A 56,159-nucleotide genomic window follows, 5' to 3' on the forward strand; every position below is an offset into this window, starting at 1 on the left:
TTACGGCCTGGTGCCGCCCTCGGGCATCGTGAACTTCGTGACCAAGCGCGCGGGCCCCGCGCCGGTCACCTCGCTGACCACGACGCTCAACAACCACGGCGGCATCAAGGCGCATGTGGACATCGGCCGGCGTTTCGGCGCTGACGACAGCATGGGCCTGCGCGTCAACGCGGTCACCAGCAAGGAAGAGTCGGGCATCGACCGCTTCAAGGGCGATCGCCAGCTGGTCTCTCTCGCCTATGACTGGCGCGCCACGCCGTGGGCCAACTTCAAGGTCGACATCGAGCATTACCGCAAGAACGTCAGCGAGCAGGGCGCGATCACGCTGCCCGCCGCGGTGAACGGCGTGATCACGCTGCCGCGCATCCCCGCCAACACGACCAACTTCGCGCCCGAATGGGCCCGCTACGACGCCGAGGCGACCAACGTGCTGGTGCGCGGCGACTTCGCGCTGAGCGACGACTGGGTGCTGAGCGTCGAGTCCGGCCGCGCCAACACGCAGCGCGACCGCAACTACACGACGCTGATCAACTACAACACGCAGACCGGCGCGGGCACGGCCAACATCTCGGTGCTCAAGGGCCAGGAGTACACGAACACCAACCACCGCGTCGAGGCCATCGGCCGCTTCGACACCGCCGGCATCGGCCATGAGCTGACGCTGGGCGCGACCTACAACCGCCGCGCCTCGGCGGGTTGGCTCAACGGCTCGGCGCGCACGCCGCAGAACCTGTACGACCCGGTGGACATCGCGCCGGTCAACCCGACGCTGACGCAGAGCGGATTCCCGTCCGAGGTCAACGACCGCGGCCTGTATGTCTTCGACCGCGTGTCGCTGGGCGAGCAGTGGCAGGTGCTGGCGGGCCTGCGCAAGACGGTCTACCGCAGCGAGGCGAGCAACCCGTCCTCGCCGGTGCCGACCTACCGCGCCGACAAGGTCACGCCCAATGTCTCGGTGATGTGGAAGCCGATGAGCAACCTCAGCGTCTACGCCAGCGCGCTGCGCGGGCTGGAGGAGACGGGCACGGCGCCGCTGAACACCACCAACTTCGGCCAGGTGCTGCCGCCGGCGGTAAGCAAGCAGCATGAGATCGGCGTGAAGGCGCGCCTCGGCGCGGTGCTGCTGCAGACGGCGCTGTTCCAGACGGACCGACCGCTGGCCACGACGATCAACAACGTCTACCAGGTCGGCGGCGAGACGCGGTATCGCGGCCTGGAGTTCTCCGCCAGCGGCGAGATCGGACGCGACTTCGCGCTGGTCGTCTCGGGCGTCGTGCTGGACGCGGAGATCACCAAGGTCGGCACGGCCAATCCGCTGGAGCTGGGCAAGACGCCGGAGAACACGCCCAAGAACACGCTGAGCGTGTTCGGCGAGTACCGCCTGCCGATGGTGCCCGGCCTGTCGCTGAACGCGGGCGTGTATCACGTCGGCAAGCGCGCGGTGAACAACGCCAACCAGGCCTGGGTCGACGGTTATCAGACGCTCTCGCTGGGCGCGCGTTACCAGACGCGGATCTTCGACAAGCCGGTCAACCTGCAGGCCAACCTCGACAACGCGACCAACAAGGATTACTGGAGCACCGCCGGCAACAGCCTGCTGGGCGTCGGCGCGCCGCGCACGCTGCGCCTGACGGCCAAGGTCGACTTCTGACCGCGCGCGTGATCGACATGGACACGGACCGGACCGCGGGATCGCCATGGCGCTGATGACCGCACGACGCCTCTGGATGTGGCTGCATCGCTGGACCGGCTTGACGCTAGGTCTGCTGCTCGCCGCGGCGGCGCTGCTCGGCGCGCTGATGACGGTGCTGCGCCCGCTGGACGAGGCCCTGCACCCCGAGCTCTTCCGCGCCCCGGCACGGGCCGCCGAGGCGTCCGCGGCCATCGAGGCCTCCGCCACGCCGCTGGAGACGCTGCGACAGCGCGTCGCCCAGGAATTCGGCCCGAAGGCAACGATGACCATCCGCCCGCCGCGCGAGGACGGCGAGTCCTTGCGCGTGATGGTGCGGGGCTCGGCGTGGGAAGGCACGCTCTACCTGGACCCCGTCACCGTGGCCGAACTGGGACGCCGGGGCGAAGCCGAGGGCCTGGCCAACATCGTCTTCGAGCTCCACAGCGCGCTGCTGCTGGGTGACACGGGCAAGGCGGTGCTCGCCTTCACCGCGATCGCCTACCTGGCGCTGCTCGTGACGGGCCTGATCCTGTGGTGGCCGATGAACGCGGCGCAGTGGCGTCACGCGTTCAAGCTCAAGCTCGACAAGGGCACGACGCGCAGCCTGTTCGACCTGCACCGCTTCGGCGGCGCGGTGCTGGGGCTACTGGTGGCCGTCGCCGTGGCGAGCGGCGCGTGGATGGCCTATCGGCCCATCGGCGGCTGGATCAACACGCTGGTCGGCGATGCCGCGACCAAGCCGCCCAAGGTCGGCAAGGATCACGGCGAACGCGTGCCACTGGACACCATCGTGGCCGACGCCCGGACGCGCTGGCCCGAGGGCCAGGTCGGCTTCGTGCAACTCGCCGCGGCGGACACCCGCGCGGTGCGGCTGCGCTTCAAGCTGCCCGGCGATCCGCATCCCAACGGGCTGTCGTCGATCTGGGCGCATCCGGTCGATGGCCACGTGCTGGCCCAGCAGCGCTGGGACCAGCTCGACCTCGCCGGCCGCTCCACCGCGTGGATCTACCCGCTGCACGCGGGCGAGCTCTTCGGCGTCGCCAACCGCGTGATCACCGGCCTGCTCGGCTTGGCGCTCTTCGCGATGGGCGTCACCGGCGTGTGGCTGTGGTGGCGGCGCCGGCGCTAGGCTGGCGCTGAGCGCCGATGACCGCCGCTGGACCGCCGCTGAACGCCGATCAGCGCGGGGCCACGACCCCCAGCCGTTCGAAGACCTGGCGCTCGCGTTGCCCGTTGGCATGCGCCAGCACCCAGGTCGATCGCGGCTTGAAGTAGACGTAGGTCGGCGGCGCGTCAGCGGCCAGCCGCTCACGCAGGGCCTTCCACGTCACATCGGCCTCGGCGGCGCGATCCAGCCGGCGCAGCGCGGCACCGCGCACCGCCTCGGCCAGATCCAGCCAGGGCGCGATCGCCAGGGCCTGATCGGCCTGCTTGAGCGCCAGCGCGGCCTCGCCGTCCTGCAAGGCCAGCCAGCCCTGCAGCGCCAGCACCGACGGATCCTCCGGATCCAGCAGCGCCGCCGCCCGCAAGGCCTCGCGCGCCGCGTCGCGACGGCCCGCCATCAACAGGTCCTGCGCGTGGTCGACCCGCAGCTCCACCAGGCCCGAGCGCTCGCGCACCACGCGGTCATACAGCGCGAAGGCCGCGTCCCATCGACCGGCCAGCGCCAGCGCCTTGGCCTTGCCCCACAGCGCCTCGGGCTTGTCGCCCTGCGCGGCGAGCGCCGCGTCATAGGCGGCCAGCGCGCCGTCCACATCGCCGACCTCGCGCAGGTAGCCGCCCACCGCGAGGTTCACCCGCAGCGAGTCCTCCGCGTTCATGCGCCGGGCGCCGCGCAGCTCGCCCACCAGCGTCGCGATCGGCGTGCCCAGCCAGCGCCGCGCGGCGGCGACCTCGATGCGCGCGCTCGCGCTGGACCCATGGGCGCGGATCACCGCGTCGGCCAACGGCGCGACCTCGGCGCGATCGCCCCGGATCGCGCGCAGGCGCAGCATGCCCAGCTGGGCCGCCTCGTTCCTCGGCGCGAGCGCGAGCGCCTTGCGCTGCTGCGCCAACGCGCCCTCGACATCGCCCGTCTCCAGGCGGCGCGCGGCCTCGTTGCTCATGGCGATCGGCAGGCTGGCGCGCGCGTCGGTGCGCGTCAGCAGCTTGAGCACCAACCGCTGGAGGTCGGGATCGCGCTCGGCGAGCCGCTCGCGCGTGATCTCGCGCGTGTCGTACACGTCACGGCGCGGCGAGGCCTGCGCGTTGACGCCCTCGGCGAAGTACTCCCAGACCGTGCCGCCGGCATACCGCGACAGGAAGCCCTTGCCCGTCTTCGCGTCGCGGGCCTTGGCCGCGCGGTACAGCGATTCGATGGCGCGCCAGTCGTCGGGCCCGAGCACGCCGTGCACCTGATGCGACAGCTCATGCAGCACGGTGTTGTAGCGGTCGGAGACCAGCCGCTCGACGTCTTCGTAACCGGTCACCGTGTTGTGGCCGCCGGCGCCGCGCACGTCGTCCCACAGCCGTGAATCGGTGTCGATGCGCGCGTCGCGCAGCGACTCCAGGCCCGGCGTCTCCGACAGGCGCTGCCACATCGGCTTGATGTAGTGCGTCGCGCTGCCCTCGACCAGCACCGGGATGTAGGCCCGCCACGGCGCCACCGACAGCGCCACCCGCTTCTGGATGCGCGGCGTCAGCGAGGCCCAGTTCAGCACGTAGCGCTCGATGCCCGGCACGCGCGGCATCGGCGTCGCCGCGAATCGGGCCTCGTAGTCGGCGCGGTGGATGTCGATGGCCAGACGCTGGAACTCCAGCGCCTTCGCCAGGATGGCATGGCCGCGGCCGTACCCGGGGCAGGCGCTCAAGGCCTGGATCGCCAGCGCGCGGGCCTGGTCGGGCGAACCCGCCTCCAGCGCGTCCGAGGCGCGGTGCGCCAGGGCCTCGGCCTCGGCGAATCGCGCCGGCTCCTCGCGCCGGAGCTCGCTGTAGTTGCGACGGGCGTAGCCGTTGCCCAGCAGGTAATGCGCGTGTTCGTCGTAGGGGTTGTAGTCCAGCGCCTGGCGGGCCGCGTCGATCGCGTCACCGGTGCGGGCGAGCCGGATCAGCGTCTCGGCCAGCGTGCCCAGCGTTTCCGCGCTGCGGCGCCAGGCGAGGCTTTCCTCGAGCCGCTTGAACGAGGTGTCGAAATCGCGCTGCTGATAGAACCACTGTCCCAGCGCCCGCAGCGCCTCGCCCTTCTCGCGCGAGGTCGTGGCGGCCTGCAGCGCGCGCTCCAGCAGCGGCTTGGCGCGTTCATCCTGGTGCAGCGCGGTGGCCAGTTCACCAGCGGCGAGCAGGTCCACCGAATCCGCCCGGCCCGTTGCGATGGCCGCGGACGTGCGCCGGTCGATCTCGGCGAGGTCATCCCGCGCGCGCAGGCCGTCATACAGCGCGCTGCGCTCCTCGGGCGACAGGCTGGCGGCGGGTCGCGCCTTCAAGGCGTCGAGCAGCGGCAGCGCCCGCGCGTAGTCCTGCGTGCGCAGCAGCGCGCGCAGACGGGTCAGCTGGGCGGCGGGGCTCGCGTCCAGCGCCGCCAGGCGCGCCACGGCGACGTCCACCCGGCCCGCTTCCAGCAAGTCGTCGACAACGCGCGGCGTGGGTTGCTCGATGGCGGCCTCGACCGGCGCGCGGGCGTCGCTGGCACCCGCAGCCGGAACGGCTTGCGCGAAGGCCGCGGGCATCACGACCAGGGGCACGGCCAGGGGCACCGCGAGCAGCGCGGCGCTCAGGGCGGTGCGCGCCCTCGGCGCGTGCGAGGAGGAACTAGGAACGCGGCGGAAGATCGTCATGGCCTGGGGTCAGCGGGAAACGAGGCTCCGACTGTCCCACAGGCGATTGCCCGGACCCGCATCAGGCATCTCCTGTTCGCCCGACGGTCCTTCACTGCGCGGGCAAGACATGTCCCCCCGGCATGCCCTTCGGCGTCCCTCACGAGAGCGACGGGCACACCCTGCCCCGGGAACCTCATCTGCCCCGACCCGATCGCGACTCCGGTTCCCCACCCCGGTGCGCCCGATCAGATGCCGCTGTACCACTTGCCGCCTTCCTCCGTCCCGCCCTCGCTGGTCGGACTTCCCGCCACCCCCGCGACGGATCCGCCGTCCGACATGACGCCCCTCGACGCCCTGCCCGACACCGGCGCATCGCCCGAGTTCCAGGGCCTGCGCGCGCTGGAGCGGCGCTGGGCGCAGTCCGTGGCGGCGCATGCGCTGTGGTCCCGCCAGGCCCCGGTGGTGCCGCTGCTGCTGGACTGGCTGCGCGACGCCGACCCCATCGCCCGCGCGCTCGGCCCGGCCATGTGGCGGCACTTCGCACAGCATCTGTTGCAGCACGCCAGCAGCCGCGACCTGCGCGCGATGGGGCTGGACGAACGCGTCGAGTCCCGGCTGTGGACCTCATGGCCCGAATGGCGCACCGCGGGCTTCCGCATCGCCGACGCCCCGGGGCGCCTGCACCGGGCGGTGGTCTGGTGGGAGGACGGCCGTCTGCCGGAATACCCCGAGCGCGGCGGCGTCTTCGAGGCCCCCTACGGGGCCGCGCTCTGGCTGGACGGACGGCTGCTGCCCTATCCGCAGGAACTGACCTTCGGCTGCTCGATCGTCGGATCGGGCGAGTGGATCGACGACCGCTTCTTCGTCGTCGACGTCGACGGCCCGCCCGAGCATCCGGATTACGTCGAGGAGCTGGCCAACGGCCGCGGGTCGGTGCTGAGCCTGCTGGTCATCGACGCCCGGGACCGCAGCTGTCATCTGCTCAACCCCCGCGCGCACGAGCCCTGGCTGCGTCCGCGCATCAGCGTGCAGGCCGACGGCCGCTGGCGCATCGACCCGGGCATCGACGCCGGCGCCGACAGCCGGCTCTACGACGCGGACGCGGACCGCCCGTCGGCGCCCTCGCGCCTGATGCTGCCCTCGGACCTGCCCCCGGCCTCGATCGACGCGGAGATCCCGCCCGAGGAAGCCGAGCCGCGTTCGTTCGCGCCGGCGTGGCGGTACGTGGTCGACGCGTGGAACGCGGACCGCGATCGCCTGGTGGGGCTGCTCGGCGAGATGAATTACGAACTGGCGCTGGACAGCTTCAGGGACGCGGCCTTGGGGTGGTGAGCGGCAGCACCAGGACACGGCGCCCCAGCGCGCGCCAGGTCGCCGGGTTGGGCTGGAGGCCAGCCTGCCGCATGCGTTCCAGCCACTCCATCGCTTCGCCCTTCTTCCGGAGATGCATGCACAACTTGATCATGGTGTTGTAGCTGGTCACATCGGGCTCGATCCCGTGTTCGTCCCGCATGCGATCCAGGCACTCCTCCGCCGAGGTCAGATCACCCGACTTGCCATGGGCATACATCAGGGCGTCGTAGACACGCGCATCGGGAGTGACGCGGTGGGCGGCCATCAGCGCGAACCAGCGCTCCGCGAGCTTCCCGCCGCCGGGGTCCGCGGCGACGCCGCATGACCAGATCATCGCGCCGAAGGTCATGCAGTCGGGGAAGGCCTTCGGGTCCGCGATCAATCGATCGAACCACGCCCTCGCCCTGCCCAGATCCTTGACGTTGCCGAACGCCGAGATCAACGAGTTGTAGGTCGATTCCGTCGGATCGATGCCCAGCGCACGCATGCGGTCGACGCACCTTTCCGCCCCCGCCAGGTCATTCGACGCCCGATACACCTTGATCAGGGCGTTGAAGATCAGCGCATCCGCCATCACTCGCCGTCCGGTCTGCCGGCAGATCGCGCGCTCCAACTCCTTCACGCAGGCCTCGGCGGCGACCGCGTTGCTGCCGCAGGCCTGGATGGCCGAGCAGGTGACCATCCTCACGTCCTTGATCTGCTTGCCCCCGTCGATGAACGCGTCCACGACGGCGGCGTTCCTGGCTTCTGGTGCGTGCCGGGCGCGTGGCCCGCTCGACGATTCGCCGGTGGCGGCGGTGCCGGGCGTCGACTCGTGTCCGAAACCAGACGCGATGCGACCGAATGACGAGACATTCCAGCTCACGTGGGGCTCCTGCGACGAGGGGCCCCGGCAGTCGCCCGCCCGCCCATCGAGGTTCCGCGGGCGAGGGCCTCAAGTCCGCTCGGAGGGCGCGGCGCCGCGCTTCGTAGCGGTGGGCATCGACGTCACGCTGCTCGCACAGGCCACGCGGCGGCTTGCGGCAGACTTCGAGCTCGCGCCGCCGCTGCCGGCGCCGACCGGCTCGCCCTACTGAACTCCCGTTGAATCCACGATCGAAAGCACGACCATGAGCAAGACGTACAAGATCGCCGTCATTCCCGGCGACGGCATCGGCAAGGAAGTGATGCCCGAGGGCCTGCGCGCGCTGGAAGCCGCGGCCAAGCGCTTCGGCATCCGGTTCGAGTTCACCCACATCGAATGGGCCAGCTGCGACTACTACCAGCAGACCGGCCAGATGATGCCCGACGACTGGAAGACACAGCTGCAGGGCCAGGACGCGATCTTCTTCGGCGCGGTGGGCTGGCCGGCGACGGTGCCCGATCACGTGTCGCTGTGGGGATCGCTGCTGAAGTTCCGCCGCGAGTTCGACCAGTACATCAACCTGCGTCCGGTGCGGCTCTTCGAGGGCGTGCCCTGCCCGCTGGCCAACCGCAAGCCGGGCGAGATCGACTACTTCGTCGTGCGTGAGAACACCGAGGGCGAGTACACCAACCTCGGCGGCGTGATGTACGCAGGCACCGATCGAGAGATCGTGATCCAGGAGTCGGTGTACTCGCGCTTCGGCGCGGACCGCGTGCTGAAGTACGCGTTCGACCTCGCACAGAGCCGCGCGCGCAAGCATCTGACGGTGGCGACGAAGAGCAACGGCATCGCGATCTCGATGCCGTGGTGGGATGGCCGCGCGGACGCGGTCGGCGCGGGGTATCCGGCGGTGACGGTGGACAAGCAGCACATCGACATCCTGTCAGCGCGTTTCGTGCTGCAGCCGGGGCGTTTCGACGTGGTGGTGGCGTCCAACCTGTTCGGCGACATCCTGTCGGACCTGGGTCCTGCGACGACGGGCACGATCGGGCTGGCGCCGTCGGCCAACCTGAATCCGGAGCGCAACTTCCCGTCGCTGTTCGAGCCGGTGCATGGCTCGGCGCCGGACATCTACGGGCAGAACATCGCCAACCCGGTCGCGATGATCTGGTCGGGCGCGCTGATGCTGCAGTTCCTGGGCGAGCAGGCCGCGCATGACGCGATCCTCGCGGCGATCGAGAAGACGCTGGCGTCGGGTCCGCGCACGCGCGATCTGGGCGGCACGGCGGACACGACCGCGATGGGCAAGGCGATCGCCGAGCTGATCTGATCCCGGCAGTCACCTGCCCTCTTGGTCCCCTCGCCCGCGAAGCGGGAGAGGGCGGAGGGTGAGGGCTCTGAGCAGGGCTCGCTGTCCGCCACGAGCCCTCACCCCCACCCTCTCCCGCTTCGCGGGCGAGGGGGCCACCCCGGCCAAGCCGCTTATAGCCAGCCTGCCTTGCGGAAGCGCCAGAACAGCACGCCGCAGGTCGCCGTGATGACCCCGAGCGCGACGGGATAACCGAAGCGCCACTTCAGCTCGGGCATGACCTCGAAGTTCATGCCCCAGATGCCGGCGAAGGCGGTGGCCGCGGCGAAGATCCCCGCCCAGGCCGCCAGCCGCTTGGTGGTCTCGGAGTCCTCGATCGCGGCCATCGACAGATGCACCTGGATCACCGTCGTCGCGGTGTCCCGCAGCGAATCGAGCGCCGTCTGCATCCGCTCGAGATGGTCGTAGACATCGCGGAAGTACTCGCGCGTGTCCTCGCAGACCGGCGGCACGCGGCCGCGCACCAGCTTGCCGACGGCGTCCAGCAGCGGTGACACCGCATGCTTGACGACGGTGACGCGTTGCTTGAGCTCATACACGCGGCGGATGTTGTCGCGCGTGACACCGGGCTCGAAGATCTGCGACTCGATCGCCTCGAGTTCCGCCTCCAGCGCCTCGATGACCGGGAAGTAGCGGTCGACGATCGCGTCCATGATCGCGTACATCACGAAGCCCGGCCCGCGCTTGAGCATGTGCGGTTCCTTCTCCGCGCGGGCGCGCACGCCCAGCAGGCTCTGCGCGACGCGATTGCGGATGGACAGCACGAAGTTGCGGCCCGCGAAGATGGATACCTCGCCGGTGCACAGCTCGTCGGTGGGCGTGAACTGCACGGTCTGCATGACGGCGAACAGCGTGTCGCCGTACTCCTCGACCTTGGGCCGTTGCTGGCCATGGAGCGCGTCCTCGACGGCGAGCTCGTGCAGGTCGAATTCCTCCTTCATCGCGAGGACCTCCTCGGTGGAGGCGTCGCGCAGGGCGACCCAGACGAAGCAGTCGGGCAGCTGGAGGTAGTCGCTGATTTCCTCGGGCTGGATATCGGCCAGCCTGCGGCCGTCGCGGTAGGCGACACAGTTGATGAGCATGGGAATGTCTCGCTCGTTCTTGCTTGACGCGAGCGTAGCGCGTGCGGCCTCAAGGCCGCATCAAGAGAAACCGAGGGGAAGCCGCCCAGTTCCCCTCCGGGCCGCGGATCAGCCGGCCCGCAACTCCAGGATCTCGTCGCCCAGACCGTCGCGCTCGCCGGTGGGTGTCCAGCCCAGACGCCGGTAGAAGCCGTGCGAGCGATGGGCGGGGTTGTCCGAGCACCCGAGGAAGAGCCGCCCATGACCGAGCGCGCGCAGATGCGAGACCGTGAGATCGAGGAGCGCGCGGCCAAGGCCCTGACCCTCGTGCTCAGGCAGCAGCGCGAGCACGACGATCTCGCCGGTGCGGGCGTCGCCGACGCAATAGCCGGCGAGGACCCCGTCGATGTGGGCGACGAAGCCGGGCAGGCTGCCGTCCCGGACCTGGCCGGACCAGGACGTCTCGGTGATGCCGAGCTCCGCGAGCCGCGCGGCGGACACGGCGTTCTCGCGGGTGCGGCCGCGCAGATCGATGCAGGCGGCGATGTCGGCGGGCACGGCGGGTCGGAAGTCAGCGCTCATGGGTCTTCGCGGTTCAGCAGGTCGAGGTAGGCGGTGTACACGAAGTTCAGGCGCCTGTGGTTCGGCATGGGTGCCGCCTCGTCATCCGACGCAGGCTAGACCGCGACCCGAGTCTGCCGCCACGTCACCAGCCGCCCCTGCGCCATCTCGCCGATCCAGTCGCCCATGGTCTCGGCCTCGTCGGCATCGTGCGTGACCATCAGCGCGGTCTGCCCGGCCTCACGCAGGATGCGCCGGACCTCGACGGCCAGGTGATCGCGCGTCGCGCCATCCAGGCTTGAGAACGGCTCGTCCAGCAACAGCAGCCGCGGCGACGGCGCCAACGCGCGCGCCAGCGCCACCCGCTGTTGCTGCCCGCCCGAGAGCTCATGCGGCATGCGCCCGCCCAGCGTCTCCAGCCCGACCAGCGCCAGCAGCTCCCGCACCCGCTGCTCCCGCGCCACGCGCGTCCAGCGCCGCAGTCCGAAGCCCACATTGGCCGCGGCATCCAGGTGGGGGAACAACGCGATCTCCTGGAACAGCAGCCCCACGCCCCGTTGCTCCGGCGCGAGTCGCGTCGACGGGCCGGACAACTCCCGGCCGTCGAGCTCGATGCGGCCCGACGTCAGCGGCTCGAAGCCCGCGATCGCGCGCAGCGCCGTGCTCTTGCCGCAGCCCGACGGCCCCAGCAGACAGGCGATGCCGCCCAGCGGCAGGTGCAAGGACAGTCCGCTCAGCACGGCCGGCCCAGCGCCATAGCGGACCTCCACGTGCTCCAGCGTGAGAGCGCTCATCTCTTCTTCTCCCAGCTCAGCAGCAACACCGCGGGCAGCCCGACGGCGACGATCAACAGCGCCGCCAACGCCCCATGCTCATAACTGCCGCGCGCGGCCTCGGCGTAGAGCAACGTCGGCAAGGTCTCGACATTGGCCGGCCTCAGCAGCAGGGACGCGGGCAGCTCCTTCATCACGTCGATGAAGACCAGCAGCGCGGCGGTCGTCATCGCGGGCCGCAGCAACGGGAGGTGCACGCGGCGCAAGGTGCCCAGCGGCGTCTCGCCCAGGCTGCGGGCGACCTGCTCGAGCGGCGCGGGCAGGCGGGACAACCCGGCTTCGATGCCGCCCACCGGCAGCGCGAGGAATCGCATCACGCAGGCTCCCATCAGCACCAGGCCCAGGCTCATCATCGGCAGGCCCGGCACACCGAGCCCATCGGCGATCCAGCCATCGAGCATGAGCGCCGGCGGCATCAGCCCGATCGCCAATACCGTGCCCGGGATCGCATAACCCAGCGCCGAGACGCGCAGCCAGGCGCTGCGCTGCGGACGACGCGACGATCCGCTCGCGCGCGACGCCCAGGCCACGATCAGCCCGGCCACCACCGCCACCGCGGTGACGGACAGGGCCAGCGTCGCCGAATGCCGCGCGCCGGCAAGCACCTCGGCGGACCAGCCGTGGCCCTCCGCCGCGCGCTTCCATGCCAGCACGGCCAGGTGCCCCGCCGGCAGCACGAAGCCGATCAGCACGGGCAACGCGGCCGCCGTGGTCGCGAGCATTGCCCGCGCGCCGCGCAATCGCAGGCGCGGCGCCGGCCGCATCGACCGCACCGCCCCGCCGAGCTGCCGACGGCGGCCCTGGCGCTCCAGCCAGACGAGCCCCGCGACGATCGCCAGCATCGCGCAGGCGATCTGGGCCGCCGCGCCCAGGTCCGAGCGCGTCACCCACGTCGTGTAGATCGTCGTGGTCAGCGTCGTCACGCCGAGGAACTCCGAGGCCCCGACATCGTTGAGCACCTCCAGCAGCACCAGCCCCACACCGACGGCCAGCGCCGGGCGCGCCATCGGCAGCGCCACGCGGCGGAACGCGCCCCACGGGCCCTCGCCGAGCAGCCGCGCCGCGTCCATCAGCCGCGCCGGCTGGGTCGAGAACATCGCCCGCATGCTCAGGTAGACATAGGGATAGAGCACCGCCGACAGCACCAGCACCGCGCCGCCCATCGAGCGCGCGTCGGGCAACCGGAACTGGCGCGGCGACTCGAACCCGAGCAGCGCGCGCAAGGCGCCTTGCAGCGGCCCGATCGGATGCAGCAGGTCCACGTAGCTGTAGGCGGCGATGTAGGTCGGCACCGTCAAGGGCAGCAGCAGCGCCCAGTGCAGGACGCCGCGCCCGGGGAAATCCGTGCGCGCGACCAGCCAGGCGCAGCCGGTGCCGATCACCGCGGTCAGCAGGCCCACGCCGGCGAGCAGCATCACGGTCTGCGCCGCGGCCCGCGGCAGCACGTGCGCCATCAGGTGCGACCAGTGCGCGATCCCCGCGCCCAGCGCCGTCCAGGCGAGCGCCGCCAGCGGCGTCAGCACCGCCAGCGCGATCGCGGCCGCGGTCGCGGTCCAGAACGGGCCGACCGCGCGCAGCCCGCCAAGTCGGCGCTTCACCCGGTCACTGGTCGAAGGCGACCTTGTCGATCAGCAGGCTGGCCTGCTTGCGATGGCGGGCGATCTCGGCCAGCGGCAGCGTGTCGGCCTTGACCGGACCGATCGCCGACTGGATCAGCGGATCCAGCGCCACGCCCGCGCGCACCGGGTATTCGTAGTTGGTCTGCGCGTAGAGCTGCTGCGCGGGCTCGGACACGAGGAACTCCAGCAGCGCCTGCGCCGCGGCCTTGTTCGGCGCGTGTTTCGCGACCGCCGCGCCGCTGATGTTGACGTGCGTGCCGGCGCCGCGCGCGCTGAAGGTCGGCTTGATGACCTGGATCGCGTCGCCCCACTTGCGCGCGTCACTGCCCGGCTTGGAGGCCTTCATCTGGCCGACGTAATAGGAGTTGGCCAAGCCCACGTCGCAGATGCCGCCCAGGATGTCGCGCGCGACGTCGCGGTCGCCGCCGGTCGGCTTGCGGCCGAGGTTGGCCTTGAGACCGCGCAGCCATTGCTCGGTCTTCGCCTCGCCGTCGTGAGCGATCATCGCGGCCACCAGCGCGGTGTTGTACGGGTGCTGCCCGGAGCGCGTGCAGACCTTGCCCTTCCACTTCGGATCGGCCAGGTCCTCGTACCGCAGCGTCGCCGCCTTCACGGCCGGATCGGCGTAGAGCACACGGGCACGCAGCGACAGCGCGGTCCACTGGCCGTCGACCGCGCGCAGGTTGGCGGGCACCGCGGCGGCGATCTCCGCCGACTTCAGCGGCTGCGTCACGCCGCCCTCGACCAGGTCGACCAGGTTGCCGATGTCCACGGTCATCAGCAGGTCGGCCGGCGAGCGCGCGCCCTCGGCCTTCACCCGTTCCAGCAGCCCGTCCTTGACGAAGACCGTGTGGACCTGGGTCCCCGTCCTGGCCGTGAAGGCCGACAGCAGCGGCTGCACGAGCGCGACCTCGCGGGTCGTGTACAGGGTCAGCTCGCCGCCGGCGGGCGCCTGGGCCTGGGCCATCGCGGGTACCAGGACGGCGGCGGCCAGGGCGAGCGCCGAGGCGGCATGCCACGGACGGAGGGTCTGGCGGAGGATCTGATCGGGTCGGCGCATCGTCGTGTCTCTTTCGCTCTCGATGAGAATTCTTCTCATCTGTGAAGACGCGCAATGTAGGCGGCCGGACCGGCGGGCGAAAGGCGGCTAAAGCTGCGGACACTCGCAGGAATCCCCGTGTCCCGGACGGCAGCGACCCGGGGCCTCGGCTTCAAAGAGGCTTCAGATCAGCGGATCCCTTCAAGCCGAGGGCGGCAACTGCGGCAACGCACGCGCGCCGGCCGCGACGACGTCGGAGATCTCGCCGATCACCTGCCGCAGCCAGCGCTGCGCGGGGTCGGGCTCGGCGCGGACATGCCAGACCTGGCTGATCTCGATGCCGCGCAGCGCGAAGGGCAGGTGCCGGCACGCGAGCTGGCCGGCGAATCCGGTGGCCGGGACGAAGCTGTCGGGCAGCACGGTGATCAGGTCGGACTGCTGCACCGCCATCGTGCCGGTGAAGAAGCTGTTGACCGTCATCGCCACCGTGCGCTTGCGGCCGATCGTCGCCAGCGCGTCGTCGACGAAACCATGCGCGCGGCCGGCGAAGCTCACGCGCAGGTGCTGCGCCTCGCAGTAGGCGTCCAGCGTCAGTGCGCCGGGCTCGGACAGCGGGTGATCCGCGCGCATGACGCAGACGTACCGGCTGGCATAAAGCGATTCCCGGCGGAAGGCGGCGCTGTCGTCCTCGACCAGCAGTTGCTCGGTCACGTCGGGGAAGAAGCCGATGGCCAGGTCGGCCCATCCTTGCTCGAGCAGCTCGCGGGGATCGCGGGTGGTCAGCGGCACGACGCGCAGGCCGACATGGATGCCCTCCTCCAGGAAGCGGCGCGCCAGTTGCGGCACGACCAGCGCGGCGGTCGCATCGGCCATGGCCAGCGTGAAGCTGACCGTGTTGCCGGCGGCGCGCGGGTCGAAGACCTGCGGTTCCAGCGCCTGCTGCAGGCTGGCCAGCGCCCGGCGCACGACCGGCCAGAGCGCCTGCGCGTGCGGGGTGGGCTCCACGCCGGTGGAGGTCGGGATGAAGAGTTCCTCGTGGGTGGCCTCGCGCAGGCGGCGCAGCGCGTTGCTGACGGCCGGCTGGGTGATGGCCAGGCGGTGCGCGGCGCGGGTCACGTGGCGTTCCTCCATGACCACGTCGAAGACGCGCAGCAGATTCAGATCCAGCGTCCGGAAGTTGACGGGGCGGGGGGTGCTCATGCGCCGGATGCTAATTCCGTCACGGGTCATTTCCGGCAGTGATGACCCGATTCCCAAGTGCAATTGGCGTGCCCTACGTAAAAACCGCAATATCTCGGCCATGGCGCAAGGCCACCCGCCCAGCGCCTCCCAACAGCACCTCAGAAGGGAAACACCATGACCACCACCACGCTGAATGTCCAAGTGATGGCTGCCGACGCAGCCCGGGCGCGCAACGCGAGCGTCGCCGGCGAGCGTCTGGTGAGCCTGGCCCTGCGCGCCGCCCGCGCCGTCGTCGAATTCGTGCATGCCGCCGCCGAGATCCAGCCCCGCCAAGCGGTGCTGCAGGCCGCCGCCGAGCAGTCGGCCGAGCGTCCGGACCTGGCGTTCTCGCTGCGCCGTGTCGCGCGCAACGGCTGGATGATGTATTGATCGAGTCTCCTCCGGACGCCTGACCCGCGTCCGCTCCTGCAAGGATTGAGCCGGGCCGCGAGGTCCGGCTTTTTTCTTTGCGGAAGGCGTTCGAGTCGGGGTCGGTCAATCCCCGCGTTGCTTCCGCGCTCAAAGGGCCTTGGCTCGTTTTTGGCGCTGATTCGGGCTCGCAAGATCGCTGGCTTCTCTTGAACGAAGGAGTCAGCGATGTCGGTGGAAGTTCAACGCGTCTGGGTGCTCGGCATGTCCGCAGCGCCATCCGTCTTCGGATCCCGGAGCGGCCGCCATGCTCGCGTCTTTGAGCCGGATCCCTTGTATGGCACGGATCGTCCGCGTCCGATGGCGTGGTCGAGGTCCGCGCGCCGTCTCTCGGAGCGGCTGGTACGGCCTGAGCTCGATCGCCCGATCGCCGACTACGACGCCGGCTTCGTCGAGCGCTACATCCCCAACGTCTCATCGCTGCTGCCGCCCTCGTTGGCCGACCAGCTGCATGACGGTTGCCGATGGGTCGATACCCTGCCGCGAGGCGCCTTTGCCCGGGCCGTCGAGGAGCCGATGGTGCTCGATCTCTCGTGGTCCTCATCCAGGCTCGAGGGCGTGTCCTTGTCCCGCAGGCAGGCACAGGGCCACTTCAGCCTCGGATCGTTGATCCAGGACCCGAGGTCGGCGCATGACGAGGAGGTCCGGATGCTCCTCAATCACAAGCGCGCGATCGAGTACATGGTCCAGGCGGCCCCGAACCAGCGCTTCGGCCTTGAACTGGTGCTCGCGATCCATGACCTCCTGATGGAGGGGCTGATGCCGGATCCCCTTGATCAGGGCCGCGTGCGTGAGCATGAGGTCGACATCAATGGCGCTCGCTTCGAGCCCGAGCAGGATTCAGCGCGACTGCGCGACCTGCTCGCCCTGATCCTCGAGAAGACACAGGCGATCCGCCATCCGGTCGAGGCGGCCTTCTTCCTGTGGGTCCAGATCCCTTACCTGCAAGCCTTTGGAGACGGCAACAAGCGGACCAGCCGCTTGATGGCCAACGTGCCGCTGCTGCTGCGCAACTGCGCGCCGATCACCTTCGAGGGCATCGATGAGCACGACTACCGGCTCGCGATGCTCGGTGTCTACGAGCACCAGGACCCTGCCATCGCGATCGACCTGTTCGAGCACACCGACCGGAAGTCGATCCGCAAGTACATGGCGGTCCTGGCCTCACGTCCGCGACTCGATGCGCGCGCCGCGCAGCTGAGCCCCGTCCTGCGCCGCGTGGTGCGTGACGTGGTCGTCGGGCGGCGCTCGGCGGCAGCCTCGGTCGCCTTCGCGGACCTGCCCCCCGAGGACGCCAAGGAGTTGGGCGAGATGCTGGCGCTGCGGCTGCGGACGCTGGCGTCGCGGCATTCGGATCGATTCGACATCGACGAAGCCGCGATCGACAGCTGGATCGCGGCTGGTCGGCCTCAATGAACCCCGGAGGAACAGCCACGATGAACGCCAAATCCGAACGCCCTCTCGACCGACTCGATCCCCTTCGACCCGATCCTCAGGGACTGATGAAAGCGCCCTGGTGCGTCCGCGAGCCGGATTCCACCTACTTGGCCACCCGGCCCAAGCCGCCGGACTGGTCCGAGCGGTCGCTGCAGATGTTCGACTTCATGCAGATCCCGGTCGACTTCCGCGACAAGGTGCCCTATCGCCGCGAGTTCCTCGACGCGTATCAGCCCAACGTCGACAGTCTGTTGCCGCCCGCGCTCGCGGAAAGTCTGTACCGCACCGCGCATTGGGAGAACGGCCCGCATCACTTCGACGGCGCCGTCATGATGATGACTGAATTCCTCACGGAGTTCTGTTGGGCCTCTTCCAAGCTGGAGGGCTGCACCTTCAGCCTGGCCGAGACGGACGCGCTGTTTCGGCTGGACGAAGCGCTGCTCACTGAAGCGGCTCAACAGGACAAGCCGACCCGGATTGTGGTGAACCACAAGCGCGCCATTGAGTTCATGGCCAGTCACGGCTACACGCGCAGGACCTCCTATGGTTTCATCCGCCAACTGCATGCGTACTTGGTGGACGGTCTGCTGCCGCCCGACCGATGCGGTCGCGTGCGCGAACTCGGCGTCACGGTGACCGGGACGGCGTATGTGCCCCATGGCATCCACGCCCTACTCGAGGAAATGCTTCAGCAAATCGCCACCAAGGCCGCCGCGATCCGCAACCCGGTCGAGAGCGCCTTCTTCCTGTGGATCCACATCGCCTACCTGCAGGCCTTCGCGGACGGCAACAAGCGCACCGGCCGGGTCGCCGCCAACCTGCCGCTCCTGAGCGGCCACTGCGCGCCGCTCAGCTTCGCCGGCGTCGAGAAACACGATTACGTGGTGGCGATGCTGGGGGTGTATGAGCGCAACGATGTCGCCGTTGCGGTCGATCTCTTCGAGTGGCTGTACCGGCGATCGATGCAGAAATACCTGTGGATGCTGGGCTGAGCGCAGTCACGCGCAGGAAAAGGCACCGCGCTTGCCCGCCACAATCCCCGCCATGCCCACCTCCACGCTCCTGGACTCCGCCACCTTCGCCGGCGCGCACGCGCTGGCGATCTATGGCGCGCTGCTGCTGCTGGTGACCCTGAGCGCCGGGCTCGTCGCCCGCGCGCTGCTGCCCACGCAGGGCGGCGGCACGCCGGCGCCGGTACCGATCTCGCTGCTCGCGCTCTGCCTGCGCTTCGCCGCCGGTTTCGGCTGCATCGTCGGCGGCGCCTGGCTCTTCACGGAGATCGCCGAGGCGCTGCACACCGAGCACACGCTCGGCCGCTGGGACGAGGCCTTCATCCTGGCCATGATCGACCACATCCCCGATGCCGCGATCCGCGCCTTCTACCTCGTCACCTTCCTCGGCAACCGCGAGACGCTCGTGACGCTGAGCATCGTCGTGTTCATCGGGCTGCTGCTGCGCGGACGGCGAGGCCTGGCGCTCGGCTGGGCGCTGGGCATGCTCGGCAACGCGGTGCTGAACCCCACGCTCAAGCACGTCTTCGAGCGCGCCCGTCCGCTCCATCCCACCGAATGGCTCACCGAAGGCGGTTTCAGCTTCCCGAGCGGCCACAGCTCCGGCATCGTCGTGACGATGGGACTGCTGGCCTACCTCGCCGTGCGGCTGCTGCCGCGCGCCTGGCATGTGCCGGCCTGGATGCTGGCTGCGGGGCTGGCCTTCACCGTCGGCGCCAGCCGCATCTTCCTGCGCGTGCATTTCCCCAGCGACGTGATCGCCGGTTTCGCCACGGGGGGTGCCTGGCTGACCGTCTCGCTCGTCAGCATCTCGCTGGCGCGATGGGCGCGGCGCAGACGCCGCGGCGCTCAGGCGAGCACCGTCGAACTCACCCGCTGAAACACGCCCTCGGTCTCGTCCACGTCCCAGCGCTCCACGCAGGCCGGGCCGACGGCGGGAGCCGATTCGGCGACGAGGGTCGATCCAGCGATGGAGGTTGTTTCGGCCGCGGCCACATCGACACCGGTCCGGATCACGTTCACCGAGTTGGGGATGCCGCCGCGCACCCGTGTGCTCAGCGCGGTGCCAGCCTGCACGGCCCACACCGGCCGGGGCAGGTCGCTGCGGCGCTCATGCAGGGGCAGCACGTAAGGCAAGTGGATGTGCCCGCCGATCACCGCATCGACGCCTGCCTCGGACCAGCGCCGCACCGCCTTCGCGTGACCGCGCAGCAGGTTGGACACGTCCACCGACTGCGTCACCGCCACCGGCTGATGCACGGCCACCAGCCGCGTCTGACCGGCGCGCGCCTGGCGCAGACGCTGCGCCGTGCGCTCGATCTGACGCTCGGAGAGCTCGCCATGCTTGTGCCGGTACCGGCGCGTCGTGTTGAGCGCGATCAGCAACAGGTCGTCGGTCTCGAACTCGGCATCCTGCACCGGGCCGAAGGCGCGTTCGTAGCGGAGGTAGGGATGCAGCAACCGGGTCGAGACCGCCAGCAGCGGGATGTCGTGGTTGCCCGGGATGACCACCCGCGCGGGCACGCCGAGCTTGTCGACGAAGGCCTTTGCGCGCGAGAACTCGACCGGACGCGCGCGTTGCGTGATGTCGCCGGTGATCAGCAGCAGGTCGGGGCGCAGCTCGGCGCACAGGCGCTCCAGCGCCGCGACGGCCATCGGGCGCTCGGTGCCGAAGTGCGGGTCCGACATCTGCAGCACGACCGTCATCGGTCCGGCTCCGCCGCGGCGAGACTCGCCTGCGCCTGACGACGCTCCTCGGCCAGGCCTTCCGGCCGGATCAGCATCAACGGATGTGGCGCGACCTCGAAACGCACCGGCAGCCGCATCCAGAGCACCTCGCCGTCAGTCGCCACCTTGACGCGTCGCGCGCCGAAGCGCCGCGCCTTGACCGTCATCCGGTTGAACGCGAAGTTGACGACCTGGTCCGCGTCGCGAAGCCGGCCCATCGCGCCGCGGGCGAGCAGCTTCAGCAGGCCCCAGCGGCCCACCGGCTTGAGCATCACGCCGGCCAGCGCGCCGCGGTCGATGGCCTGCGCCTCGGGCAGGCCGACCTGCTCCATCTGCAGCGCGTTGTTGCCGACGAAGACCGTCGGCGTGCGCACCTGGCGCGGCTGGCCGTGCAGCTCGATGGTCAGGCCCAGCGCGCGATGACCGCGCAGGATGGTCGCCAGCACCGCGCCGACCGCGACGAAGCGGCTGCGGCCGAAGCGCTGCTTCCAGACCTCGCGGTCTTCCAGCGATTGAGGGTAGAGGCCGAGGCTGGCGTTGACGATGAAGACGCGGTCGTTGATCTGTCCGACCTGGACCGGCACCGGGCGCGCGCTGAGCAGCACGCGCAGCGCGCCGTCGAGATCGGCCGGAATGCCGTGCGTGCGGGCGAAGTAGTTGAAGGTGCCGCGCGGCAGCACGCCGAAGGCGCAGCCGCTGCCGAGGACGGCTTGAGCGACGCAGTTGATCGTGCCGTCTCCGCCGGCGGCGACGACAACGCCGCCGGTTTCCCGGGCGCGACGGACGGCTTCTCGAGCGATGTCGGGGAGCGAGCCGGGGGTCTCGACGGGGTGCAGCTCGCAGTTGCGGCCGGCCGCGCGGCAGGCGGCCTCGACGGCGGGACCCACCTCATCCCGATCACCGCGGCCCGAGGCGCGGTTGAACACGACGAACAAGGGCGGCAATCGGGACGCGGTCGGCTCGGACATGGGCTAGGGCGCGGCGGGGTCGGAAAGGGCACACGATAACCGCCTCGGCAAGCCGGGCGCCTGGATCGGTGGCCTGCCATCGCCGCTGGCCCTCACCCCGGCCCTCTCCCGCAAGCGGGAGAGGGTGCCTGCAGGGCACCAGTCGATCACCCTCGCCCGCGGAGCGGGAGAGGTGAGGGCTCGGTGAAGGGCACGGTGCCCTCAAACGAGCCCTCACCCCAACCCCTCTCCCGCTCCGCAGGCGAGGGGCTATCAGGCGCCGCCGGGCAGGGGCGCTTCGGGATGAACCAGTTGGGCCTGGCGCAGCTCGCGCCAGAAGTCCACGGGCACGCTCTCGTTGAGCGCGGCGCGGTCCTCGGCGATGCGGCTGGGCTGGCTCGCGCCCGGGATGACCGCGGCGACCGCCGGGTTGGCCAGCGAGAACTGCAATCCCGCGGCCTTCATGCTGATGCCGTATCGATCGGCGATCGCCTTGATGCGAGCGACCTTGTCCTTGATCTGCGGCGTGGCCGGCGCGTATTCGAAGTTCGGGCCACCGACCAGCGCGCCCGAGCTGTACGGGCCGCCGACGACGATGCCCAGCCCCTGGCGCGCCACTTCCGGCATCACCCGCTGCAACGCGCGCTGATGGTCGAGCAGCGTGTAGCGCCCCGCGAGCAGGAACCCATCGGGCCGGGCGCCGTCCAGCGCCATCACGAGCTCGATGGGCTCGACGCGGTTGACGCCCAGGCCCCAGGCCTGGATGACGCCTTCGTCGCGCAGGCGGTCCAGCGCCTTGAACGCGCCCTTGCGCGCGCCCTCGAAGACACCGAGCCATTCATCGCCGTAGAAGTCCTGCGCCACGTCGTGGACCCACACGATCTCGATGCGGTCGGTCTTCAGGCGCTTGAGGCTGTCCTCGATCGAGCGCAGCGTCGCGTCCTCGGAGTAGTCGTTGACGATCTTGTTGGGGCGGCCGTACTTGAAGACATCGCCCTTCTCGCCGTTGTCGCGGGCGCTGACGTCCTCGACCTCATCGAGGATGAGGCGGCCGACCTTGGTGCTGATGACGTAATCCTGGCGCGGCCGGTCGGCGAGCGCCTCGCCCATGCGGATCTCGGCGAGGCCGGCGCCGTAGAAGGGGGCGTTGTCGAAGTAGCGGATGCCGTCGTTCCAGGCCGCGTCGACGGTGGCGCGGGCTTCGGCCTCGGGGATGTCGCGGAACATGTTGCCCAGCGGCGCGGTACCGAAACCGAGCTTGCCCGGGAGGAGATCTTTCAGAGCCATGGGGTGTCCTTGTGACGAGAGAAGGTTGGCGTTGATCTCAATCTAGGGGCTGAAGGCCGATTCATGAAATTAAATCGGTGAACTTCAGGTATTCGCAGCAGGCATATCCGGATGCAGATCGCACGAGGGTGTCAGCGACAGTCCGGGAGGATGACTTCCAAGCATTGCTGCACCAAACGCGGCCAGCGTGAATGACAAGCGCACAAATGCATCGACGGTCCGCCAAAGGCCGGCCAAGATCCCCTGCATGACGCCACCCACCCTCTCGGCCCTCACCCCCTGGCTCGCCATCGGCCTGGTCTTCATCCTGGCGGGCGGCGTCAAGGGCATCACCGGGATGGGACTGCCCACGGTCGCGATGAGCCTGCTCGGGTTGTGGATGGCGCCGGCACAGGCCGCGGCGCTGCTCGTGATGCCCTCGCTGGTCACCAACATCGCGCAGTGCCAGGGCCCCGCGTGGCGCTCGCTCGTACGCACGCTCTGGCCGGTGTGGCTCGGCATGATCCTGACCACCGTCTGGGGACCCGATCTCAGTTCGCTCGCGCCCATCGACGCCCGCTTCGCGCTCGGCGCGATCCTTGTCGCCTACGGTCTCTGGGGCCTGTGGAAACCCGTCGTCCCGCAGGTGTCGCCGCACGCGTGGTGGATCGGCCTCGCCGCCGGACTGGCGACCGGCTTCGTCACCGCGTCCACCGCGGTCTTCGTCCTGCCGCTCGTGCCCTATCTCCAGTCGCTGCGCCTGGACAAGGACACCATGATCCAGGCGCTCGGTCTGTCCTTCACGATCGCGACGCTCGCGCTCGCCGCGCGGCTGCACGCCTTCGAGAGCGGCACGCTGCTGTCCGTGCCGTCCTTCGTCGCGCTGGCCGGGGCCGTCGTCGGGCTCGTGATCGGCGCCGCGGTGCGCGCAAGGATCAGCGCCGCCACCTTCCAGCGCGCGCTGTTCCTCGTGTTCATCGCGCTCGGCGCGGCCAACCTCTGGCGAGGCCTTTGAACACGCTCACCCGCACGCCCATCCGCACGCTCATCCCAGGCGGAACGCCGACGCGAGCTCATTCATCCGCTCGGCCTGATCGTTGAGCGACGCGGCCGACGCCGCCGCCTCCTCCACCAGCGCCGCGTTCTGCTGGACCAGCTGTTCCACGTCGCCGAAGGTCGCGCGCAACTGCTGCAGGCTCGTGGCCTCCTCGGCGATCTCATGCGCGATGCGGTCGATCTCCGCGCCCACCGCGCCGATGCCGCGCTCGATGCCGGCGATCGCCGCACCCGCCGATTGCACCTCGGCCTGACCGCGTTCCACGCGCGTCACCGATTCGCCGATCAGCACCTTCACCTCGCCCGCGGCATGGGCGCTGCGCTTGGCCAGATGACGCACCTCCGCCGCGACCACGGCGAAGCCACGGCCCTGCTCGCCCGCTCGCGCCGCCTCGACCGCCGCGTTGAGCGCCAGGATGTTGGTCTGGAACGCGATCGCGTCGATCACCGCCACGATGTCCGACATCCGCTGCGAGCTCGCGCCGATGGACGTCATCGTGTCGACGAAGCCCTGCACCAGCCGGCCGCCCGCCGCGGCGCTGGCGCTGGCCTCATCGGCGAGCGCGCGGGTGCGCACCGACGCCTGCGCCGTGCCATCCAGCGTCTCCGACAGCCGCTGCACATTGCTAGACGCTTCCTGCACGCGCGCTGCGGCGTTCTCGCTTCGCACGCTCAGGTCCTGATTGCCGGCGGCGATCTCATCGGCCGCGCCGTGGATCTCGCCCGAAGCCACCTGCATCTGCGTCACCAGCCCGCGCAGCCGATCCCGCATCGACCGGATCGCATCGAGCATCCGGCCCAGGTCGTCGCGCGTGTGCCAGTCCGACTCCGCCGTCAGGTCGCCTTGCGCGATGCGCTCGGTGAGCTGCTCGGCCTCGTGGATCGGTCGCCACACGCCGACCAGCGTGCGCCACAGCAGCACGCCCATCGCGAGCAGACCGCCGATGACGACGATCGTGGTCAGCAGCAGGCGGTGACGCACGGCGCTTTCGCTGTCATCGAGCCGCGAGCCCAGCGTGTCCATCACGCGCGCGGACAACTCGGACTGCAGGCCCGCGCCCTGCTTGAGCGTCGCGACCAGTTGGTCGAGCGGGTAGTTCACGTCCTTGGCCGAGGCGTCGAGCGCTTCCAGCACGACCTGGCGCTGCCGCGCCACACGCTGGAGCATGTCGCCGTAGTCGGCCGCATGCGCCTCGTCCGCGTTGGCGGCCTGACGCAGCGCCGCGCTGAGCTGGCGCAGGTCCGCCCGATAACGACCTGCCGCATTGCCCACTGCCGCGACGTCGTCGATGGCAGCGGCGGCGCCGATGGCGCCGAGTTCCGAGAGCGTGTCCGTCAGCTGCGGCGCGACCTGCAATCCCGCCACGACGTTGAAGTAGGTCGCGCCTTCGGACTGGAGCAGCAGGCCGGAGCGCGCGTTGAGCTGGGCTGTCGCGTCGAAGATCGCGTCCAACAGCGCGCGGTACTGCGGCGATTGCGCCTGCAGCATCTGGTTCACGCCCTTGGCATGCAGCGCCTTGAACTGCGCGCGCAGTTGCCGCGCTTCCTCGATCAGCGGCTCGGCTTGCCGCACGGCGGCCAGTCCGGTGAGGACGGCTTCGAAGTCCTGGTCGATCTTCGCCGCGGCGGCATCGCGCGCGGTGGCTTGTTCAGGGTGGCTGGACGCGGTGGCCGAAGCCAGGCGGTGATCGGCGAGATCCGCGATCACGCGCTGCCAGGCCTGATGCGCAGGGAGCGCGGCGCGTTGCGCCTGCACGGTGCGCAGCGAATCCAGCAGGTTGAGACCCAGCTGCGCGGTGGGCAGCAGGCAGACGGCGCCGCACAAGAGCGCGACGAGGGCAAGACGGTGCTTGAGGGACATGGGCGAAGGCTGCAAAGCCGGTACTTCTGAAGACACCGGCAGTCTTGCAACGCTTCGTTACAGCTCTGGGAAAGCGGGGAGGTCACTCGCGATGAGGGCGGGGAAGCGGGGATTTTTAACGTTCGGCACAACTGGACTTGCGCTTCGTCCAATCGCTCAAAAGATCAGTCGCCGCTGATGCCGATCGAGTCGATCTGCTCGTCTCAAACCGGAGAACTGTGGACCGCAATAAGAAGTCGCCGTCGACGTCGCTCCACACCCGTGTCAGTTTGACAGGAGGGCATACATCAATCAGATATTTGCAATTCTGCGCACAATAAATCCTACGAGAGTCGTCATCCCGTAAGACACCACAACGCTCAAGACCCCATACAACAATGTCAAACTTGGCCCAACTTGCCAACCATCAACGCCAATCCAAGCCATTAGCGCAATCGCCAGCACCAACCCTAATTCAACTGTCGGAGCTAGAGATAGAGACATCGCCTCCTGCCCCCCATTCGCCTTCCTGCGCTTATAGGCTCGCAATACCACGAGGGGAGTAAGAATATTCCAAAGCAATTTAAGCATTAGAACAACGAGCAAAAGTTCGAAAGCATATATCAATTTGACCCCAATACACATTGACCCAAGAACCCATCAAACCAAGGGACGGTGGTCAAACCCTGTCTTCAGCCTTAGAGGAAACGGAGTCGCGGGGAGCTGCAGATCGCCGCAGCCAAGCGTAAACGACAATGACTGCAAATATCTGAGTACCCGCCATCCGATACCCCTCACTCAAGCCATCACGGGTGGCGTAGGATGAATCGATACAGCCACTCCAATCCATGGGCTTCAAATCGCAAGCCCGCTTAATGTGGACACCTGCAATCAGCGGCAAAGCCGCCGCTCCAACGGCGGCAACGCCAGCCACCAGCCACACTCTAGAGGGTCGCTGGTCGCGTGACCAAAGCACGCCGATGGCAATTGCAGTGATTGCAACAACAGGAGCAGCCAGGCAGGCCAGGAACGAGAAGACCACCACCCACGAGAGGAGCTTGCCGAGCCCCCTCGAATACACCGGCTGCGCGGCGACGAACAGGAACAGCAGTATCAGGAACGCCACGAGGTAGACGAATACCGGCCCCGTCGCTGAGCCTTCATTCTCAGGAGTGGCACGCGTTGACATCATTGCTTCCTCTTTGGATGACCCTTGCGCCACGCCACCACAGCGCATCGAATCGCTCCAACCGCGAGAAACAATGCTGGAGCGATCAACTTCAACATATTGCGTCCCGCATCGTTGATGTATGCATCCATCGCCGCGCCCTGGGCCGCAGAGATTTCATTTCCGCTGAATATTCCATCTTGATTGATGTCGAACACATGCAAGGCGCTCTCAAGGCGCCATTCGTAGAGGGCAAAGAGGCCAAGAAACATGGCATTGCCGATGCCACTTTCGAGGAATAGTCTCAGGTATGAAGACTGCGATCGTGACCCAGAAAGCCGCCGCAAGATGCTCCCAGCCAGCGGGATTGACATGAGGGACATCAACAGTATTGCCAATTTCATCGAAGCTCCTGCTTCAGCCACAAGCCACCACGACTTACTCAATTTTCAGATCGACAATAATCAGTGGGGCCCCTTAATTCAATCCTTCTTCCGCTGCGCCCCGGCCTTTCGGGACACCCTTCCCGAGCGCACCGCCCGACGAACAATCTCTACCAGCGCTTCTTTGCTTGATTCGGACAAATGCTTCGTCGGAATTCTTGCAATTGAGCCAACGATGCAATTCACCACCATCGCCTTCTTCTCGCTGGCGTTTGCATTTTGCCAATCGCTGAAGTCAATGTTTTGCCGAACCATGTAAGCACGCTCTCCCCGTTTCCAAGTCACCTTGTTCCCGGCCGACCTCATTTCAGGATTCAGGACCGTAGGGAATATGACGATGCCGGTCAGTTCGCAACTGAATGCGGCCTCACGGACCACGTCCTTCAGACGCTGAGAGAACATGACGATGGGCTCGACATCAACATCCACTGAAGCAATAGAAGTAATGGTGAGATTAAAGGGGGCATCCAGCGCGTCGAGGTCGACTGGATACCCGTTTTCCGCTGCCCGCAGCATTGACTCGGCATCTCGTTTCGTCACCATGGTTTCCATCTTCCTCGCTTCAACATTTCGAACTAGCCGCCGGAAGTTTTCCATGAGTAGTGACGTATCCCATGCATAAGCCAATTTCCGGCATCCGAGCGAGGGCCAAACGGTCGCAGGTCGCTAGCGCCTCCCGCTCGGCTTCGGCAATGAGCAGGGGCGTCACGAAGACAATGGCCAGCAAGGCCATACCTGCAAGAATCATTGAACGTTTCGTCGGCCTCATTCAAGTACCGCAATCGCTACAGACATTCGTTCATGAACTGCATGCACACGAATTTCATGAGCGTCCAGGAGAGAAACGGCACCCAAAGCAACACGAGTATCAGCACCGCGGACCAGCAGATCCACTTTGGAACACTGGGCCTCAGCAACGCACGCCGAAGGTAACCCCCAACGAGAGCCGCCGTGGAGACGAACGCCAAGAATGGCAAAGCGCCGAGCAAGTCAACCTTGGCATGCGCAACCACTGTTGCGACCGCGAAGGACACTGCGGCCGGAAGCAGCGACAAGATGGCGATGAGAAGCAGCAGCCGGCGCATGTCCACTCGTTCCTTGGGATCAGAAGAGAATGGCCTACGGCTTTTCATGGCTCCGCCAAAGCAGCAGTCCGACAAGCAACGCAGTTACGACGGTCAGACCGCCGTAGACGGCAGCTCTTGATCGCAGGCACTCTCGGTAGGCATCGGCGGATGCATAACATGCCCCTCCCTGCTCCATAGGGAATCGGTACTTTGATGGATCGCTCGAGAAATCGAGCGCTGCGACGAGGGTGACGACCAAGCTGGTCAGCAAGAAGATCAGCAGCACTCGCAAAGTCCATCTGGATAGAGTCTTGGTCATTGGATTGATCGCATGCAATCGGCTCACATCGGTCGGCAGCGGGCCGCACCTTATCCACGTCGCGCCGCCTTGTCGATCCGTAGCCCAACCCATCCACGAAACCGCGCCGCAGACACCATCCGCTCATCAGCTTTCCAGCGCACGGCAACCGTCCCTTACACTCGCCCGCGCCCCATGACAACGTGATCCACACCCCATGAAGAGCTCCAGGACTGCCCGCCCGTCATCGAAGGTGACGCTGGGCATGGTCGCCGAGGCCAGCGGGGTGTCGCCGAGCACGGTCTCGCGCATCCTCAATGGCACCGCCGTCGTCAGCCAGGAGAAGAAGGACGCCGTCGACCGCGCCATCGCGGAACTCGGCTTCGTCCCCAACCCGATCGCCCGCGTGCTCGCCGGTGGACGCTCGCTCAGCGTGGGCGTGGTCACGCAGGCCATCGACAGCCCCTACTACGGCGTCGCGCTGCGCGGCATCGAGGAAGTGCTCGACGCCGCCGGCTTCGTGCCGCTCTTCGCCAGCGGCCACTGGAACGCCAAGGAAGAACAGCGCTGCATCGACACGCTGCGCGCGCGCCGCGTTGACGGAATCATCGTGCTCACCGGGCGGCTCAGCGACGAGTCGCTGCGCAAGCTCGCCAAGGAACTGCCCGTCGTTGTCACCGGCCGCGCGCTCAAGGCGCCCAGCCTGCACGCGCTGAACTTCAACGACTTCGAAGGCGCGCGCCTCGCCACGCACCATCTGCTGTCGCAAGGCCATCGCAAGATCGCGTTCATCGCGGGCGATCCGGTGCACCCGGATGCGCAGGAGCGGCTGAAGGGATATCGCGCGGCGCTGGAGGCGGCAGGCGTGAAATACAAACCGGCGCTGGTGCTGCCGGGCATGTTCCACGAGGACAGCGGCGTGATGGCGGTGGAACGCCTCATCGACAGCCGCGAGCCCTTCTCGGCGATCTTCGCGGCCAACGACCAGATGGCGTTTGGCGCGTCGCTCGCGCTTTATCGGCGCGGGCTGCGCGTGCCGGAGGATGTGTCCATCGTCGGCTTCGACGACCTCGCCGGCGCCGCGCACTGCATCCCGCCGCTGACCACCATCCATCAGGCCGGCCTGGAACTCGGCCGCTGCGCCGCGCAGGCGCTGCTGGACCTTCTCGCCGACAAGACGCCCACCGCGCAGTTGCCTGAGCCGCGGCTGATCATCCGGTCGTCGACGCGCGCGCTCTGATCGCGACGCGGCTGCGCACTGCCCTCGCCGCCAGCCCTCACCCCTCCCTCTCCCGCTTCGCAGGCGAGGGCGACCGGTCGGCTTACTGAGACACCCGCTCTCCTCCCTAGCGATAACCCTGGTACGTTCCGTCCAGCTTGCTGGCTATCATGAAAGCGCTTTCATAAACAGAACGACACCGGAGACAGATCACATGCGGAAGTGGGCGCGATGCCTGACAACGATCATCCTGAGCCTGGGCCTGACCCCGGCAGGGTCAGTCGTTGCCGCTCCCACCACGCTGACCGTCGCGGCCTTCCCCGCCATCGATGAGATCGTGCGCAGCGCCCTGCCCGCCTGGAAGCAGCTGCATCCCGATGTCGACATCAAGATCGTGAGCCGCGAGCTCAACGATCACCACACCGCGATGACCACCGCGCTGTCCACCGCGAAGGGCCTGCCCGACGTGATGGCGCTGGAGATCGGTTATCTCGGCCGTTTCGCGCAGGGCACCGGCCTCGAGGACCTCGCCAAGCCGCCCTACGCGCTGGATCGCGAGCGCGCGCGCTTCGTCGGCTACGCCTTCGACCAGGCCACGACGCCCGCCGGCGCCGTGCTGGCCGTGCCCACCGACATCGGCCCCGGCACGCTGCTCTACCGCACCGACCTGCTGGCCCGCGCGGGCCTGACGGAATCGGACCTCACCACCAGCTGGGCCGGCTACGTCACCGCCGGCGTGAAGATCAAGGCCGCCACCGGCGCCTACCTGATGGCCCATGCGCGCGACATGAAGGACATCCTCATCCGCACGGGCCTGCAGCCCGGCGAGGGCCTGTACTTCGATCGAGACTCGCACCCGCTCGTGACCTCGCCGCGCTTCGTGCGCGCGTTCGAGCTGGCCCGCGCGGTGCGCCGCCAGCAGTTGGACGCCAAGGTCACCGCCTGGTCCTCCGACTGGAGCGAGGGCTTCAAGCGCGGCGGCATCGCCACGCAGATGTCGGGCGCCTGGCTCGCGGGCCACCTCAACACCTGGCTCGCCCCCGGCACGCGCGGCAAGTGGCGCGCGGCCCAGTTGCCCGAGGGCGCGTACGCGGCCTACGGCGGCACCTTCTTCGCGATGGCCCGCCACGGCGACGCCGCGCGCAAGCCCATGGCCTACGAGTTCATCCGCTTCATGACGATGAACCGCGCGCAGCAGCTCGCCGCCTTCAAGGCGCAGGACGCCTTCCCCGCCCTCGTGGACGCCCAGCAGGACGCGTTCTACGACCAGCCGCTGCCCTTCCTCGGCGGCCAGGTCGCGCGGCGCGACTGGCGCGACGCCGCCGGCCACATCCGTGCCTTCCCGGTCCACAAGCAGGACGCCTTCGCCCGCGAGGTCATCGACACCGAGCTGGACAAGGTCCTGGACCGCGACAAGGACATCGCCACCGCGCTGGCCGACGCGCAACGGCTGCTCCAGCAACGCGCCCGCCGCTGAGCCCAGGCCCCACCGGACACCGACGATGCCCCTGCGCCTTCCTCCCGCCCTGCGACTGTCGCCGCGCTACGCGCCCTACGCGTTGCTCGCGCCCTTCCTCGTGCTGTTCGTGGTCTTCGGGCTGTTCCCGCTGCTGTTCTCGCTCTACCTGGCCTTCCACAGCTGGGAGCCCACCAGCGGCCTGGGCGCGATGCACTGGGTCGGCCTGGACAACTTCAGCTTCGCGTTGCAGGACGAGTGGTTCTGGAAGTCGCTGCGCAACACCGCCTGGCTGGCGATCGCCTCGGGGGTGCCGCAGCACCTGGTCGCGATCCCGCTGGCGACCTTCCTGCACCTGGCCTTCAAGCGCTGGCGCAACGCGATGGTCGGCGCGTATTTCCTGCCCTACATCACGTCCTCGGTCGCGATCGCGATCCTGTTCAGCTCGCTGTTCTCCACCGATTACGGCCTGATCAACCTGGCCATCGCCGCGGTGCGCGAGCTCCCGCTGCTGGGCCATCTGATGCCGCAGGCCGCGGTGGACTGGCTCAACGACCCGGACGCGCTCAAGCCGGCGATCTCGATGATCGTGTTCTGGCGCTACGTCGGCTTCAACGTCGTGCTCTACCTCGCCGCGCTGCAGACCATCCCGCCCGACCTTTACGAGGCCGCGACCATGGACGGCGCGAGCCGCCTGCAGCAGTTCTTCCACATCACGCTGCCCAGCCTGCGCCCGATGATCTTCTTCGGCGTCACGCTGAGCGTCATCGGCGGACTGCAGCTCTTCGAGGAACCCTTCATCCTGACCGGCGGCAAGGGCGGCTCGGACCAGGCCGGCATGAGCGCCGCCGTCTACCTGTACCGCAACGCCTTTGACTTCAACGACTTCGGCGCGGCCAGCGCGATGTCCTGGCTGCTGTTCCTGATCGTGGCCGCGCTGACCTGGCTCACGAACCGCGCGTTCCGTCCCAAGGACCGGTCCTGAGCCGCGAGGACGCCCAGCCATGAGCACCACGATGCACGCCCCCCTCGACGCCACTGCCGTGCCGCGCACCGCGCAGGCACCGCGCATGACCGCCTGGGCCGCCTACCTGCTGGTGGGCGCCGGGGCGCTGATCATGCTCGCGCCCTTCTATTTCATGTTCGTCTTCGCGACGCACTCGCGCACCGAGATCTTCAGCCTGCCGCCGCCGATGTGGTTCGGCGACGACTTCCTGGCCAACGTCGACATCCTCACCAAGCGCCTGCCCTTCTGGCGCAACCTCGGCCTGAGCCTCTACGTCGGCCTGTGCAACACGGGCCTGACGCTGCTGTTCTGCTCGATGGGCGGCTACGCGTTCGCGATGTACGAGTTCCGCTTCAAGAAGGCGCTCTTCGCGCTGGTGATGGGCACGATGCTGCTGCCCAGCTTCATGAACATGATCCCGAGCTTCATGATCATGGACCTGCTGGGCTGGATCGATCAGCCGCGCGCGCTCTACATCCCCGGCGCGGCCAGCGCCTTCGGCATCTTCCTGATGCGCCAGTTCATCAGCTCGGCGGTCCCGCGCGAGCTCGTCGAGGCGGCGCGCATGGACGGCTGCGGCGAGCTGGGCATCTACGCGCGCATCGTGCTGCCGCTGCTCAAGCCGGCGCTGGGCACGCTGGGGCTGATCACCTTCATCTCGTCCTGGAACAACTTCATCGGGCCGCTCGTGGTCATGCGCTCGCCCGACATGTACACGCTGCCGCTGGCGCTGCGATCGCTGCAGAGCCCGGTGGACACCGAATGGGGCGCGCTGATGGCCGGTTCCGCCATCGCGACGCTGCCGCTGATCGTGCTCTTCGTCCTGTGCTCGCGGCAGCTCATCTCGGGCCTGACCGTCGGCGCGGTGAAGTGACGCGCGCCTCCCCTCACACACAAGAACACCCTGCCTCGATGTCAGCCTCCAACGACCACTCCCCGGTTTCCACTCCCCTGCCCACGGCGGCCGCCAAGGCCTTCCCCGCGGACTTCGTCTGGGGCGTGGCCACCAGCGCCTTCCAGATCGAGGGCGCGCACGACGCCGACGGCAAGGGCCCGTCCATCTGGGACACCTTCTGCCGCCAGCCCGGCGTGATCGCGGACGCGAGCAATGGCGACGTCGCCTGCGAGCACTACGCGCGCCTGGACGAGGACCTCGACCTCATCCGCGACCTCGGCGTGCAGGCCTATCGCTTCTCGGTGTCGTGGCCGCGCGTGCGCCCCACCGGCGACGGCGAGTGGAACGAGGCCGGCCTGGCCTTCTACGAGCGCCTGGTCGACGGACTGATCGCCCGCGGCCTGAAGCCCTACCTGACGCTGAACCACTGGGACCTGCCGCAGGCGCTGCAGGATCGAGGCGGCTGGGGTGACCGCGCGACGGTCGACCGCTTCGTCGAGTACGCGATGGGCATCGCCCGCCGGCTGGGCCACAAGGTCGTCTCGATCGCCACGCACAACGAGCCCTGGGTCGTCGCGCAGCTGGGCCATGAGAAGGGTGTCTTCGCGCCCGGCCTGAAGGACCGGCGGCTGGCCGCGCAGGTCTCGCATCACCTGCTGCTCAGCCACGGCCTGGCGATCACGGCGATGCGCGCGCTCGAGCTGAAGGCCTCGCTGGGCATCGTGCTGAACATGGCGCCGATGTACCCCGCTTCCGACACCGACGAGGACCGCGCCGCCGCGCGCCTGGAAGACGGCCGGCTGCGCCGCTGGTACATGGATCCGCTCTTCAACGGCCGTTATCCGGTGGACGTGCTGCACGACCTGGGCGAGGACGCGCCGCGCGTGTCGCCCGGCGACCTGGACCAGATCCGCGTGCCCATCGACTTCGTGGGCATCAACTACTACTCGCGCGGCGTGATCAGCGCGACCGGCGCCTTCGACAACAAGACCAGCGGCCTGGAACTCACCGACATGGGCTGGGAGGTCTACCCGCAAGGGCTGACCGACCTGCTGGTGTCGGTGCACCGCGACTATCCCGGCGTGAAGCGCCTGTACGTGACCGAGAACGGCGGCGCCTTCCCCGATCCGCTGGGCAGCGACGGCCGCGTCCACGACGCCGACCGCACGCGCTACCTGGACACGCACATCGCCGCCGTCGGCGACGCGATCGCGCAGGGCGTGCCCATGGGCGGCTACATGGTGTGGAGCCTGCTGGACAACTTCGAGTGGGCCTCGGGCTACGAGAAGCGCTTCGGCATCGTCCACGTGGACTACGCGACCCAGCAGCGCACGCCCAAGGACAGCGCGCTGGCGTATCGCGATTTCGTGCGCGCGCAGCTGAGCGCGCGTCAGGACTGAACCGGAGACCGGCATGGGACAAGTCACGCTGCGCGGCATCCGCAAGCGCTACGGCGATCACGAGGTCATCCAGGGCATCGACCTGGACGTGCGCGACGGCGAATTCATGGTCTTCGTCGGCCCGTCGGGCTGCGGCAAGAGCACGACGCTGCGCATGATCGCCGGGCTGGAGGAGATCTCCGGCGGCGACCTGCTCATCGACGGCCCGCGCGCCAACGACCTGCGTCCCGCCGACCGCGGCGCGGCGATGGTCTTCCAGAGCTACGCGCTCTACCCGCACATGACGGTGGCGGAGAACATGGGCTTCGCGCTGAAGATGGCGGGCGTGAGCCGCGCCGAGCGTGATGAACAGGTGCGCCGCACCGCCGAGATCCTGCGCATCACCGACCTGCTGCAGCGCACGCCCAAGCAGCTGTCCGGCGGTCAACGCCAGCGCGTGGCCATCGGCCGCGCGATCGTGCGCAAGCCCAAGGTCTTCCTCTTCGACGAGCCGCTGTCCAACCTGGACGCCGCGCTGCGCGTGGACATGCGCATCGAGCTCACGCGGCTGCACCAGCAGCTGGGCACGACCATGATCTACGTCACCCACGACCAAGTCGAGGCGATGACGATGGGCGACCGCATCGCCGTCTTCAACCAGGGACGCATCGAGCAGCTGGGTGCGCCGCTGGACCTCTACCGCCATCCGGTCAACGAGTTCGTCGCCTCGTTCCTGGGCGCGCCCAAGATCAACTTCATCGAGCGGCCCTCGGCCAACACGCCGGGCGCGGCGCGCCGCCTGTGGGAGCAGCTCGGCGGCGCCGCGCGGCCGGCCGCCAAGCGCCTCGCGCTGCGTCCCGAGCACCTCACGCTGGCGCCCTCGCACGACGACGGCGCGGTGCCCGCGACCGTCGTGCTGGCCGAGCACCTGGGCGATAGCTCGATCCTGCATCTGCGCGTGGACGGCCAATCCGGGCTGCTCACCGCGAAGCTGCCCGCCGGCTCAGGCTCGCTGCACGACGGCGATCCGGTGCGGCTGAACGTCAGCGCCGATCACGCGCTGGCCTTCGATGGCGAGGCGCGCGCGCTCGACGCGCGGCCGCCGGTGCCCGCCGCGGCGTGAGCCGCGCGCGAGCCCGCCCCCGTAGTTTCCCCCCCCGCAGTACCCGCAGTACCCCGCGCCCGTGTGTGGCGCGGATCCCCTCGCTAGGGAAAGTCAGTAGAGGTCCCGGAGCCGAAGCAGATAAATTCTGAAAGCGCTTTCAAGATATCCGCCGAGTATTCGGATCCAGCTTGCCCTGTCCATTCGGGCCCACCATCGAAACGGGGGCCTTGGCCAAGACTGAGAGATAACAAGGAGACAAGATGAAGCACGTCCACCCCACCCGACAGCGGCAGGGCCGCGGACCGCAGCGCCAACCGGTGGCCGCGGCTTGCGCGATGCTGTTCTTCGCCGCGGCCGCGCACGCGCAGCAGGCACCGCAAGCCCCCGAATCCGCCGCCTCGGCCGCGCAGCGCAAGGCCGACGCGCAGATCGACACCGTCGTGGTGACCGGCATCCGCCAGTCGCTGGACACCTCGCTGAACCTGAAGCGCCAGCAACGCGGCGTGGTGGACGGCATCGTCGCCGAGGACATCGGCAAGTTCCCCGACACCAACCTGGCCGAGTCGATGCAGCGCATCTCGGGCGTGTCGATCGACCGCTCGATGGGCGAAGGCTCCAAGGTCACGGTGCGCGGCGTCGGCCCTGACTTCAACCTGGTGCTGCTCAACGGCCGCCAGATGCCGGCGTCCTCGATCGCCGACACGGGCCCGTCCAACTCGCGTGCCTTCGACTTCGCCAACCTGGCCTCGGAATCGATCGCCGCGCTGGAGGTCTACAAGACCAGCCGCGCGAGCTCGCCCACCGGCGGCATCGGCGCGACGATCAACATCAAGACCGCGCGTCCGCTGGACACGAAGAAGACCATCGCCAGCATCGGCGTGAAGGCCGTGCATGACGGCGGCAACTCGCGCCTGCCCGACAACCTCAAGGGTGACAGCGTCACGCCGGAGGTCTCCGGCATCTACAGCACCACCTTCGGCGACGGGAAGTTCGGCCTGGCGGTCTCGGGCAGCTACCAGAAGCGCGACCTGGGCTACAACAGCGCGGGCGTGCCCAACGGCTGGTTGCCCTTCCGCGGCGACGAGGTCGGCAATGGCGCGATCCCCCTGCCCGGCCAGCCCGGCGCGGACCGCATCACCAACCGGCCCGGCGCGACGGACATCTACTCGCTGCCGCAGAACGTCAACTACAACATGAACGGCATCAGCCGGGAGCGCACGAACGGCCAGGTGACCTTCCAGTTCGCCCCGACCAGCTCGTTGACGACCACGCTCGACTACACGCTCTCGCAGAACAAGGTGCACACGCGCCGCAACGACCTGTCGGCGTGGTTCAGCTTCGGCCCCTCGTCGAGCTCGTGGACCAACGGCCCGGTCTCCGCGCCGCTGAGCTACACCGAGCTGATCACCGCGGGCAACGCCGACCTCTCGATGGGCGGCGCGGACTTCGCCACCAAGAACGACAACAAGTCGCTGGGCTTCAACGCCGACTGGAAGGCCACCGACCGCCTGCGCTTTGAATTCGACGCGCATCGCTCGACCGCCACCTCCGGCGCGGACAGCCCCTGGGGCAGCAACAACGTGATCGGCACCGCGAGCTTCAACCGCGGTCAGACCACCGTGGACTTCAGCAACGAACTACCGCTGCTGATCATGCCCACCACCACGCGCGACGGCTCCAAGCAGCTGGTGACGGGTTCGTCCTTCCGCAACAGCTACACGAAGTCGGAAGTCGACCAGCAGCAGGTGCGCGGCAGCTACAAGATCAGCGACGAGTCGAAGCTGGACTTCGGCGTCGGGCTGACGAAGGTGAAGAACCGCTCGGCCTATTCGAACGTGCAGCTCGACACCTGGGGCGGCGCGACCAGCCCGGCGGACTATCCCGACACGGTCTGGCTGCCGCAGGACCTGCGCAACTTCTTCGGCAAGATCGGTGGCATCAACGATCCGCGCCTGTTCACGCAGTTCTACACCTTCGACTTCGGCACCGTGCGCGACCTGGCCGCCAAGGCCTGGACCGATCCGTCCAAGTACCTGGCCTCGCAGAACTTCTCGACCGACCGCCGCACGACGGAGAAGTCCAGCAGCGCCTACGCGGAGTACACCCGCGACTGGGAGCTGGGCGTGCCGATGAGCGCCACGATCGGGATGCGCTATGAGCGCACCAAGGTCACCTCCAGCGCGCTGGTGCCGACGGCCACGGGCATCACCTGGGGCTCCAACAACGAGCTCACCGTGCTCAAGGGCGATCCGGGCTTCACCACGCTGGACGGCAAGTACAGCTACTGGCTGCCGAGCATCGACTGGGACGCGGACCTCACCGACAAGCTCAAGCTGCGCGCCAGCTACGGCACGACGATCGGCCGGCCGGGCTGGGATGCGATCCAGGGCGGCCAGACACTGAACGACCTGGCTCGCGTGAACGGCGGGACGGGCGCGCAGGGCAACCCGGGGCTCAAGCCGCTGAAGGCCAAGAATTTCGACCTCTCGCTGGAGTACTACTACGCGAAGTCGAGCTACGTGGCCGCGGGCGTGTTCCGCAAGAACATCTCCAACTACATCGGCTCGACGATCGAGAACGCCACGCCGTTCAACCTACACACGCCGATCGGGGGCAAGCTCTACAACGAGGCCTCGACCACCGGTGCCTGCGGCACGGACCTGACCTGCATCCGCAACTACATCCTCAACAACTACAACGGCCAGCAGGGCGTGACGCGGACCGGCTTCGACACCAACGGCAACGCGCTGGGCACGATCGCGGGCCAGGCGGGCGACCCGATCGCCAACTTCCAGATCACGGTGCCGGCCAACACGCAGTCCAACAGCCTGAAGGGCTTCGAGCTGAACGTGCAGCATGCGTTCGGGAACTCGGGCTTCGGGGTCGCGGCCAACTTCACCAAGGTGAAGTCGGGCCTCAAGTACGACAACATGAGCCTGGCGCAGCAGTACGCGCTGGTGGGGCTGAGCGACTCGGCCAACCTGGTGGGCTTCTACGAGGATGCGCGCTTCAGCGTGCGGGTGGCCTACAACTGGCGCGACAAGTTCCTCGCGGCGGTCAACGACGGCAACACGCTGGGCCGCTCGGCGCCGATCTACACGGAGCCGTACTCGCAGGTCGACGTGAGCCTGGGCTACAACTTCAGCGAGCGCCTGAGCATGCAGGCCGAGGTCATCAACGTGGGCGATGCGATCCTGCGCCAGCATGGTCGGACCAAGGAGGAGGTGTACTCGGTCACGCAGACCGGACGCCGCTATATGCTGGGTCTCCGCTACAAGTTCTGACCCCCGCCGGGGCCCTGCCCGCATGAAGCCGATCCAAGAACGACACGACCTGATCGCGGGTCGGCTTCCCGAGGACCTGCTCGAGGCCGCGCAGCCGGTGGTGCTGCGCGGCCTCGTGTCGCATTGGCCGATGGTGCGCGAGGCGCTGCGCTCGGACCGCGCGGCCGTCGATCACCTGCATGGCCACTGGCGCGGCGCGCCGGTGGCGATCATGACCGGCCCGCCCGAGATCGACGGGCGCATCTTCTACAACGACGACTTCACCGGCATGAACTTCGGGCGTGCCGATGCGCCGCTGCCGGCGCTGATGGAGGAGCTGCTCAAGCTCGCCGAGGTCGAGCGCCCGCCCTGCTACTACGTCGGCTCCACGACCGTCGATGACTGCCTGCCGGGTTTCCGCGCGCGCAACGACCTGGACCTGTCCCCGCTGGGCACGCGATCGCAAGGCGCGCCGGACGCGCTGGTCAGCATCTGGCTGGGCAATCGCAGCCGCATCGCGCCGCATTACGACCTGCCCGACAACATCGCCTGCGTCGCGGCCGGACACCGCCGCTTCACGCTGTTCCCACCGGAGCAGCTCGCCAACCTGTATGTCGGTCCGATCGACTTCACGCCGGCCGGTCAACCGGTCAGCCTCGTGGACCTGAAGCATCCCGACCTGGATCGATTCCCGCGTTTCGCCCAGGCGCTCGAGCACGCGCAGGTCGCGGAGCTCGGACCCGGCGACGCGATCTACATCCCGAGCATGTGGTGGCATCAGGTGGAGGCGCTCGATGCGTTCAACGTGCTGATCAACTACTGGTGGCGCCAGTCGCCGGCGCACATGGATCCGCCGCTCTTCACGCTGATGATGGCGCTGCTGTCGCTGCGCGAGCTGCCCGAGCCGCAGCGCCGCGCGTGGCAGGGGATCTTCGACCATTACGTGTTCAACGCGGACGCCGACACGGCGGCCCACATCCCCGCGCATGCGCGGCATGCGCTCGCGCCGCTGACGGCGGAGGGCGCGGGCCACCTGCGGGGTCATCTGATCCAGCGGCTCAAGCAACGCTGACCGGCTTCGAGCCTCGACAACAACATGGAGGAGACGCCATGACCTTCACCGCCCCGCCCCTGGAATCTCCGCGCCGACCGGTGCGCCGTGTCGTCATCGCCGGCGGCGGGACTGCGGGCTGGATGATGGCCGCCTGCATCTCCAAGCCCCTGGGCAAGCAGCTCGACATCCGACTGGTGGAGTCCGACGAGATCGGCACCGTCGGTGTCGGCGAGGCGACCATCCCGACGATGCTGACCTTCCATCAGCTGCTCGGCCTGGACGAGCGCGAGTTCATGGCCGCGACGCAAGCCACGATCAAGCTGGGCATCCAGTTCGAGGGTTGGCGCGACCTGGGCTCGACCTACATCCACGCGTTCGGCAGCACCGGCATCGATCACTGGACGGCCGGGTTCCAGCACTTCTGGATGAAGGGGCGCGAGCGCGGGCTGGCCTCGGACTACGGGGACTACTGCCTGGAGCTGCGCGCGGCGCAGGCCAACAAGTTCGCGCATCTGCCCAACGACGAGCTGAACTACGCGTACCACCTGGACGCGTCGCTCTACGGCGCCTTCCTGCGCCGCTTCAGCGAGCGATTCGGCGTCAAGCGCATCGAGGGAAAGATCGGCGAGGTGCTGAAGCATCCCGACGGCGACCTGCGCGCGCTGAAGCTGCAGGACGGATCGGAGATCGAGGGCGACCTCTTCGTCGACTGCACGGGCATGCGCTCGGTGTTGCTGGGGCAGGCGCTGGGCGTGGGCTATGAGGACTGGTCGCACTGGCTGCCCTGCGACAGCGCGATCGCGTTGCAGACGGCCTCGGTGCGGGATGCGGTGCCGTACACCCGCTCGATCGCGCATCCGTGGGGCTGGCAGTGGCAGATCCCGCTGCAGCATCGCGTGGGCAATGGCGTGGTCTTCAGCAGTCGCCATGTCGACGACGAGACGGCGCGCTCGGCGCTGCTGGGCAACATCGAGGGCGAGGTGCTGACACCGCATCGGGTGATTCGGTTCAAGCCGGGCCAGCGCGACGTGGTGTGGTCGCGCAACTGCGTGGGCGTGGGTCTGGCCAGCGGCTTCCTGGAGCCCTTGGAGTCGACCAGCATCCATCTGATCCAGCGCAGCGCGATCCGGCTGCTGCAGATGTTCCCGAAGGATGGGATCCGCCAATCCGACATCGACGAGTACAACGCGCAGATGCGGCATGAGCTGGAGCACATCCGCGATTTCATCGTGCTGCATTACCACCTGCAGCAGCGCACGGATGCGCCGTTGTGGCGCGAGGTGCGGGAGATGCCGGTGCCGGTCTCGCTGCAGCATCGGCTGGACCTCTTCCGTGAGACGGGCCGGGTGTTCCGCGGGCCCAATGAGCTGTTCACGGAGAACTCCTGGGTGCAGGTGATGCTGGGCCAGGGGCTGATGCCGGAGCAGCACCATCCGACGGCGGACGTGATGAGCGATCGCGACCTGGCGGCGTTCCTCGGCGGCATCAAGACGCGCGTCGACCACACGGTGCAGCAGATGCCAGGGCATCAGCAATACGTGTCGCGCTACGCGCCAGGCACGCAGTGGCAGGTGCCGGTGCCGGCGTGAGCGCCTTCTGATCGCTGCCCTCTGGCCGCGAAGCGGATAAGCTGCGCGGCTTGGGAGGTGTCATGACACAAGAAGAACTGTCGCCCGAGGGCTCACCGGGGTCGACGCCGGAGAGCTCGGCGCCGATGGCTGAGTCCGACGATTTTGTCTGCGTCGCCACGCGGTCCATGCCCACGGAGGCGCACGTGATCCGCGGGATGCTGGAGTCCGCGGGGCTCACGCCGCATGTGACGGACGAGCACATCTCGCAGATGCATTCCTTCCTGGCGCCCGCGATCGGCGTGCGGGTGCTGGTGCCCAGCTCACAGGCCGAGGCCGCACGCGAGGCGATCGCGGAGTGGGAAGCCGGCGCGTACGAGATCGAGGGTGACGGAGACGCCAAGCCGAAGCTGCAGGTGGCGGACGCTCCGTTCTACAGCCCGGACCAGGCGGCGATGCTGGGCTTCGTGCTGACGCCGGTCTTCGGCGCGTTGATCCAGTTGCTGAACGCGCGGCAGATGGGCGAGGCGGCGCGGCGCTTCGGTGCGTGGGTGGATCTGATCGCGCTGAGCCTGATCAGCGGGTACGCGGTGCTGGCGATGCATGAGCACAACCGGGTGCCGTATGTGGTGCTGCTGGCGTGCCTGCCGCTCGGACTGGTCAATGTGCTCTGGTACCTGATCGTGGGGCAGAAGCAGAGCCGCTTGCTGATCAAGACATACGGACCGCACTATCCCAAGCGCAGCTTGCTCGTGCCCGCGGTGATCGGCGTGATCGCCGCGATCGCGGTGGGGCTGGGTTTGAACGCGCTGGGGTGATCGTGAGCGACGACGCGGAATGTTGAGCCTCGCCGTCGAAGCTCAACGCTCCAGCTCCTCCCGCAGCATCGCCGCGATATTGCTCGGCCAGACCGTCTCCTCGGTGGCGTCGAGTTCCTCGGCGGTCCACCATCGGTGCTCGGCCATGACCTTGCGCTCCAGCGCGGTCCAGCCGTCATGGCTGACGAGGTTGTCGGCGACTCGCACGACGAAGAATCGCTCGTCGGCCTCGACGATCTCGCCATCGAAGAGCTCGAGCGGAAAGACGCGCCTCGCGACCTGCGGCCCGGGATCCGCGATGGTGACGCCGACCTCCTCGCGCAGCTCGCGGATCGCCGCCTGCTCGAAGGTCTCCTCGCCCTCCACCCCACCGCCGGGCGTTGCCCAGTGGATGCGACCCGCCGTGTTGCCGCTGCGATGCACGAAACGGAACAGCAGCAGGCGGCCTTGAGGATCGATGACGAGCAGGCGGGAAGCGGGACGGGAACGCATGGGGCGGGACGATACCTCGGGATCGACTGGCCTTGGCAAGCCTCATTGACCGGAAGTCGCAGCGGCGCTTCCATCGACCGGGACACCGCTCGACGTCCCGCTTGCCAGGGTCGCGCATCGCGAGCGATGCGCCTAGACTGCGTCGATCACTGCATGAAGGGATTCCGATGAAGCGCCTCTTCGCCTCGATCCTGAGCTTGTTCTGCGCGGCGTCCGCGATGGCCGCAGGCGAGCCGTCACCGGCCTGCCAGGCCAAGCGCGCCAACATCGAGTCGCAGATCGCCGCTGCCAAGGCCAAGGGCAACGACCGTCGCGTGGTGGGCCTGGAGTCGGCCCTCGCGGCCAACAAGCGTCATTGCACGGACGCATCGCTCGAGGCCGAGCGCCAGCGCCACATCACGGCCGCCAACAAGAAGGTCGCACGCCGCGAGGCGGACCTCGCCGCCGCGCAGGCCAAGGGCGATGCGAAGAAGATCGCCAAGCAGCAACGTCAGCTGGACGTCGCCCGCGAAGAGCTGACCGAAGCGCAGAAGCCGTTGGCGCAGTAGGCCTCAGGCCTCATGCGTCCCAGTCCTGCGCAATACCTTGCGCAGCGCGCCCAGCACGCTCAGCTGCAGGCCAACCATCAGGATGGCCAGGACGACGGCAGAGCGCCAGCCTTGCGTCGCGGTCGTGTAGACCACCATGGCCATCCCCATCGCGAAAAGGCCGAAGACGATCCACATCCGCGTGGTGGTGCCCGCCACGCCTTCAATCCAGTCATCCGGCGGATTCACGATGCTCTTCATCTGAGGACTCTCCCTGAAGCGACCTCTGCCCGGCCGCCGCGAGATGGTACGACGACCGCGCGCACGATCGCTCAGCCATAGATCGCGCGCCGCAGCTCCAGATGGAGCTGCTCGTCAAACGGCATCTTCTGGACGAGGAACACCACCGCGAGCTGATTCGCCGGATCGACCCAGAACAGCGTCGACGCCGCGCCGCCCCACGAGAACTCGCCGACCACACCGGGCGGCTCGGTCGCCAGCGCCGGCGCGATCCGCACCGAGCCGCCCAGTCCGAATCCCACCCCCGCGCTGCGCATGAAATGCCGCGGCGCCAACGCCGGATCCAACTGGTCGGTCATCATCAGGCGCACCGTCGTTGGCCGCAGCACCCGTACGCCCTCCAACGCCCCTTCGCCCAGCAGCATCCGCGCGAAGCGAAGATAGTCGTCCATCGGCGCGATCAGCCCCGCCCCGCCGGTCGCGAACGCGAAGGACATGTCCGCCTCCCGCTGCGGCTTCTCGCCGGCCGGGAATCGATAGGTCGCGGCCAGCCGGGATCGGCGATCCGCCGGCTGCACCCAGTCCGTCTCCTTCATGCCCAGCGGCTGAAGAATCCGCTGCCGCACGTGGACATCGAAGGGCTCGCCCGACAGCACCTCCACCAGACGCGCCACGATGTCCGTCGACGTGCCGTAGTGCCAGGCCGTGCCCGGCTCATGCCGCAAGGGCAAGGCCGCCACCGCGCGGCTGAACGACGCGAGGTCGGGCGACTTCTCGAAAGGTTGCGCCGCGCGGAAGGCGCGATCGGCGGCGCTGTCCTCCATGTCGTAGGTTAGACCCGATGTGTGGCGCAGGATGTCGCGCACGAGGATGGGCCGCTGCGCCGGCCGCTCGCCGCCGCGCTCATCGGCCGCCACGCGCATGGACTTGAATTCAGGCAGGTAGGTCGACAGCGGATCGTCCAAGCGGAAGCGCCCCTCGTCCCACAAGCGCATCAGCGCCACGCTCGCCACCGGCTTGGTCATCGACCAGATGCGTGCCAGCGTGTCGCGCGTCATCGGGCGCCGTGCCTCCACGTCCGACTGCCCGAAGGCGCCGAAGTAGCGCTCCGCGCCGCCCTGCCAGACCACCGCGGACACCCCCGCCGCGCGGCCGTCGCTGACCATGAGCTTCAGCGCGCGTTCGATGCGCTGCGGCGAGAGCCCCGGCATCGCCGCGGCGGTCGACGGTGACGCCGTTGACCGCGCAGCGGTCGATGGCGTGGACAAAGGCGTCGCGGCCATCGTCGAGGTTGCGACAACAGCGGCCGGAGCCGCCAGGGCCACGCCGAGAACCCGGCGACGGGAAGGTGCTTGCGTCATGCCCCCATGCTAGGCCCGTACCCGCATGTAATCGCCCTTCGTGGGGACTCCTTCGCGTCACCCTCGACTCCTATACTCCGCGCCCATAAACGCAATGACGGCCGCCTCGCGCGGACCGCCATGCCAACGGTTCTTCAACAGGGAGGTTCCATGGTCTTCAACAGACTTCAGTCCGCTGCCATCGTGGCGGCGGTGTCGGTGTTCGTCACGGCCTGCGGCGGCGGCGGCACCACGGAGAGCGACACCCGCGCCAGCAAGGCGTCCGTGAGCGCCTCGGACGCCACCAGCTCGGCACCCAGCATCACCACCCAACCCGCCGACGCCGCCGTCCTCACCGACGGCACGCCGACCTTCACCGTCGTCGCCAGCGGCGACAACCTCGCCTACCAATGGCGCAAGAACGGCGTGGACATCCCCGGCGCCACGGCCGCGTCCTACCAGGCGCCGCCGGCCAGCTACACCGACCACGGCGCGCAGTTCTCGGTCGTCGTCTCCAACGCCGACGGCAGCGTCACCAGCGGCGCCGCGCAACTCACGCTGCAGCTCAGCCCCAACCAAGCCGTCTTCGAGAGCCAGTTGCTCTCGCCCGGCACCGGGAGCTACTTCCTGCACTGGAAGCTGAACAGCGGCGCGACGCAGACCAGCGGCGCGAACTACGCGTTCTCGGACTTCGCCGTGCTCGGCGCGTCGCCGCTGACCAGCGGCCCGCAGACCACGTCGCAGCAAGGCACGCAGAACATGACCCGCACGCTGGCGCTGGTGCCGCAGGCGCCGACGCGCGTGCTGCGCAACGGCGCCGTGGTCGTCGTGAGCGGCACCAACCGGATCAGCTACGTCGGCGCGGACGTGCGCGTGGATTCGATGGCCACCGACGGCACCACCGTCGCGATCAGCGAGATTCGCAGCGAGTACACGACGATCCCGCTGACCGGCGCGCTGTCGGCGTCATCCGCCGACTTCGCGCACTTCCACGACGTGTTCTTCACCAACGCGTCGGTGATGGACACCACGCGCAGCTACGCTGACGGCGCGAGCTACACGACGTTCAAGCAGACCAACAAGTCCGACCGCTACAACGTCTTCGACTGCTACGCGGCGACGACCGATGCCAACGTCTCGGCCTGCCGCACGTCGACGACGCTGACCGCCGCGATGACCGCGGGCATCGTGTCCAACAGCGACGGCACGACCTACAAGCTGGCTGACGGCGCGATCCGCACCGTGGACGGCGTGTCGGTCTGGGTGGCGACGAATCCGCGTCCGGTGTCGGCCACGATGAGCTCGACGGTGCAGTACCGCGTCTACTTCGAGCGCAACGGCAACGTCTACACCGGCGCGCTGGTCAAGGACGGCGCGGTGCTGGGCGGCGGGGCCTACCTGTCCAACCCGAACGGCGCGACGGTGGCCGACCGCTACACCTTCCTGCCCTTCGACGTCCGCATGAACAAGGCCGCCCGCGACAGCCTCGCGGCCGCGATGAAGCTCTGATCGAGGACTGAGGATGTTCAAGCGCGCCCAAGAACCGCTGGCCGACTGGCAGAACCTGAAGGATGAGGATCGTGCCAAGGCGCAGCGGCTCGAGCGGCGCGCCTGGATGTTCCAGAACATCGCGATCGCCGTGCTCGGCGCGAGCGTCGTCGGGACGATCCTCACCACGCGGGCCGACTGGGCGATCTACTTCCCGTTCCTGATGTGGGTCCACGTCGCCATCGTCCTCCTTGCCTGCGGTGGATTCTTCGCGCTGCGCAGCGTGCCGACCTTCGGCCCGGGCCGCGCCTCGCCGATCCTGCGTGAGCTCTTCGCGCCCTGGGTCCTCGTCGCGGCACTCGTCGCGGTCGTCGCTGCCGCGCCCAACTGGGCCGGCAGCGTTTCCGGACTCGAGGCCGACTACGACGAATTCCAGCGCGCGAATTTCGCCATCTTCGCCAAGGCCTGGGTGGTGTTCTCCCTGCTGGGTCTGCTACTGTGGCGCCTCATCGCGCTGCGGCGCCGCGATGCGCTCGCCGCGGCCAGCGCGCCGCTGGCATCGGCTTCCGCCGCCACAAGCGCGGCCGTATCCGCGCCGGGCGAGCCCACCTGGCGCTCCACCGCGGTCATCATCGGCATCTGGGTGTTCATGATCGGGTTCCAGCTGCCGGCGCTCATGCATCCTGGCGTGCGTCCGTTCTGCGCGTTCCCCGTGCAGCAGCTAGGCGGAATGCAGTGGCTCTTCACGCTCTGGCCGGGGCTCTTCATCGTCATCGGCGTCTGCCGTATCAAGCGCTCGCCGCTGCTGTCGCCCTGGGTCGAGCAACTGTTCGACGATCGCCTGGGCAAAGGTGGCGCCGCCGCGTTCCTGACCCGTCTGCGCCCCTTGCTGATGGTGGCGTGGGGATCGCTCATCGCAGCCGGCACGATGTGGTGGACCTGCTCCCAAGGCCCGACTCCGAATGCGGGCGCCACTTTCGCGATCTACTTCGTCTGCTTGAGCGTCGCCTGCGCGATCGCCCACGTGATCGTGCGCTGGCGACGCATCCCCGGTCTCTGACGCTGGGGCCGTGATGTCCGGCCTGTGACACCTGGTTTCGCGGACGACATCGAGCCTTCACGCTGCTGACTTTCTCGGCCAAAAGAATCACGCGCTTCACGACCTCCCAGGTGAAGCCTCATGAGCACGACATCCCGTCGGTCCTTCCTGACCGCCGCGGTCGCGGGCATGGCCAGCAGCCACACGTTCGCCCAGACCCTGCGCCGCGCGCTCGCCACACCCGCCAACGGCCGCACCGGCACGCTCGCCGACGTCGAGCACGTGGTCATCCTGATGCAGGAGAACCGCTCCTTCGACCACTACTTCGGCACGCTCGCCGGCGTGCGCGGCTTCAGCGATCCGCGCCCCATCGCCCTGCCCTCCGGCCAGCCCGTGTGGATGCAGCCCGGCACCGCGCTCGGCACGCAGGTCCTGCCGTATCACTTCGACATCCGCAACACCAACGCGTTGCGCGTCGGCCTGGACCACAGCTGGAAAGGCACCGAGGCCGCGTGGAAGGACTGGAACGCGTGGATCGCGAAGAAGTCGCCGCGCACCATGGGCTACTTCGATCGCAGCGACCTGCCCTTCTACTACGCGCTCGCCGACGCGTTCACCGTCTGCGACGCCTACCACTGCTCCATCTTCGGCCCCACCGATCCGAACCGCTTCTACGCGCTCACCGGTCACAGCAACGCGACCGTCACCGGCATCGCCGACTCGCGCCTCTACAACGTCACGGGCGGCGTCTACAACGGCGACATCGCCAACGACAACCCCGCCGCCAAGGGCAACGAGTGGCTGACCTACGCCGAGACGCTGGAGGCCGCCGGCGTGAGCTGGAAGGTCTACCAGGAGTGGGACAACTACGGCGACAACTACCTCCAGTACTTCAAGAACTTCCGCACCGATGCCAACGGCCAGAAGCTGACCGCTGCCTCGCCGCTGTACCGGCGCGGCCGCGCGCTGGCCGCCGGCTCCACGCAGGCCAACGCGGCCGGCACCACAGGCCAGTTCCTGATCGACCAGTTCGCCGCGGACGTGCGCAGCGGTCAGCTGCCGCGCGTGTCCTACATCTGCGCGCCGACCGAGTACTGCGAGCATCCGTCCGACACGCCCAATGCCGGCGAGAACTTCACGGCCCGGCTGCTGCAGGCGCTGGTGCAGTCGCCCGAGGTCTGGTCGAAGACGGCGCTGATCCTGACCTACGACGAGAACGACGGTTTCTTCGACCACATGCCCGCGGTGATGGCGCCGCTGAACGCGGACCGCGGCCGCACGACGATGAGCAACGCCACCGTCGGCGAGATCGCCGCGGGCCAGCCGATCGGACTGGGTCCGCGCGTGCCGACGATGGTGATCTCGCCGTGGAGCAAGGGCGGCCGCGTGTGCTCGCAGCGCTTCGATCACACCTCGCTGATCCGCTTCACCGAGGAATGGCTGGTGAGCCTGGGCTACCCGCGCGCCAGCGTGCAGTGCAACGGCATCTCGCCGTGGCGGCGCGCGGTCTGCGGCGACATGACCAGCGCCTTCGACTTCAACACCGGAGGTGCCGAGGTGCCCGCCGGTGTGCCTGCAACGGCCGTCTACTTCAAGGGCTGGGGCACGCGCGACGCGCTGCCGCCGTCCAATCAGAGCCTGCCCCGGCAGGAGAAGGCCACGAGCGGCGTGCCGCGCCGCGCGGCGCCGTTGCCCTTCCGGTCAAGCGTCGACGGCATCGCCGCGACCAACGTCCGCCAGTTCGCGCTGAGCTTCGCCAATGAGGGCAAGGCGACCGCGGCGTTCATCGTCTACTCGACGCTGCGCACCGACGGCCCCTGGCATTACACGGTGGAACCCGGCAAGCGCATCGACCAGGAGGTCTGGAACTGGAGCAGCGCGGGCATGCAGCTGTCCGTGCACGGCGACAACGGCTTCCTGCGCGAGTTCCGCATGAGCTTCGATGGCATCGGCCGTCTGGCCGCGGCCAGCCTCAGCGAGCAGCCCGGCAGCGCGAGCCTCACGCTGACGCTGCGCAACGCGAGCACGCAGACGATGCGGTTCCGAGTCGTCGACAACGCCTATGGCGACCGCACCGTGGTGACCGTGGACGTGCCCGCCGGTGCCAGCCGCGATCACGTGCGATCGGTGAGCTCGAGCTTCGGCTGGTACGACCTGGTCGTCACCGTCGACGGCGACACGGCGTTCTGGCGCCGCCTGGCCGGCCACGTCGAAGGCGCGGGACTGGATTACACCGACCCGGTGCTCAACGGGCTCGCGCAGGTCAGCTGGAACGCGCCCCCGGTGCTGCCGCCGACGTCCACACCCGTGAGCTTCAAGGCCGACGTCGATCGCGTGCGCATCGGCGGCAGCGTGTCGCTCAGCTGGTCCGGATTGCCGGCCGGCACGACGCACTGGATCGGCCTGTACCGCGTGGGCATGACGCCGGGCGGCCCGGGCTCGCTGAAGTGGAACTACGTTGCGAGCCCCGGCGGCTCGCAGGTGTTCTCGCTGGCCGGTCAGCCCGAAGGCGACTACTTCCTCGGGCTGTTCCTGAACGATGGCTACGGCGAAGCCGCCGCGCGGCTGCCGGTGCGCGTGCGCAAGAACGGCGACGTCAATGCCGACGGCGCGATCACCGCCGCGGATCGCGACAGCTTGCGCAACGCCATCGGCAGCTGTGCCGGCGACACGCGCTTCGAGCCGCTCGCCGACATGGACGGCGACAAGTGCGTCACCCAGGCCGATTACCGCGTCTGGTACCAGCTCTTCAGCACCCTGTGAGAACGACCATGAACTTCAAGACCTTGATCACCGCGGCCGCGCTGGCGGCTGGCGCGCTCGCCCTGCCGTCCGCGCAGGCGGCCACCGTGACGCTGACGCCGGCCGGTCCCGCGCAAGCGGGCGGCGGCTTCGACCTGCTCATCGGTCTGAGCGACCCGTTCGGGGGACTCTCCGCCGACGACGAGCTGCTGTCCTTCGGCTTCCGGCTGAGCTACGACAACACGCAGCTGTCGTTCTCGAGCTTCACACCCGCCGCCGGTTGGGACAACGACAGCCCGTGGCTGGGCGCCGGGTCCTTCGGTGCGTCGATCTTCCCTGGCGTGGCCAACGCGGGACAGGGCTCGCTGCTGCTGGGCACGCTGCACTTCGACGCGCTGCAGGGCGGGCTGACGACGATCAGTCTCGTCACCGACGCCGGCAACCTCAACCACGGCCTGAACTACCTGTGGAGCAACCCGCAGGCGCTCAATGCGAGCCTGCAGCTCGCGGTGAGCGCCGTGCCGGAGCCCGCGTCGGCGTGGCTCGCGGTGCTGGGGCTGGGCGCGCTGGGCTTGGCGGCGCGACGCCGCCGGCCTGCGCAAGACGACCCGCAGCGCGAGGCTCAGCGCCCCGCCTGCTGAGCCTCCAGCCGCCTCAGCACCGGCGCGATCGCGGCACCTTCGCGGATCTGCGGATTCGAGTAGCCGTCAGACTTGCCTGCGGCCTTCTCGCGGGTGTCGATGAGCTTGCGCGCCTGCGCGTGGGCCTGCGTGAAGGACCACGTGTCCTTGAGCGCGTCGACATACATCGCCTGTCCGAAGAAGGTCAGCGGTGAGCGCGAGCCGCAGCCGTAGGAAGTGTGGTCCGCGTCGGCCGCGGTCATGACGAGCGTGCCGTCATCGGCCAGCGGCGCGATCCAGCTGCCCGAGTAGCACGCCGACACCGAGATCACGCGCCAGCGCACGCCCGCGTCGTCCAGCCATTGCTTGAGCAGCTCAGGCGTCAGCGGCTCGCTCTCGAGCGGGAAGGTGTCCGCCGCGAGGCGGCCATCCTTGCCGCCGTGCGAGGTCAGGTGCAGGAACAGGACGTCCTGCTCGCGGTTCATGACCGCAGCCATGCGCTCGATCGTGCGGCGCAGGTTGGGCCGAATGGCCCAGGGCAGCGTCGTCTGCGTCTTGCGATTGGCCACGAGCTGCACGGTGCGCTCGCCCGCGCCGAAGCGCTCGGCCATGGTCTTCGCCACGACTTCGCTCTCATGCATGAACACGTCCTCGGACATGTAGGGCGCGTAGGTCGCGGCATAGACATTCACGCGGCCGGGCTGCGACGGCGGGAGCGCGCGCAGGGCCTGGTCCAGCAACCGGGTCTGCGTGTCGAGGACCTCCTCGGTCATCGACAGACCGTAGGGCTCAGGCTCGGAACCGGGCTCTCCCTCCGTGTCGGCCTTCACGGTGTCCTTGGCGGGCGGGACCCACCAGAAGATGACGGGCTGGAACATCATCGTCGCCACGGTCAACGGCAGGAGCACCACCGACGCCACGCGCGCATCCACCGAGCCCGCCGCACGGCTCAGCAAACGGATGACGGCCAGCGTCACCCAGCCGACGGGCACCACCCAAGCGGCCCACAAGACAGCCGGATGCCATTTCTCCGAGGGGCCGATCGCGCCGAGCAGCGCGAGATGCAAAGCGCCTTGCGCAAGCCCGATGCACACATACATCGCGAGCACGATCGTGAAGAGGACGTCAGTCGCGGGTCCGGGCTCCTCGCGATCTCGAGTCGAGCGGCCGGTGATCCAGCACGCCAGCAGGACGACAGCCAGGCCGGCCCAACCGCTCAAGATGCCGGTCCAGTAGAAGATGGCGGTATCGCCGTAGACGATTCGCTGAAGCACCACGGCGAGCAGGTAGCTGGTGGCCAGCATTCCGAGGATCGTCGCCGGCTGGACCCTCACCCGGTCCCAAACCGGTTCGCGGAACAGCAAGGCGCGCAGACCCTCACGCAACCAGGCGATCGGCGATGCACTCGGTGCAGTGACGGGTGGTGGCGCTGGGGTCGGCGGTGGGCTCGCAGCGTCGTCGTTCATCCGAATTCCTCCCTGGCTTCGCGTGGACGCGTGTGGTCTTGTGCGGCGGATGCTAACGCGCCGTCATGGCGCTCCCGTCGAGCCGGGCGCCCCTCGCTGCAACCAGGCGTTGCCATCGCGAGGCAGGCGCGCGGCGGTGTACACGCCGACGCCGAACTATTCATCAACTCGAATATCTGCTGTTCAACGAATAAATTTCATGAATTGAAGTCGAGCTCCCATCATTGCTTCACGACGTCGCGATGCCCTCCTCCCGAGGCGCCGACGAGCCTACCGACCGCCCGCGACGCGGGCACCGCCAAGGAGCTCACCATGACCGTCAAGCATGTCCTCTTCGTCCTGACCAACACGGCCCAGATCGGCCCGCAGCAGCGCCGCACCGGCTACTTCTTCGCCGAGGTCGCCCATCCCTGGGAGGTCCTCGACCACGCCGGCATCGCCGTGGAATTCGCGTCGCCGCTCGGCGGCACGCCGCCGGAAGACGCCTACGACGAGACCGATCCCGCGCAGCGCGCCTTCCGCGAAAGCGACGCCTTCCGCCGCATGGAGCGCAGCCGCAAGCTGTCGGAGATTGATGTCGCCGACTACGACGCGATCTTCTTCCCGGGTGGCCTCGGCCCGATGGGCGACATCGCCACCGATCCCGACGTCAAGCAAGCGGTGCTGCGCGCCTGGAACGCCGGCAAGATCGTCTCCGCCGTCTGCCACGGCCCGGTGGCCTTCGCGGGCGTGAAGCTCGAGGACGGCACGCCCTTCCTGAAGGGACGTCGCGTCACGTCCTTCTCGAATGCCGAGGAAGACGGCTACGCCAAGGCGGATGTGCCCTTCCTGCTCGAGAGCGCGCTCGTCGATGAGGGCGCGCGCTACGAGAAGGCGGGTCTGTGGGAAGCCAAGGTCGTCGTCGACGGCCGCTTGATGACGGGACAGAACCCGGCATCGGGCGCCCCGCTGGCGCGTGAGATCGTCACCGCGCTGAAGAGGGAGGCCGCATGAGCGCGGCGGGGCCCATCGTCGTCGTGGCCCGCTGGCGCATGCCGCCCGAGGCGGTGCCGCAGGTGCTCGCGCTCGCGGCCCAGGTGCGCGAGCTCAGCCTGGCTGAGCCCGGATGCCAACGCTACGAAGCCTTCCAGAGCGTCTCGACGCCCGGTGAGGTGCTGCTGCTGGAGCGCTACGCGGATCACGCGGCGATCGAGGCGCACCGCGCCACCGCGCACTACCAGGAGATCGTCGTGCAGCGCATCCTGCCGCTGCTGACGGGCCGTCAGGTGCAGCTGCTGCGCGAGGACGCGTGAACAAAGGGGCCGGGCGATCGGCCCCTTGTCATCTCGGAGGCGAGCAGGATTTCAGCGCCTGGATCCGATGCCTGCGAGCAAGGATCCGACCGCGACGAGCGCGGCGCCGCCCCAGAAGATGGGCGGCAGCGGCGCGGCGAGCAGCACCGACGCGAAGAGCGCGGACATCACCGGCGTGCCGTTGGCCGCGAGGCCGAGCACATGGATGTTGCCGCGCAGCACGCCGACGTTCCACAGCTGATAGGCCAGCGTCACCGCGGCGCTCGCCAGCGCGACCTGGATGACGATGTGCATCGACCAGTTCATCGGGGTGCGCTCGGTGTTGAGCGCGTGCACGATCCAGAAGCCGGCGGCGCTGAGCGCCATGAAGAACCACAGCGCGTTCTTGCCTTCCGCCATGTGCTTGGTGCAGGTGCTGTAGAGCGCCCACACGATCGCGCCGATGAAGGCGAGGCCGTAGCAGAGCGGGTTCTCCGCGGCGTTGTGGAAGAAGCGGCTGAGCGACAGTCCTTCCGGCGGCGAGGATGCGGTGACGACGCCGACGAAGGCGAGCGCGAGGCCGGCGAGGATGAGCGCGTTGAGCCGCTTGCCGCCTGCGATCGCTGAACACAGCACGGTGAGGCTGGGCCAGAGGTAGTTGACCATGCCGACCTCGATGGCCTCATGGCGCGAGCGCGCGAATCCCAGCGCGAGGACGAAGCACATCTCGTAGCCGACGAACAGGGCGGCGCCCAGCCAGAGGTAGCAACGCGGCAGCTCGCTCAGCGCGGTGCGCGTGGGCAGCAGGAGCAGCGCCGACAACGTGAACATGACGGCCGGCGCGCCCGTCCGCCCGAGGAACTCGATCGTGCTGCGGGTCACCCCGACGGAGGTACTCCAGAAGAGGATGGCGACCAGCCCAAGCAGCGTGGCGCCTTGGGTACTGCGGGACAAGCGGGGCTCTCGAAGGGTGGATGAGGACAGGAACACAGGCTCGCACCGCGACCCTGCATCACCTCGGAGTAGACCACCGCGAGGACGGCGTTCCCCGCCCGCATCGCACAGGCGTCAGACGTTCAGTTCGTCGAGGGGCACGCCGATCTCGCCTTCATTGGCCGCGTACTCGTCCTTCAAGTAGGCGAGGAACTGCGTCAACAGCACGTGATATTCCTCGTAATCAGCGCGATCCCGGAGCGTCTCGCTTCGAAGCAGGCCCTCGTGATACAGCACGGCATCGCGCACAGACTGCAAGAGCATCGGCGCCCAGGTGTTGGGGATGGAGATCATGCAGCTTCCTTCACCGCGTTCTTGGCAAGTTCATTGAGCAGGAGTTTGAACTGCTCGAGCGGCATGTCGAATGCCGGGGCGATCGTGTAATGGAACGCATCGAAGTTTGAATTGAAGCTGTCACGGACAACTGCCAAGCCTTCGGGCAGAACAGTTCCGGCGCTGATTCGATAGTACGACCAGTCCTTGCCCGTTGGGACGCCTGGCTTGTCAAAGGTGCTGACGCCTCGCGGCGCGTTCAGTACCGACACCCATTTGGTGCCGCCCCTCTTCGTGATCTCGATGTCAGCCGGCCGTCTGCGCCCGTTTGACAAGGTCATCGGCTCCTCGACGAAGTCGAACAGTGCGCCTCCGCGCTTCGCATTCAGCGCACGCCAGAGGTGGACCGGCACTCTACCTTCGAAGTAGCGGTCAAGCTGACCCTTCGCGAGGTAGACGTCCTTCAAGACTGTATGAGACATGAGCACCCTTGGAGGTTTCAGGATGCTCACCAGTATCGAAACGAGGCGAAATTTCGAAAGTGACCAAGGTCGTCCTTATGCCGCCTTCGCCGGGGTCATGGCTGACCGACTCCGCCTCGCGATGCTTCACCGCCCCTGCTGATACACCCTCACGAACTCCACCTCATAGCCGATGGGGAAGATCCGGTCGTCGATCTCGCCGCCGAGGTCCCCGCCGATCGCCAGGTTGAGGATCAGGAACTGCGGCTTGGCGAAGGGCCATTGCGCCGACCCCTTCCCCAGGTTCGGATACGCCGCATGCACCTGCCCGTCGATGCCGAAGCGCACCTCCTGCGGCGTCCACAACATCTGATACGTGTGGAAGCCGCTGCAGGCCGTCTTCAACACGCGGCCATCGCCGACGCCATGCCCGCCGTGCCCCGTCGTTGTGTGCACCGTGCTGAACACCCACTCCGGCTTCTGCCCCATGTGCTCCAGGATGTCGAGCTCGCCTGACGCCGGCCAGTCGCCCTGGCTGCCCAGCATCCAGATCGCCGGCCACGTGCCCTGCCCGCACGGCAGCTTCGCGCGGATCTCGAAGTAGCCGTAGGTCCACTCGGCCTTGCCCTTCGTGATCAGCCGCGTCGACGTGTACTGCTGCCCGCCCCAGTCCGGCAACGACGACATCGACTCCTTGCGCGCCGTGATCACCAGCTTGCCGTCGCGCACCGACGCGTTCTCCATGCGCGGGCCGGCGTAGTACTGCTTCTCGCGGTTGTGCCAACCCTGCTTGTTCATGCCGGTGTCGTACGCCCACCTGGACTCGTCGGGCAGGCCGTTGCGATCGAACTCGTCCGACCACACCAGCGTGTATCCCGCCGGCAAGCCGATCGGCCCGGACGCCGCGCCGTTCTTGCCCGTCGCGGTCTGTGCCGCTTGTGCCGCTTGTGCCGACACCGCGTCGCCTCCCAGCGCGGTCACGCCCGTCATCGCGGTCACCGCCAGCGCCGTCATCAGCGGCGTCGCGGACCAGCGCCGCGTCAATCGTTGTTTCATCCGCATCTTCCTTGTCATCGTTTCGCGCGCCGCGCCAGCAACTGCTCCGCATCCGCGAGCGCCGTCGGGATCGACTTCTGCCCGCGCAGCACCTTGTCGAGCTCGGTCTGCACGACCTCCTCGGCGAACTTGTTTTGCTTGTGCACCGGCTGCGCCGAGATCCGCAACGCGTCCTCGCGCCACAGCAGCCGCGCGCGCTGCCCGCCCAGGAAAGCCACCGGCTCGCTGAAGAACGGATCCTCGTGCACGTCGCGCAGCGCCGGGAACGCGTCATAGGCCTTGAAGGCCTGCAGCTGCCGCGCTGGATCCAGCGTCATCATCTGGATGAAGCGC

Annotated in this window: 52 protein-coding genes (2 of these 52 only partly in view); 27 read left to right on the forward strand and 25 right to left on the reverse strand. The window is 68.4% G+C overall.

Going from position 1 to position 56,159, the window contains the following annotated elements; translation table 11 throughout:
* A protein-coding gene (locus ACNI65_RS18475; RefSeq protein WP_416758528.1) for a TonB-dependent receptor crosses the window boundary here: on the forward strand, positions 1 to 1,651 show its 3' portion. Its footprint begins 542 nt before the window's first position; only the last 1,651 of its 2,193 coding nucleotides appear in the window; its start codon lies off the left edge, out of view; it ends in the stop codon at positions 1,649 to 1,651.
* 55 nt (positions 1,652 to 1,706) lie between these two features.
* The gene (locus ACNI65_RS18480; RefSeq protein ID WP_416758530.1) at positions 1,707 to 2,801 is read left to right on the forward strand and encodes a PepSY-associated TM helix domain-containing protein; all 1,095 of its coding nucleotides are present in this window, start codon (positions 1,707 to 1,709) and stop codon (positions 2,799 to 2,801) included.
* Positions 2,802 to 2,850: 49 nt separating this feature from the next.
* Here ACNI65_RS18480 and ACNI65_RS18485 read toward each other — a convergent pair whose 3' ends face one another.
* On the reverse strand, positions 2,851 to 5,484 hold the full coding sequence (locus tag ACNI65_RS18485; protein ID WP_416758531.1) for a tetratricopeptide repeat protein: 2,634 nt from the start codon (positions 5,482 to 5,484) through the stop codon (positions 2,851 to 2,853).
* A gap of 318 nt (positions 5,485 to 5,802) precedes the next feature.
* On the opposite strand from ACNI65_RS18485, the gene ACNI65_RS18490 reads away from it, so the two are divergent.
* Positions 5,803 to 6,798, forward strand: coding sequence for a hypothetical protein (locus ACNI65_RS18490; RefSeq protein ID WP_416758533.1), 996 nt, complete (start codon positions 5,803 to 5,805; stop codon positions 6,796 to 6,798).
* Here ACNI65_RS18490 and ACNI65_RS18495 read toward each other — a convergent pair.
* A complete protein-coding gene (locus tag ACNI65_RS18495; protein ID WP_416758535.1) occupies positions 6,773 to 7,393 on the reverse strand; it encodes a hypothetical protein in 621 nt (206 codons plus the stop codon). The genes ACNI65_RS18490 and ACNI65_RS18495 overlap by 26 nt on opposite strands.
* Here ACNI65_RS18495 and ACNI65_RS18500 point away from each other — a divergent pair.
* Entirely contained in the window at positions 7,371 to 7,895 is a 525-nt protein-coding gene (locus ACNI65_RS18500) for a hypothetical protein (protein WP_416758537.1), read from the forward strand. The two genes, ACNI65_RS18495 and ACNI65_RS18500, sit on opposite strands and share 23 nt — an antisense overlap.
* A gap of 33 nt (positions 7,896 to 7,928) precedes the next feature.
* On the forward strand, positions 7,929 to 8,993 hold the full coding sequence (locus ACNI65_RS18505; protein ID WP_416758538.1) for a tartrate dehydrogenase: 1,065 nt from the start codon (positions 7,929 to 7,931) through the stop codon (positions 8,991 to 8,993).
* Between the two features lie 152 nt (positions 8,994 to 9,145).
* Here the strand turns inward: ACNI65_RS18505 and corA are convergent, their stop codons facing one another.
* The 6 genes from corA to ACNI65_RS18535 form a co-directional block, all read right to left on the reverse strand.
* Positions 9,146 to 10,114 (reverse strand): magnesium/cobalt transporter CorA, encoded by a 969-nt coding sequence (corA, locus tag ACNI65_RS18510; RefSeq protein ID WP_416758540.1) that lies wholly within the window; start codon positions 10,112 to 10,114, stop codon positions 9,146 to 9,148.
* A 108-nt stretch (positions 10,115 to 10,222) separates the two neighbouring features.
* Positions 10,223 to 10,675 carry a GNAT family N-acetyltransferase gene (locus ACNI65_RS18515; protein ID WP_416758542.1) on the reverse strand — a complete coding sequence of 151 codons (453 nt, stop codon included), beginning with the start codon at positions 10,673 to 10,675 and terminating at the stop codon, positions 10,223 to 10,225.
* A 95-nt stretch (positions 10,676 to 10,770) separates the two neighbouring features.
* Positions 10,771 to 11,448, reverse strand: a complete 678-nt coding sequence (locus ACNI65_RS18520) for an ABC transporter ATP-binding protein (RefSeq protein ID WP_416758543.1) — start codon at positions 11,446 to 11,448, stop codon at positions 10,771 to 10,773.
* Positions 11,445 to 13,085, reverse strand: coding sequence for an ABC transporter permease (locus tag ACNI65_RS18525; RefSeq protein ID WP_416758545.1), 1,641 nt, complete (start codon positions 13,083 to 13,085; stop codon positions 11,445 to 11,447). Before ACNI65_RS18525 ends, ACNI65_RS18520 begins: the two co-directional genes overlap by 4 nt.
* 4 nt (positions 13,086 to 13,089) lie before the next feature.
* Positions 13,090 to 14,166, reverse strand: coding sequence for an extracellular solute-binding protein (locus ACNI65_RS18530; RefSeq protein WP_416758546.1), 1,077 nt, complete (start codon positions 14,164 to 14,166; stop codon positions 13,090 to 13,092).
* A gap of 180 nt (positions 14,167 to 14,346) precedes the next feature.
* The gene (locus ACNI65_RS18535; RefSeq protein WP_416758548.1) at positions 14,347 to 15,345 is read right to left on the reverse strand and encodes a LysR family transcriptional regulator; all 999 of its coding nucleotides are present in this window, start codon (positions 15,343 to 15,345) and stop codon (positions 14,347 to 14,349) included.
* A gap of 156 nt (positions 15,346 to 15,501) precedes the next feature.
* Here ACNI65_RS18535 and ACNI65_RS18540 point away from each other — a divergent pair, with 156 nt between their 5' ends.
* The 4 genes from ACNI65_RS18540 to ACNI65_RS18555 all read left to right on the forward strand — a co-directional run bounded on the left by ACNI65_RS18540 (position 15,502) and on the right by ACNI65_RS18555 (position 19,122).
* The gene (locus ACNI65_RS18540; RefSeq protein WP_416758550.1) at positions 15,502 to 15,756 is read left to right on the forward strand and encodes a hypothetical protein; all 255 of its coding nucleotides are present in this window, start codon (positions 15,502 to 15,504) and stop codon (positions 15,754 to 15,756) included.
* Between the two features lie 207 nt (positions 15,757 to 15,963).
* A complete protein-coding gene (locus ACNI65_RS18545; protein ID WP_416758552.1) occupies positions 15,964 to 17,211 on the forward strand; it encodes a Fic family protein in 1,248 nt (415 codons plus the stop codon).
* Between the two features lie 20 nt (positions 17,212 to 17,231).
* Positions 17,232 to 18,224 (forward strand): Fic family protein, encoded by a 993-nt coding sequence (locus tag ACNI65_RS18550; RefSeq protein ID WP_416758553.1) that lies wholly within the window; start codon positions 17,232 to 17,234, stop codon positions 18,222 to 18,224.
* Positions 18,225 to 18,276: 52 nt separating this feature from the next.
* Positions 18,277 to 19,122: a phosphatase PAP2 family protein gene (locus ACNI65_RS18555; protein WP_416758555.1), complete on the forward strand. Its 846-nt coding sequence runs from the start codon at positions 18,277 to 18,279 to the stop codon at positions 19,120 to 19,122.
* Here the strand turns inward: ACNI65_RS18555 and ACNI65_RS18560 are convergent.
* The 3 genes from ACNI65_RS18560 to ACNI65_RS18570 all read right to left on the reverse strand — a co-directional run bounded on the left by ACNI65_RS18560 (position 19,092) and on the right by ACNI65_RS18570 (position 22,204).
* On the reverse strand, positions 19,092 to 19,949 hold the full coding sequence (locus ACNI65_RS18560; RefSeq protein WP_416758556.1) for a metallophosphoesterase family protein: 858 nt from the start codon (positions 19,947 to 19,949) through the stop codon (positions 19,092 to 19,094). The two genes, ACNI65_RS18555 and ACNI65_RS18560, sit on opposite strands and share 31 nt — an antisense overlap.
* Positions 19,946 to 20,938, reverse strand: a complete 993-nt coding sequence (locus ACNI65_RS18565) for a diacylglycerol/lipid kinase family protein (RefSeq protein ID WP_416758558.1) — start codon at positions 20,936 to 20,938, stop codon at positions 19,946 to 19,948. The genes ACNI65_RS18560 and ACNI65_RS18565 overlap by 4 nt, the downstream gene beginning before the upstream one ends.
* Positions 20,939 to 21,190: 252 nt before the next feature.
* The gene (locus ACNI65_RS18570; RefSeq protein WP_416758559.1) at positions 21,191 to 22,204 is read right to left on the reverse strand and encodes an aldo/keto reductase; all 1,014 of its coding nucleotides are present in this window, start codon (positions 22,202 to 22,204) and stop codon (positions 21,191 to 21,193) included.
* Positions 22,205 to 22,451: 247 nt separating this feature from the next.
* Here ACNI65_RS18570 and ACNI65_RS18575 point away from each other — a divergent pair, with 247 nt between their 5' ends.
* The gene (locus ACNI65_RS18575) at positions 22,452 to 23,198 is read left to right on the forward strand and encodes a sulfite exporter TauE/SafE family protein (protein WP_416758561.1); all 747 of its coding nucleotides are present in this window, start codon (positions 22,452 to 22,454) and stop codon (positions 23,196 to 23,198) included.
* 30 nt (positions 23,199 to 23,228) lie between these two features.
* Here the strand turns inward: ACNI65_RS18575 and ACNI65_RS18580 are convergent, their stop codons facing one another.
* The 5 genes from ACNI65_RS18580 to ACNI65_RS18600 all read right to left on the reverse strand — a co-directional run bounded on the left by ACNI65_RS18580 (position 23,229) and on the right by ACNI65_RS18600 (position 27,775).
* Complete coding sequence (locus ACNI65_RS18580; protein ID WP_416758562.1) at positions 23,229 to 25,100, reverse strand: methyl-accepting chemotaxis protein; 1,872 nt, start codon at positions 25,098 to 25,100, stop codon at positions 23,229 to 23,231.
* Between the two features lie 658 nt (positions 25,101 to 25,758).
* On the reverse strand, positions 25,759 to 26,268 hold the full coding sequence (locus ACNI65_RS18585; RefSeq protein WP_416758563.1) for a hypothetical protein: 510 nt from the start codon (positions 26,266 to 26,268) through the stop codon (positions 25,759 to 25,761).
* Positions 26,268 to 26,621 carry a hypothetical protein gene (locus tag ACNI65_RS18590; protein WP_416758565.1) on the reverse strand — a complete coding sequence of 118 codons (354 nt, stop codon included), beginning with the start codon at positions 26,619 to 26,621 and terminating at the stop codon, positions 26,268 to 26,270. The genes ACNI65_RS18585 and ACNI65_RS18590 overlap by 1 nt, the downstream gene beginning before the upstream one ends.
* A gap of 108 nt (positions 26,622 to 26,729) precedes the next feature.
* Positions 26,730 to 27,242, reverse strand: a complete 513-nt coding sequence (locus tag ACNI65_RS18595) for a hypothetical protein (protein ID WP_416758566.1) — start codon at positions 27,240 to 27,242, stop codon at positions 26,730 to 26,732.
* A 233-nt stretch (positions 27,243 to 27,475) separates the two neighbouring features.
* Positions 27,476 to 27,775 carry a hypothetical protein gene (locus tag ACNI65_RS18600; protein WP_416758568.1) on the reverse strand — a complete coding sequence of 100 codons (300 nt, stop codon included), beginning with the start codon at positions 27,773 to 27,775 and terminating at the stop codon, positions 27,476 to 27,478.
* A gap of 497 nt (positions 27,776 to 28,272) precedes the next feature.
* Here ACNI65_RS18600 and ACNI65_RS18605 point away from each other — a divergent pair, with 497 nt between their 5' ends.
* The 10 genes from ACNI65_RS18605 to ACNI65_RS18650 all read left to right on the forward strand — a co-directional run bounded on the left by ACNI65_RS18605 (position 28,273) and on the right by ACNI65_RS18650 (position 41,818).
* The gene (locus tag ACNI65_RS18605) at positions 28,273 to 29,295 is read left to right on the forward strand and encodes a LacI family DNA-binding transcriptional regulator (RefSeq protein ID WP_416758570.1); all 1,023 of its coding nucleotides are present in this window, start codon (positions 28,273 to 28,275) and stop codon (positions 29,293 to 29,295) included.
* A gap of 193 nt (positions 29,296 to 29,488) precedes the next feature.
* Positions 29,489 to 30,751, forward strand: a complete 1,263-nt coding sequence (locus tag ACNI65_RS18610) for an ABC transporter substrate-binding protein (protein ID WP_416758571.1) — start codon at positions 29,489 to 29,491, stop codon at positions 30,749 to 30,751.
* A 25-nt stretch (positions 30,752 to 30,776) separates the two neighbouring features.
* Positions 30,777 to 31,715: a carbohydrate ABC transporter permease gene (locus tag ACNI65_RS18615; protein ID WP_416758573.1), complete on the forward strand. Its 939-nt coding sequence runs from the start codon at positions 30,777 to 30,779 to the stop codon at positions 31,713 to 31,715.
* 19 nt (positions 31,716 to 31,734) lie between these two features.
* Entirely contained in the window at positions 31,735 to 32,610 is an 876-nt protein-coding gene (locus ACNI65_RS18620) for a carbohydrate ABC transporter permease (RefSeq protein WP_416758574.1), read from the forward strand.
* Positions 32,611 to 32,648: 38 nt separating this feature from the next.
* Positions 32,649 to 34,031 carry a GH1 family beta-glucosidase gene (locus tag ACNI65_RS18625; RefSeq protein WP_416758575.1) on the forward strand — a complete coding sequence of 461 codons (1,383 nt, stop codon included), beginning with the start codon at positions 32,649 to 32,651 and terminating at the stop codon, positions 34,029 to 34,031.
* A gap of 13 nt (positions 34,032 to 34,044) precedes the next feature.
* A complete protein-coding gene (locus tag ACNI65_RS18630) occupies positions 34,045 to 35,133 on the forward strand; it encodes an ABC transporter ATP-binding protein (RefSeq protein WP_416758576.1) in 1,089 nt (362 codons plus the stop codon).
* Between the two features lie 242 nt (positions 35,134 to 35,375).
* The gene (locus ACNI65_RS18635) at positions 35,376 to 38,399 is read left to right on the forward strand and encodes a TonB-dependent receptor (RefSeq protein ID WP_416758577.1); all 3,024 of its coding nucleotides are present in this window, start codon (positions 35,376 to 35,378) and stop codon (positions 38,397 to 38,399) included.
* 22 nt (positions 38,400 to 38,421) lie between these two features.
* Positions 38,422 to 39,450 carry a cupin-like domain-containing protein gene (locus tag ACNI65_RS18640; RefSeq protein ID WP_416758579.1) on the forward strand — a complete coding sequence of 343 codons (1,029 nt, stop codon included), beginning with the start codon at positions 38,422 to 38,424 and terminating at the stop codon, positions 39,448 to 39,450.
* 38 nt (positions 39,451 to 39,488) lie between these two features.
* Positions 39,489 to 41,021, forward strand: a complete 1,533-nt coding sequence (locus ACNI65_RS18645; RefSeq protein WP_416758580.1) for a tryptophan halogenase family protein — start codon at positions 39,489 to 39,491, stop codon at positions 41,019 to 41,021.
* A gap of 62 nt (positions 41,022 to 41,083) precedes the next feature.
* Positions 41,084 to 41,818, forward strand: a complete 735-nt coding sequence (locus tag ACNI65_RS18650) for a putative signal transducing protein (RefSeq protein ID WP_416758582.1) — start codon at positions 41,084 to 41,086, stop codon at positions 41,816 to 41,818.
* 42 nt (positions 41,819 to 41,860) lie between these two features.
* Here the strand turns inward: ACNI65_RS18650 and ACNI65_RS18655 are convergent, their stop codons facing one another.
* Positions 41,861 to 42,310, reverse strand: a complete 450-nt coding sequence (locus ACNI65_RS18655) for an NUDIX hydrolase (RefSeq protein ID WP_416758584.1) — start codon at positions 42,308 to 42,310, stop codon at positions 41,861 to 41,863.
* A gap of 167 nt (positions 42,311 to 42,477) precedes the next feature.
* Between ACNI65_RS18655 and ACNI65_RS18660 the strand changes: the two genes are divergently transcribed.
* A complete protein-coding gene (locus tag ACNI65_RS18660) occupies positions 42,478 to 42,858 on the forward strand; it encodes a DUF1090 domain-containing protein (RefSeq protein ID WP_416758585.1) in 381 nt (126 codons plus the stop codon).
* 3 nt (positions 42,859 to 42,861) lie between these two features.
* Here ACNI65_RS18660 and ACNI65_RS18665 read toward each other — a convergent pair whose 3' ends face one another.
* Positions 42,862 to 43,098, reverse strand: a complete 237-nt coding sequence (locus tag ACNI65_RS18665) for a hypothetical protein (RefSeq protein ID WP_416758586.1) — start codon at positions 43,096 to 43,098, stop codon at positions 42,862 to 42,864.
* A 71-nt stretch (positions 43,099 to 43,169) separates the two neighbouring features.
* Positions 43,170 to 44,360 (reverse strand): serine hydrolase domain-containing protein, encoded by a 1,191-nt coding sequence (locus tag ACNI65_RS18670; protein ID WP_416758587.1) that lies wholly within the window; start codon positions 44,358 to 44,360, stop codon positions 43,170 to 43,172.
* A gap of 228 nt (positions 44,361 to 44,588) precedes the next feature.
* Here ACNI65_RS18670 and ACNI65_RS18675 point away from each other — a divergent pair, with 228 nt between their 5' ends.
* The 4 genes from ACNI65_RS18675 to ACNI65_RS18690 all read left to right on the forward strand — a co-directional run bounded on the left by ACNI65_RS18675 (position 44,589) and on the right by ACNI65_RS18690 (position 50,327).
* Positions 44,589 to 45,926 carry a hypothetical protein gene (locus ACNI65_RS18675; RefSeq protein ID WP_416758588.1) on the forward strand — a complete coding sequence of 446 codons (1,338 nt, stop codon included), beginning with the start codon at positions 44,589 to 44,591 and terminating at the stop codon, positions 45,924 to 45,926.
* 13 nt (positions 45,927 to 45,939) lie between these two features.
* Positions 45,940 to 46,965, forward strand: coding sequence for a hypothetical protein (locus tag ACNI65_RS18680; protein WP_416758589.1), 1,026 nt, complete (start codon positions 45,940 to 45,942; stop codon positions 46,963 to 46,965).
* A gap of 120 nt (positions 46,966 to 47,085) precedes the next feature.
* Entirely contained in the window at positions 47,086 to 49,707 is a 2,622-nt protein-coding gene (locus ACNI65_RS18685) for a phosphocholine-specific phospholipase C (RefSeq protein WP_416758591.1), read from the forward strand.
* 8 nt (positions 49,708 to 49,715) lie between these two features.
* Positions 49,716 to 50,327: a cohesin domain-containing protein gene (locus ACNI65_RS18690; protein WP_416758592.1), complete on the forward strand. Its 612-nt coding sequence runs from the start codon at positions 49,716 to 49,718 to the stop codon at positions 50,325 to 50,327.
* Here ACNI65_RS18690 and ACNI65_RS18695 read toward each other — a convergent pair.
* Complete coding sequence (locus ACNI65_RS18695; protein ID WP_416758593.1) at positions 50,309 to 51,610, reverse strand: C13 family peptidase; 1,302 nt, start codon at positions 51,608 to 51,610, stop codon at positions 50,309 to 50,311. The genes ACNI65_RS18690 and ACNI65_RS18695 overlap by 19 nt on opposite strands.
* Before the next feature lie 474 nt (positions 51,611 to 52,084).
* On the opposite strand from ACNI65_RS18695, the gene ACNI65_RS18700 reads away from it, so the two are divergent.
* Entirely contained in the window at positions 52,085 to 52,765 is a 681-nt protein-coding gene (locus ACNI65_RS18700; protein ID WP_416758594.1) for a type 1 glutamine amidotransferase domain-containing protein, read from the forward strand.
* Positions 52,762 to 53,064: a putative quinol monooxygenase gene (locus ACNI65_RS18705; RefSeq protein WP_416758596.1), complete on the forward strand. Its 303-nt coding sequence runs from the start codon at positions 52,762 to 52,764 to the stop codon at positions 53,062 to 53,064. The genes ACNI65_RS18700 and ACNI65_RS18705 overlap by 4 nt, the downstream gene beginning before the upstream one ends.
* A gap of 51 nt (positions 53,065 to 53,115) precedes the next feature.
* On the opposite strand, the gene yddG is transcribed toward ACNI65_RS18705, so the two are convergent.
* The 5 genes from yddG to ACNI65_RS18730 all read right to left on the reverse strand — a co-directional run.
* On the reverse strand, positions 53,116 to 53,997 hold the full coding sequence (yddG, locus tag ACNI65_RS18710) for an aromatic amino acid DMT transporter YddG (protein ID WP_416758598.1): 882 nt from the start codon (positions 53,995 to 53,997) through the stop codon (positions 53,116 to 53,118).
* Between the two features lie 114 nt (positions 53,998 to 54,111).
* Entirely contained in the window at positions 54,112 to 54,330 is a 219-nt protein-coding gene (locus ACNI65_RS18715) for a hypothetical protein (RefSeq protein WP_416758599.1), read from the reverse strand.
* Positions 54,327 to 54,776 carry a hypothetical protein gene (locus tag ACNI65_RS18720; protein WP_416758601.1) on the reverse strand — a complete coding sequence of 150 codons (450 nt, stop codon included), beginning with the start codon at positions 54,774 to 54,776 and terminating at the stop codon, positions 54,327 to 54,329. Before ACNI65_RS18720 ends, ACNI65_RS18715 begins: the two co-directional genes overlap by 4 nt.
* Before the next feature lie 141 nt (positions 54,777 to 54,917).
* Positions 54,918 to 55,826 carry a family 16 glycosylhydrolase gene (locus ACNI65_RS18725; protein WP_416758603.1) on the reverse strand — a complete coding sequence of 303 codons (909 nt, stop codon included), beginning with the start codon at positions 55,824 to 55,826 and terminating at the stop codon, positions 54,918 to 54,920.
* A gap of 14 nt (positions 55,827 to 55,840) precedes the next feature.
* Positions 55,841 to 56,159, reverse strand: the 3' end of a protein-coding gene (locus ACNI65_RS18730; RefSeq protein WP_416758604.1) for an ABC transporter substrate-binding protein. Its footprint extends 965 nt past the window's final position; 319 of the gene's 1,284 nt are visible here — the last part of the coding sequence; its start codon lies off the right edge, out of view; it ends in the stop codon at positions 55,841 to 55,843.

The sequence above is a fragment of the Roseateles sp. So40a genome (genome assembly GCF_048081605.1).
Lineage (GTDB): Bacteria > Pseudomonadota > Gammaproteobacteria > Burkholderiales > Burkholderiaceae_C > Roseateles.

Bases quoted from the DNA above. Each gene is read 5' to 3' on its own strand.
- ACNI65_RS18480 (WP_416758530.1), top strand. From the start codon at position 1,707: ATGACCGCACGACGCCTCTGGATGTGGCTGCATCGCTGGACCGGCTTG.
- ACNI65_RS18485 (WP_416758531.1), bottom strand. From the start codon at position 5,484: ATGACGATCTTCCGCCGCGTTCCTAGTTCCTCCTCGCACGCGCCGAGG.
- ACNI65_RS18490 (WP_416758533.1), top strand. From the start codon at position 5,803: ATGACGCCCCTCGACGCCCTGCCCGACACCGGCGCATCGCCCGAGTTC.
- ACNI65_RS18495 (WP_416758535.1), bottom strand. From the start codon at position 7,393: ATGGCGGATGCGCTGATCTTCAACGCCCTGATCAAGGTGTATCGGGCG.
- ACNI65_RS18505 (WP_416758538.1), top strand. From the start codon at position 7,929: ATGAGCAAGACGTACAAGATCGCCGTCATTCCCGGCGACGGCATCGGC.
- corA (WP_416758540.1), bottom strand. From the start codon at position 10,114: ATGCTCATCAACTGTGTCGCCTACCGCGACGGCCGCAGGCTGGCCGAT.
- ACNI65_RS18515 (WP_416758542.1), bottom strand. From the start codon at position 10,675: ATGAGCGCTGACTTCCGACCCGCCGTGCCCGCCGACATCGCCGCCTGC.
- ACNI65_RS18520 (WP_416758543.1), bottom strand. From the start codon at position 11,448: ATGAGCGCTCTCACGCTGGAGCACGTGGAGGTCCGCTATGGCGCTGGG.
- ACNI65_RS18530 (WP_416758546.1), bottom strand. From the start codon at position 14,166: ATGCGCCGACCCGATCAGATCCTCCGCCAGACCCTCCGTCCGTGGCAT.
- ACNI65_RS18535 (WP_416758548.1), bottom strand. From the start codon at position 15,345: ATGAGCACCCCCCGCCCCGTCAACTTCCGGACGCTGGATCTGAATCTG.
- ACNI65_RS18540 (WP_416758550.1), top strand. From the start codon at position 15,502: ATGACCACCACCACGCTGAATGTCCAAGTGATGGCTGCCGACGCAGCC.
- ACNI65_RS18545 (WP_416758552.1), top strand. From the start codon at position 15,964: ATGTCGGTGGAAGTTCAACGCGTCTGGGTGCTCGGCATGTCCGCAGCG.
- ACNI65_RS18550 (WP_416758553.1), top strand. From the start codon at position 17,232: ATGAACGCCAAATCCGAACGCCCTCTCGACCGACTCGATCCCCTTCGA.
- ACNI65_RS18555 (WP_416758555.1), top strand. From the start codon at position 18,277: ATGCCCACCTCCACGCTCCTGGACTCCGCCACCTTCGCCGGCGCGCAC.
- ACNI65_RS18560 (WP_416758556.1), bottom strand. From the start codon at position 19,949: ATGACGGTCGTGCTGCAGATGTCGGACCCGCACTTCGGCACCGAGCGC.
- ACNI65_RS18565 (WP_416758558.1), bottom strand. From the start codon at position 20,938: ATGTCCGAGCCGACCGCGTCCCGATTGCCGCCCTTGTTCGTCGTGTTC.
- ACNI65_RS18570 (WP_416758559.1), bottom strand. From the start codon at position 22,204: ATGGCTCTGAAAGATCTCCTCCCGGGCAAGCTCGGTTTCGGTACCGCG.
- ACNI65_RS18575 (WP_416758561.1), top strand. From the start codon at position 22,452: ATGACGCCACCCACCCTCTCGGCCCTCACCCCCTGGCTCGCCATCGGC.
- ACNI65_RS18580 (WP_416758562.1), bottom strand. From the start codon at position 25,100: ATGTCCCTCAAGCACCGTCTTGCCCTCGTCGCGCTCTTGTGCGGCGCC.
- ACNI65_RS18585 (WP_416758563.1), bottom strand. From the start codon at position 26,268: ATGTCAACGCGTGCCACTCCTGAGAATGAAGGCTCAGCGACGGGGCCG.
- ACNI65_RS18590 (WP_416758565.1), bottom strand. From the start codon at position 26,621: ATGTCAATCCCGCTGGCTGGGAGCATCTTGCGGCGGCTTTCTGGGTCA.
- ACNI65_RS18595 (WP_416758566.1), bottom strand. From the start codon at position 27,242: ATGGAAACCATGGTGACGAAACGAGATGCCGAGTCAATGCTGCGGGCA.
- ACNI65_RS18600 (WP_416758568.1), bottom strand. From the start codon at position 27,775: ATGCGCCGGCTGCTGCTTCTCATCGCCATCTTGTCGCTGCTTCCGGCC.
- ACNI65_RS18605 (WP_416758570.1), top strand. From the start codon at position 28,273: ATGAAGAGCTCCAGGACTGCCCGCCCGTCATCGAAGGTGACGCTGGGC.
- ACNI65_RS18610 (WP_416758571.1), top strand. From the start codon at position 29,489: ATGCGGAAGTGGGCGCGATGCCTGACAACGATCATCCTGAGCCTGGGC.
- ACNI65_RS18615 (WP_416758573.1), top strand. From the start codon at position 30,777: ATGCCCCTGCGCCTTCCTCCCGCCCTGCGACTGTCGCCGCGCTACGCG.
- ACNI65_RS18620 (WP_416758574.1), top strand. From the start codon at position 31,735: ATGAGCACCACGATGCACGCCCCCCTCGACGCCACTGCCGTGCCGCGC.
- ACNI65_RS18625 (WP_416758575.1), top strand. From the start codon at position 32,649: ATGTCAGCCTCCAACGACCACTCCCCGGTTTCCACTCCCCTGCCCACG.
- ACNI65_RS18630 (WP_416758576.1), top strand. From the start codon at position 34,045: ATGGGACAAGTCACGCTGCGCGGCATCCGCAAGCGCTACGGCGATCAC.
- ACNI65_RS18635 (WP_416758577.1), top strand. From the start codon at position 35,376: ATGAAGCACGTCCACCCCACCCGACAGCGGCAGGGCCGCGGACCGCAG.
- ACNI65_RS18640 (WP_416758579.1), top strand. From the start codon at position 38,422: ATGAAGCCGATCCAAGAACGACACGACCTGATCGCGGGTCGGCTTCCC.
- ACNI65_RS18645 (WP_416758580.1), top strand. From the start codon at position 39,489: ATGACCTTCACCGCCCCGCCCCTGGAATCTCCGCGCCGACCGGTGCGC.
- ACNI65_RS18650 (WP_416758582.1), top strand. From the start codon at position 41,084: ATGACACAAGAAGAACTGTCGCCCGAGGGCTCACCGGGGTCGACGCCG.
- ACNI65_RS18655 (WP_416758584.1), bottom strand. From the start codon at position 42,310: ATGCGTTCCCGTCCCGCTTCCCGCCTGCTCGTCATCGATCCTCAAGGC.
- ACNI65_RS18660 (WP_416758585.1), top strand. From the start codon at position 42,478: ATGAAGCGCCTCTTCGCCTCGATCCTGAGCTTGTTCTGCGCGGCGTCC.
- ACNI65_RS18665 (WP_416758586.1), bottom strand. From the start codon at position 43,098: ATGAAGAGCATCGTGAATCCGCCGGATGACTGGATTGAAGGCGTGGCG.
- ACNI65_RS18670 (WP_416758587.1), bottom strand. From the start codon at position 44,360: ATGGCCGCGACGCCTTTGTCCACGCCATCGACCGCTGCGCGGTCAACG.
- ACNI65_RS18675 (WP_416758588.1), top strand. From the start codon at position 44,589: ATGGTCTTCAACAGACTTCAGTCCGCTGCCATCGTGGCGGCGGTGTCG.
- ACNI65_RS18680 (WP_416758589.1), top strand. From the start codon at position 45,940: ATGTTCAAGCGCGCCCAAGAACCGCTGGCCGACTGGCAGAACCTGAAG.
- ACNI65_RS18685 (WP_416758591.1), top strand. From the start codon at position 47,086: ATGAGCACGACATCCCGTCGGTCCTTCCTGACCGCCGCGGTCGCGGGC.
- ACNI65_RS18690 (WP_416758592.1), top strand. From the start codon at position 49,716: ATGAACTTCAAGACCTTGATCACCGCGGCCGCGCTGGCGGCTGGCGCG.
- ACNI65_RS18695 (WP_416758593.1), bottom strand. From the start codon at position 51,610: ATGCTGGCCACCAGCTACCTGCTCGCCGTGGTGCTTCAGCGAATCGTC.
- ACNI65_RS18700 (WP_416758594.1), top strand. From the start codon at position 52,085: ATGACCGTCAAGCATGTCCTCTTCGTCCTGACCAACACGGCCCAGATC.
- ACNI65_RS18705 (WP_416758596.1), top strand. From the start codon at position 52,762: ATGAGCGCGGCGGGGCCCATCGTCGTCGTGGCCCGCTGGCGCATGCCG.
- ACNI65_RS18715 (WP_416758599.1), bottom strand. From the start codon at position 54,330: ATGATCTCCATCCCCAACACCTGGGCGCCGATGCTCTTGCAGTCTGTG.
- ACNI65_RS18725 (WP_416758603.1), bottom strand. From the start codon at position 55,826: ATGAAACAACGATTGACGCGGCGCTGGTCCGCGACGCCGCTGATGACG.